We start from the raw sequence: 57,671 nt of genomic DNA, 5'->3' as shown, positions 1-57,671 counted from the left end.
GCAGTAACTAAGGACGGTCGGCGTGTGCGTAGCTGGCACTTTCGATATAGACGGAAGCAATCACACGATTATGGGGCACCTGTATCAGTTTGGATGCTCTTACTATGGCGTATCATTTTTACCGTGCTACTAAATCTAGAAATCAATAATCACGACGTCTTGTTATAGACATACCCTAAAACAACAGGATGGTTTTCGAGCCCAGAGGTCATTTTTGGAAGGCGGCTGTATGGAATGTCAGAAGCCGATAGCACCACGATGGTACAGATTTAACGAAACAAATATATGGCGTATAAGTCATTTATATTAAAGGTAAATAGCTTCTTTTACGCAAAGTTCGATTGACTATGAACCTCCGCGGTTAAGTGCTATAGCACGCTGGTCAATATTGTGCCGCCTTGGCTCTCCCTTCGACTCAGCGTCTTGGAAATCGAACTGCAGTCTCCAAGACTGCTTCTTAAAATAGTCGAGGTCATCTTCGAACCTAGGCGGCTAATTTATTTCACATGTGAAAGATTCATCATGGGCTCAGAGCGTTTCAACTGGAATCGAATTCCTCATTCTCCTCATTATTTGATTCGCGCACGAATGCGCTCTTGCTCCTGAATACGCTCACGAATCTGCGTGTAAAGTTGGGCTTGCTCGTTCTCGCGATCTGTTAACGTAACAACCAGGGCGTAGGGCTCTATCTCAGCACTCATTTCTTTACCCCAGTCATTATCCTGACGAGTAACGACCACGAACCACTTATATCGAGGCGACAGCTGTCTCATGCTCCAAATAGATGACTGCACGGTCCCTTTTGACCTAACTTCACTTGAGATGGCACGGTTGGCCTTTGTTTTGACACTGTCATTCAAGCGTTTTTCTTGATCTTGAGTCTCTTTATTGAAATGACGCTCTACATCTTCAAGAGAAGTACCTTTGATGAGATTAAATGACATTCTAGTGGCGCGGTAATCCAAGCGAGTTGTACGAACGGACGGTGTATATGCCAATGTAACACGAAGCTCGCGTAAGGCTCGTTTACTACGTAAGAACTCTTTGGGCAACGGAAGCTCATAGAATATATGGCTGTCGTTCTCGATGCCATCTTCAGCCATCAAGACTACCGCTTCCTCACTCGAACGGTATAGAACATCCTCATCGACCTGGCCATACCCCACGACTTCACGAGCCAACTCTCGGTGATTATTTGCTTTTGCATAAGATTTGATAGCCTCTGCTGAGAAAGTCGAGCTAGATTCAGCAGAAAGATCCGCATGGTTAACGAGCATCGCCCTCAGCATGTTGGCTGAAGCCTCCGGATACTCGTTCAACAATCGTCCAGCTAAATGAGTAATGTAAGGCGCCGCAAAACTTGTACCATTTACCTCCGCGAAGATTGACCGTTCATATGGCTGATGATGGCAAGTCAACACTCCAAGTCCCCGAGTATGGGGGCGCCATTCATCGCCTTCAGCGCGCATTGGCGATGCCAAATTGCCACCCAAAGCCACTAACTCAGGCTTCAGTGCTCCTCTGACCGAAGGTCCATGCCGAGTAAAAGGTGAGGGCTGCGCCTCCGTAGCTGGCGCTAACTGACTTATCTCTTCAGGATATCGCTGGCCATCCAGCGTCGCGGCATGCCTCGCAATGCTGCCAACCGTTAATGTATTCAGAGCGGGCGCTGGATCAATGATGACACTGGCATCATCTATCAAGTAATCCGGATATTCATCACGCCAGCTGTTCAAAGGCACAGGCGGATCACCACAGCCCATAAAGTTACCTGCCGAGACGATGAAAAGCACATCATGCTCTCGAGCAAGCATGTCGAGAATATACGCTATCCCCCTGATATGCTTGCCATCATAGGGTGCGGTGGCATTACCTATCGACATGTTAAAGATCCGGCAGCCGAGTTCAACGAAGTATTCAACGGCTTCGACGACTGTTTTCTCAAAAGTTTCCTCACGGAAGATCGCATCGTCACCATTCGGATTCTTGAACAGTACCTTACCGTTGTAGATCCAAAGATTAGGCTGCCAATAATTTCCTGCGTTACAGGCTTCGATATCACCGTAAAGCGCGATGCCGGCTACAGCAGTTCCATGTCCCACATCATCGAACTCGTCTTGGTCTGGGATAAAACTTTTACTCTCGGCGATCGCGGGCTTCAACAAAGGATGGTTGGTATTGATACCGCTGTCCAAGATACAGACCCGCGCTGCAGATTTGGCTGGAGACGATATTTGTTTCGGAAGTTCATTGATATCACGCATGAGCAAGACTGGACTTATACCGCTCTCTGGTGGCAAGTCAACCAAACGAATGTCCCGGTGATTCAGCAGCATCTCAGCCTGGGTGGGTGTAACTTCGACGCGGTACATTAGCAGACTATCCCGGTTAATACGGTCCAACTGCTTAATGCCGGAATCTTTCATCCATTGCTCAAAGTTTTCGTAGAGGACCCTACGTTCGGGGTGATGGCTGACTTTTACTGGCCATAGTTCGAGATCAAGGGAGAAAGCGCCTTCCGCAGGCAATCCTTTTTGTGAAATTGCCCAACTTTTTCGGTCCTCTGATGTCCAGTTATCTATACCATCAAGAGCTTCAAGAATCTGTTTGTAGGTCAGCTCGGCATCATCTAACCCAAGGCGCTGGAGGTGTTCAGCAAAAGTCGCCAAACCTTTTTCATCACCGAAGACAACACACAGTTGGCGGTCTTCCTGGCTGATAAATTCAACACCATGCTTGATCAAGTGAGTGAAATCGAGGTTGCCACTATACTTTAGCTTCAGGACGTATCCCTCAGTCGCTGTGCTGACTTGCTGCTTCGCTTGCTGAACTGCTCTATCCAGACCGCTGAGCAAATGCTGCCCATGGGCACGCATATTGGCACGCTCCAGCCTAGGCAGTTTGATTTTCTTAGTTCTGCGGTCGTTTCTTAGTGGTTCACGTTCAATCCTGAGGTGCTGATAGCTTTCTGGCATGTTCATCCCTGTTATGCTATGCGTTTATGTTCCCTATCGTAAGCTAAAGTGAGATCTTTCAGTGTCAGAAATTCTTGGCTGCGTAGTATCATGCGCTTCACAGCCCTTCGTATCACACGCTCAATATCTGCACCGCTCAGATGCTGGAATAGCTTGCTCACATCTGGCTCATCCAACTCGAAATGACGTCGTACACCTCGTAACTTAAGCTGTAGGAGTTTTTGTACCTGTTTCTCATCTGGTAACGGAAACTCGATAGCTTCGTCAAAACGTCGCCAGATTGCAGTGTCCAATATCCGCTCGTGATTAGTGGCGGACAAGACGAGGCTTTTGCCTTGGTAGGCGTCCATCATCTGCAGCACAGCGTTCACCACTCGACGAAGCTCTCCATGTTCGCTGCTATCACTTCTTTCCTTGCCTATAGCATCAAACTCGTCAAACAAGACAACCAAGGAATGTTCGGAGATAAACTCAAACACCTTGCGTAAGTTAGCTGCGGTTTCGCCCAGAAATGAAGATACCAATGCATCCAGACGCACCACTGCTAGCGGACGATCCAACTCAAATGCAATCACTTCGGCGGCCATGGTCTTGCCACAGCCAGGAGGGCCGAAAAAGATCACCTTGTTCGAGGGCCTCATGCCATAGCTTCGCAAAATATCACTGCGTCGATGCTCTTCCAGCAGCTCTTCCAGTGCCGACGCACTTGCATCGGGCAGCACCATCTCTTCAAGCGATCGCTGAGACTGTTTGATATCCAGCAGTGCAAATCCACGTTCATTGTCCACCGGCGGCTCAGGAAGCAATCGATGATCACGTGGGCTCAATGTCTTTGAGCTATCCGAGTACAAAATTTGTTCTAGGTCGTTTGCCAACAAGTGGTGCTGCTTCTGACGCTCCTCGCTTATGATGGCTTCCGATACCCGACGAAAGGCTGCCGTGTCGCCCACGGTACCTGCCTTGATCAATTGTCGGAGGACTTTGCCATTTGCCATGTCATTGGTTTCCGTTTCAGTAGTCTGTACAGCCAAGGAGCCTTTTTGTGCCTGTATTATAAGGTGAATATTAGCTAGAGTACTGTCTTTCTCTACCCTCTAGCATTGGCGGCCATGCAACCGGGTCGAACACTCAGGTGTCATTTTCCGAAGACGACTGCACCATCGTCCAGGAGTCGCCTGCACTGCCTCTGCCCAGTTTGTCCCGCACTAGCATGATGGACTGTCGACCTGCGCAACTGATGCGCCAGCCTGATGGCGTTGCGTGGCTTCGGCCTGCTGCACTTTGCTTAACGCCGGCGGGCGGCCCAGCTCCTTATCTTCCGCCTGCGCAGGCGCAATGCCTGCCTGGATTCGCTCGATCAGTAAGTCGAGTTCAAACTCAGCCACCGCACTCAACACACTCATGGTGATCTTTCCCGCGGCGCTGGTCAGATCGACCCCACCGAGCGCCAGACAGTGGACACGGATACCGTCGGCGGCCAATCGCTCAACCGTTTTGCAGACATCCATGGCATTGCGACCGAGTCGGTCCAGCTTGGTCACGATAAACACATCACCGGGCTCCAGCCGGTCAAGCAACCAGACAAACTGCGGACGCTCACTGGCCGCGATGCTACCGCTGATGCTTTCGGTCACGACGCGGCGCTGACTGACTGAGAAACCTGCGGCTTCAACCTCTCGAATCTGGTTGCTGCTATTTTGGTCAGCCGTGCTAACGCGGTCATAGATGAAGGAGCATTACACTCTCGGAAACCGTCGACCTGTACGAAATGGAGGTACTAAATATATGCCGTGTCCGAAACAGTGAAAGGCTAATTTAAGTACATGCGGTTCGATAGGTGTCCGTAACCGATCGTTTACGTACACATTGAGGTGTTCGGGATGCCGGTCGTGCACAGGAGTATTGAGCATAGTGGAAATTCGTGCAGGCGACTCCTGATAGTAGACTGTCAGAAGCCATGTGCACACCGAGCGTTCCGCCCAGTCAGCTGGTGCAGTCGTCTTCTGAAAATGACAGCGGTTCATGGTGCATGCTAGAGACCACGAGTCCACGTCTCATTCCGATACTAGGCCCAAGCAATATCGATCGACAGACCGGCTGTTGGGTTTGTATGGATTGCTGAATGTATAGGAAGAAATGGCAGACGCTTGGAAAAGCGACCGCCATGAAGGGAATCAGAAATCCAGACGGCCTTCGAGGATAAAGGCTCGGCCCGGCGCCGGTACCCTGCCAACCGGGCTGACATCTGCACCGCGGAAGTAGTAATCCTCATCTGTCAGGTTGGTCGCCGCCAGTCCAAGGTTCAGATTATTGCCGCTACCGACGGCGATATCGCGACCAATGCGCGCATTGACCAGGGTATAGGACGGCAGTTTGCCGGCACTGCCGATGGCGTCTTCATCTTCGGTGTTGGCGGCGTCGCTGAAGCTGTCACTGACGTAATTCAGGTTCAGGTTGGCGGTCCACTGCTGCAGCTGGTAGCGCGCTTCGGCACTGAGGTGATGATGCGGCGCGTTGGGCAGGTCGTTACCCTTGTTGTCGCCGCTGAGCTGTTTGGTATCCAGGTAGGTATAGCCGAGCCCGAGCGCGAGCCGCTCGGTTGCCTGCCAGTCGGCCTCAAGCTCGATGCCCTCGTGGCGGGTCTCGCCGACGTTCTCGAACCGGTCCGTGGTGCGGTTGTGGACGATCTGGTCCTCGTAGTCGATGCGGAACAGCGTCGCCGAGGTCGCCAGCGCCGGAACCGGCTGCCAGCGCGCGCCCAGCTCGTAGTTCCAGGCGGTCTCGTTGGCGACGTCGCCGGCCTTGGTGGCCTGGGCGATCTGCACCGGCACCAGCGACTTCTGCGCGTTGGCGAACAGGAACACCGCGTCGGTCGCCTGCAGGCCGACCGTCAGGCCCGGCAGCAGTTCGTCGGCGTCGTTGCTTGAGCGGCTGCCGGACAGCTGGTCCTCGAAGTCCATCTCGACATCCTCGTAGCGCAGCCCCGGCGTGATCTCGAGACGCCCGTCGAGCAGGCCGAGGGTATCGCTGAGGTAGAGCGCCAGGGCGTCGGTCTCCAGGTCCCATTCGCGGACGGTGCCGTAGGTCCCGGTCGCCAGCTCTTCGCGGTTGACGTCGAAGTCCACCTCTTCGCTGACGAAGCGCGCGCCGAAGGTCAGCGTATGGATGCCTTCGCGCACCGTCAGGCGCGGCTCGGTGCCCCAGACGTGGAACACACGGGGCGAATCGGCGACATGGCTGGCGTCGGCCTCGGGATCGGCCCAGTGGCCGCCGCTGGTCAGGTCCTGGCCGAAGAAGAAGGTCCGGTCCGCGCGATGGGCGAAGTTGCGCCATTCGAACTCGACGTCGTCGTTCGGGCGGAAGGTCCAGCCCAAGGTGCCGCGCACCATGTCGGCGTCGTAGGCGTCGTGCGGCCGCTGCGACTGGGTCCGGTTCTGCTCGTAGGCGCTCGGGCTCAGGCCTCCCGGCAGCTCGGCGTCAACATCGTAGTACTGCAGGCTGGCCGCGAGCTCGTTGCGGTCGTCGATGAAGTATTCGGCACTGACGATAACGTTGTCGACGTCGGTATCGGAATGGTCGCGGAAGCCGTCGCCGCGCTGGACATTGGCCTGGAACTGCAGCGCCAGGTCGTCGTTGACGAAACCGCCGATGCGGTAGTAGGTGTCGCTGTAGATGTTGCCGGTGTCCTCGGCAATCGTCAGCCGCTGCTGCAGTGTCTGTTCGGTCTGGCCCGGAATCGGCTTGGTGAGGAAGTTCATCACACCGCCGACGTTGTTGGGGCCGTAACGCACCGCGGCACCGCCGCGCACGATATCGACGGTATCGACACTGGGCAGCGTGACCGGGAACAGCGAGACACCGACATTGCTGTAGGGCCCGATCGCGATCGGATAGCCGTCGACCAGCATCTGCAGCCGTTCGCTGCGCAGCGGATTGAGGCCGCGCAGGCCGATGTTCGGCAGGATGCCGGTACCGGTTTCGTCGAGAATCTGCACGCCTGGCGCCGAACGGATCGCGTCCTCGATGTTCAGGGCGCCGCTTTCCTGCAGCTGCTCCGATTCGATGACGCTGCGCGAGCCCGGATAGACCTTGACCTCCTCCTCGGTCGGGTTGCCGATCCAGTTGCCCTCGACCTGCAGGACATCCAGCTCCGCGGCCTGTTGCGCCACAGCGAGTGGGCTCAGCGACGCCGTGGCGAGACTGACGGCGACGGCGAGCTTTTTGCGGAATGGTAGCACGCAGCCGTGCGCCTGGCCGAACGAAGAGCGGTTCATCGAGTTCTCCAATTGCGATTATAGTTAATCATAATGATAACGGTTCGCAATTGTATCTAGATTAAATCTTGCTGTACAGGATGCTTTACAGTAGCGGCCCGGTTACCGATGACAGCGGCATGAACTGCGGTTTTCCGGTGCCGGCATCATCCAATACACGGGCGCGCACTCGAAACACCTCGGCCAGTAGCGTCTCGGTCAGCACCTCGCCCGGTGCGCCGGCCCGCTCCAGCCGACCGGAACGCATCGCGACCAAGTGATGACCGTAGCGGGCCGCCTGATTGAGATCGTGCAGCGACATGATCACGGTCAGTCCCTGCTCGCGGTTGAGCGCCTCGAGCAGTTCCAGCACTTCCAGCTGGTGCCCGAGGTCGAGATAGGTGGTGGGCTCATCAAGGATCAGGATCGACGCCTGCTGTGCCAGCGACAGGGCGATCCAGGCACGCTGCCGCTCCCCGCCCGAGAGTGCCGCCAGCGGCCTGGCCTCGTAACCTGCCAGTCCCGTGACGCGAATGGCCCAGCGCACCACCTTGCGATCCTGCTCGCCGAGCTGGCCGAACAGGCGCTGGTGCGGAAAGCGACCGTAGCGCACCAGCTGCTCCACCGTCAGCCCCTCCGGCGCGCTCGGATGCTGTGGCAGCATCGACAGGCGCTGCGCCAGTTCGCGCCGCCTCCAGCGATCAACCGCCCGGCCGTCGAGCAGCACCCGCCCCTGCTGCGGCCGCAGCAGCCCCGCGAGCGCGCGCAGCAAGGTACTCTTGCCGCAGCCGTTCGGACCGATAAGGCAGTGGATGCGCGACATCTCGAGGTCGAGGCTCAACTGCGGCACTATGACCTTGTCGCCGTAGCCCAGCCTCAGTTCCTGTGCCGATAACATGGTCTCTCCTGAGTGGATGGTCTCAGCGCTTGCGCGCCAGCAGATAGATGAAAAACGGGACGCCGAGCAACGAGGTGACGACGCCGATTGGAATCTCGGCCGGTATCAGCAGCAGGCGTCCGAGCAGATCCGAGGCCGTCACCAGCAGCACGCCGTACATCGGGCTCAGCAGCAGTTGCTGGCGCAGGTCGGGGCCGGCGGTCAGGCGGGCGATATGGGCAACGATCAGGCCGACGAAGCCGACCGGCCCGACCACGCCGACCGCACTGGCGGCGAACAGCGCCGCGACCAGCAGCAGGCCGAAGCGCCACAGCTCGACCCGTAGTCCCAGGATCGCAGCGACCTCGTCGCCGAGCTGTAGCAGGTTGGCCCCGGCCAGCAGCGCCGGCAGCAGCGCCAGCGCCGCCAGCGTCCAGGGCAGCAACGTCAGCAAGTGTTCCCAATCGCGGCCGAACAGACTGCCGGCCAGCCAGACCAGCACGGTTTCGGTGTTGACCTGCGCCCAGCCGGCGAGCACGCCGGTCACCAGCGCGCCAAGGATACTGGCCACCGCGATACCGCAGAGCACCAGCCGCACCGGCGTCACCCCGCCGTTCCAGCTGAGGCGATAGACCAGCGCCGCCGCCACCATGCCGCCGCCACAAGCGACCAGCGGCAACCAGCGCAGATCCAGCACACCACTGAGATAGGGATTGCCGTCACCGGTCAGACGCTCGGCGACGGCGAATGCCAGCACGGCGGCCAGGCTGGCACCGCTGTTGATGCCGAGGATGCCGGCATCGGCCAGGGGATTACGCATCACTGCCTGCAGCAGCGAACCGGCGATGGCGAAATGCAGCCCGATCAGCGCCCCAACCAGCAATCGCGGCAGGCGCAGGTTCCAGACAATGTCCTGGGCGACCGCATCGCCGCTTCCGGTCAGGGCCAGCCAGACCCGCTGCGGCGACAGGGTGGCCGCGCCGAACAGCAGATTCGAGACCGCCGCCAATACCAGCATTAGCAGCAGCGCGGCCGGCCAGCACCAGCGCTGGAAGGCGAGCGTTCGGGCCTGGCGCGGTGTCGACGGCCGGGCGGATACCAGCATCGCGCGCATCAGAGGGCTCTCCCGCGAATCAGGCCGATGAAGACCGGGCCGCCCAGCAGGGCGGTAAAGATGCCGAGCGGCAGCTCCGCCGGGGCCACGAGGGTGCGAGCCAGCAAATCGCTCAGCGTCACCAGCACGGCGCCGGCCAGGGCGACCACCGGCAGCGTGATGCGCTGGTCGTTGCCCAGCAGCAACCGCACCAGGTGCGGCGCCACCAGACCGACGAAGCCGACCGGACCGGCCACTGCGACCGCGGCGGCGGTCAGCGCCACGGCGATGGCGACGAAACCCAGGCGCCACAGCAGTACCCGGCCGCCGAGCGCCCGCGCCACCTCATCCTCGAGCTGAAGCAGATTGAGGTAGCGAACACCGAGCAATGCCAACGCCAGGCCCACGAGGGACCAGGGCAGAATCAGCGCTATATGGCCCCAGCCGCGGCCGAGCAGACCGCCGGCCAGCCACAGATACAGTTGCTGAGCATGGGCGCCGGAAAACAGCAGGAAGGCCGTCGTCAGTGCCGTTGCCAGCGCCGTCACCGCGACGCCGGCCAGCGCCAGCCGCAGTGGTGTGAAGCCTCCCTGGGCCGCGAGCACGAAAGTCAGCAAGGCCGCCGCGGTGCCGCCCAGTACGCCAAAGCCAGGCAGCCAGGCCGCGTCGACGCTGAAGCAGACCTGGACCAGTACCACCGCCATCGACGCCCCGGCGACCACTCCGGTAATGCCCGGCGAGGCCAGCGGATTGCGGGTCACTGTCTGCATCAGCTGGCCCGCCACGGCGAGGCTGACGCCGACCAGCAGGCCGGCGAGAAATCGTGGCAGGCGCAGCTCCCAGACCAGTACGCCCGCCATGCCCTCGCGCGCGCCGCTGAGGACCGACACCACATCGTTAACCGCGACCGGCACGGTGCCGGCTGTCAGGGCTGCCCAGGCGGTTGCCGCGAGCGCGGCCAATAGTCCCAGCAGACACAGGGGACCGCCGGCGGCTAGCCCGGTACGAACGCACATCGGACGACCTCAGCGGAAGGTACGGCTGGCAATCTCTGCCGGCACCTGGGGTTGCTCGAAATGCTTCGGATAGAGGCGCCATGCCATCTCTTCCAGGATCAGGTTGCGCGCGATGGGCCCGCCGCCCTCCTTCCAGTGCAGGCCGACCTCGTAGACGCGCCCGTTCTGCACGGCCTCGAGGTGGGGCCAGATGGGATTGTCGGCGTAGGCGTGACGGGTGCTCGAGGCAAACATGAAGATGACGTCCGGGTTCAGCGCCAGCAGCTGTTCGAGGCTGATCTGGTAGCCGAATGGGATGGCCTGGTCGGAGGTCGGCGACGGGCCGGTCGCATTGGTCGCGCCGAGGCGCCCGAGCAGATCGGTGCTAAGGAAGTGGTCGTAATAGGCGAAGGGCGCTTCGCCGCTGCCGGCCAGCAGCACCGCGCGGATACCGCCCGGCGCCCGGGCCGCGTAGTCGGCCACCTTCGCCTCGAATGCGTCGTTCAGCGCCCGCCCTGCGTCGGCCTGGCCCAGCGCCGCGGCGATACCGGCGACCGCCCGCAGGCTGTCGTCGTAGCCGATCACGTCGAAGGCGTAAAAAGGTGCGATGGTCTCGAACTGGCGCGCATGCGGCTCGGTGTAGCGCCGGATCGCCAGGATCAGCTCCGGCTGCAGTTCGGACAGCAGCTCAAGATTGGTGCTGGCGCGCTGGCCCAGGCTCGGCACCTGCGCCATGGCCGGCCCTAGAAAGTCCGGCACCGCCCGGTCGCCAAAGGTCGAGGCCCCCACCGGCGTGACACCGAGCGCGACCAGGCTGTCAGCGGCGAAGGTCGAAATCGCCGCCACCCGCTCCGGCGCCAGCCGCTCGATACGGGTGCCACGATCATCGGCCAGCGCCGGCGGCGCCACCACGGGCGCTGCCTGGAGCAAAGCCGAAAAGGCTCCCGCCAACAAAGTCGTCAGCCTCAGCAGTCGCATAACCATCCCCTGTTCTGCAAAATTTTGCCGCATTATAAGGTGAACACGAATGGTTTGCATTTAGATTGAAGTTTAATTTGCCAAGCCGGTAACCGAACTAGCGCTGACCCTTAATTGCAAAGGCAATCGGGATGTTGACCGATAGGCGATGTTGTTCCATTTCAGCGGGAAAAGCAGGTAGCGGCACGGCTGACTGGAGCATCCGGATCACAGCCTCGTCAAGTCGCCTATAGCCGGAGCTCTCGCTGATCCGGAAGCTCTCGACCTTGCCATTGTGATCCAGCACGAAGAAAAGCTTGACGATGCCCTCCTCGCCACGGCGGCGAGAGGCGACCGGATAACGTTTGTACTTCGCCAGATGAGCCGCCAACACCGCGTAGTAGGACTGCTGGGCCGCCGGGTTACCGCCATTGGTCGCCGCATTGGCTCCGCCGGTACTGGCTTTGCGGCTGTCTATTTGCTCCGTCGCCTCGCTATCGGTGATCTTGTCAGGTGTGTGCACCGGCCTGGGTTTCGGTTTCGGATTGGGTTTGGACGTCGGTGCGGTCCCCACTTCCGCCTGTTGTTTCGGCGTCACAGGGTCTGGCTTGACCACGGGCTCGGGCTCGGGCTCGGGGACAGTTTCTGGTTGCGGTTGCGGTTGCGGTTGCGGCTCCGGTTCTGGCAAGGGATCGGATACCGCCGCTTCCTGGGGTTCGGTCTCTGTACCGAGGTCGCCGAGCATCCCGAGGTCAATCTCGATGCCCTGTTCGCCGGGAGTTCGTGCGCCGTCGTGCGCGTCCTGCAATAGCACGACGACGAAACCGAACAGGTGGAGAGCGACGGCTAGCAGCAGCGCTGTCAGCCAGTGTCGAGTCCGGATCATACCGGCGCGTCCTGCGGCCGCGTTGCCAGCGATACCTTCATCAAGCCGGCCGCGCGAATCTGCTTCAGCACCGCCTGAAGCCTGTCGACCGGTGTCGTGGCGTCAGCCTTGACCAGCACCGAAAAGCGCTCCTTATCGGCGGCCTGCTCGAACTTCAGCGCCAGACTGTCATCGAGTTGCTCCTACGCCACAGCCTCGTTGTCGAGATACAACTGGGCATCGGCGATCAGCACCTCGACAGGGTTCTCAGCGGCCGTCCGCTTGTCGCTGATTGAGGCCGGTGGCACGATCCTGACCGCATCGGAGCGGCTAATCTGGCCAGCCACCATGAAGAATATCAGCATCAGGAAAACCACGTTGATCAACGGGATCAGGTTGTCGTCGCTAGTGGTCTTACCCTGTTGTCGCGTGGGCACGATTTTCATGGTGCCGTTTCCGTCAGGGAGACATGGGGGGCGCCAGCGGTCTTGAGCGCATCCAGCAACCGGATCATCGCCTGGGTCGTCAGCCCCGGTTCCACGCTCAGGGCATAGACATCATGCGGTGCAGCGGCGACCAGCCGGCTCAGCGCGGCTGAGTCGTCGCTATGATATTGCTGCCCGTTTAGTTCGAAGCGGCCGTCTTCGCCCAGCAGGTGGACGCGGCGGACCTCCCGTGCTTCAGACTCGGTCTCGCCGGGACTCACCAGATCGATCTGGCGCCATTGCAGAAAAGTCGACGACAGCATGAAGAACAGCAGCAGGATGAAAACCACGTCGATCAGCGGGGTCAGGCTGATGGCGCGCCTCCTGACCGGAGCGGTGACATCAAGCCGCATGGCGGCCCGCCTCGGCCGGCTTCAGCATTCCCGGCCGGCCGGTGAAGACGCGGGTGACGGCATCGTTCATCAACGCCGCCACCCGCTCGGTCTTGCGCTCCAACCAGTTGTGCACCGTCACCACCGGTATCGCCACCGCCAGACCGACCGCCGTGGTCAGCAGCGCCTGCCAGATGCCACCGGAGAGCACCGAGGGGTCGACCTGGTTGCCGGCGGCTTCCATCTGCTGGAAGGCGACGATCATGCCGAGCACCGTGCCGAGCAGGCCGAGCAGCGGACTCAGGGTGGCGATCACATCGAGCGGGCGCAACAGGGTACGCAGTTGATTGAGGCGCAGGGTAGCAACGCGCTCGAGCTCATCCTTCAGCAACGCGAGATCCCGTGACTCCTCCTGGAGCCCCCGCACGGCCAATGCTACCAGCTCCGACACCGGGCGCCGGGTGTTCAGGGCTTCCAGTGCACGGTCGGCTTCACCCGCTTGCCACAGCCTCAGGCTCTGTTCGATGTCGCCGCGGCTTTCGGGGCGTAGCCAGGCGAACTGCCAGAGCTTGATCAGCGTGATGCTCAGGGCGACAACGGAAAAGCCCAGCAGAATCCAGACGACCGGGCCGCCTATTTGGAGAAAGTCGAGCATCTGGTCGCTCAGGGACGATACGCTCGGTTGCTCGATATGACGGGCACCCAGGTCATCGGCCAGGTCCAGTGAATCAGTCACCGGTGCTGCCTGGAGCGTTGCCGCCAAGGTGCCCGCCAACAAGGCCATCAGGCTTCGCAGTTTCATAACCATCCTCTGTCCTGCAGGTTTTGGCCGGCATTATAAGGCGAACAAGAATGGTTTGCATTTAGATTGGTGAACTAATCCCTGCACTCATCGGATTCGAAGCCACGCCGGTAGGCCTGCAAGCGACGAAACAGGATGCCGCGGTCCTCGCCGAGCAGGAAGGTCGAGACGCCCTCCTCCCGCCAGCGCTCGAACTGCCCCTCGACCCGCGGGATGGCGCAGAACAGCAGCCCTGCCTCCCGGGTCTTGCGGGCGGTGGTGGCGATCGCCTGCTGCACCTGCGGATGCAGATGATCCGGCGCCACGCCGAGGTCGTGGGCCAAGTCCATCGCGCCTTCCAGGATCCAGTCCAGCCCCGGCGCCTGCAGGATAGCGTCGAGGTTGTCGACACCTCGCTGCGACTCGATCATCAGCACCACCAGGATTTCGTCGTTGGCCCGCGCCAGGTAGTCGCCGAGTGGCAGGGTGCCGAAACCGGTGGTGCGGCCGCCGGTGATGCCGCGCCGGCCCAGCGGGTGGTAGCGTGCCGCCGCTACCACCGCCCGGGCCTCGTCGGCGCTTTCGACCCGGGGCACCACGACCCCGAGGGCGCCGGCGTCCAGCGCCCGCTGGATCGCCGCCGGATCGATGCCAGGCACCCGCACTAGCGGCGCGATGCCGGCGCTTTCGGCGGCCCGGATCATATGCTCCAGCGACTCGGGATTGACCCCGAGATGCTCCTGGTCGAGGATCACGAAGTCGTAGCCGGCGTAGCCGAGCATCTCGACCAGCCAGGGGCTCGGCACCGAGTTGAGCATGCCGCAGACGCTAGCGCCGGCCCTGAGCCTGCGCTTGAGCGGATTGGACTGCAGCATCAGGCGGCCTCCGTGTCGTCGAGGTAGTGGACCAGCGGCGCCGGATGGCGTAGGAACTGCTGATGGGAGATATTCCAGGCATAGGCGCCGGCGAGGCTGAACAGCAGCCGGTCGCCGACGGCAATCTCGTCGACCTCGACGTCCCGCGCCAGCATGTCCTTCGGCGTACAGAGCTGGCCGACGACGCTGATCCTGGCATTGCGCACGGTGGCGCCGCCAGCTCGTCCGGGCAGCCGGACGAAGGGATGGCTGTGTCCCTGTGCCGCCGGGGTGCGGAAATGATGGGTGCCGCCGCGGCAGACCGCGAACCACTGACCGTGGTTGCGCTTCAGATCCAGCACCTCCATCAGGTAGTAGCCGCAGGGGGCGGTCAGGTAACGACCGCACTCGAAGCGCACGCGCAGCCGCTGCAGTCCCTCGCGCTCGATCAGTTCGCCCAGACCGCTACTGAAGGCGTCCCAGTCGAACTGGCGTTGCGGTTCACGGTAGTTGATGCCGATACCGCCGCCGACATTGATCTCCTCGCAGGCGAGCCCGAATTCGGTCTGCCAGGCGCGCAGCTGGGCGAAATAGTCCGCCAGCAGCGCCAGGTGCGCCGCGGCATCGAGCTGGTGCGAGACAAGGTGGAAATGAAAGCCACGCAGTACCAGGCGGGGCTGGCTCGCGATCAGGTCGAGACAGGCCGGCAGCTCGGCCGGGTCGATGCCGAACGGCGTCGGCCCGCCCCCCATGGTCAGGGTGGTGCGCGGCAGGCTCGGCGGCGCCAGGTTCATGCGCAGCAGGATCGGCTGGCGGCGGTCGCCCTGCTCCAGCAGTCGGGCCAGACGGCGCAGCTCGCCGAGACTCTCGACGTGGATCAGCTCGACGCCCTGCTCGAGCGCCAGTTGCAGCTCGCTGTCCAGTTTGCCCGGCCCGCCGAACAGCAGCGGCGCCTCGGGAAACTGTTCCCGCACCCAGGCGATTTCGCCGCCCGAGGCGACCTCGAAACCGTGGACCCGGCCGGCGAGTTCGGCCAGCAGCGGGCGCTCGGCGTTGGCCTTGACGGCGTAGAACATCTCGCAGTTTGCCGGCAGGGACGAAACGATACGGTCGACGTGGCGGCGCAGCGCCGTCAGGTCGTAGAGATAGGCGCAGACGGGATCGTCGCCGTCGCGCTGCAGGCGGGCGGCGGTGGCCGCCACTTCGGAAATACGGAATTCCATCGTCAGTCTCCGGCTCAGGGGTTGGGGAAAGGGCTCGGCAGCGGCACGTATTCCGAGCCGCGATCGGCCCGCTTCAGTACCCGGTTCAGCAGGTTGGTCTTGTTGGGCCAGGGCTCGCCGCCCAGCACCTGCGCGATCAGCCCGGCGGAGCGGCCGTTGCCATGGCGCCGCTGGTACAGCTCGAGGCTGGCGGCCAGCCGGCGCCACAGCGACCGCTCGAGATCGCCGTCCTGCCGTGCGAGGTGGAATACCGCCTGGGCCAGGTTGTTGATCAGCAGACAGTAGCCGACCCGTTGCCAGGATTTCTCGGCGTCGTACCAGACCGAATCGCGGGCCCGCGGCGACAGCTCCGTCAGACGCTCGGCCGGCCACAGCTCTGGCACCAGCTTGGTACCCTCGAGGTCGCGGAGATAGAGCCGCGTCGGCAGGTCTTCGCGCAGCCCGACGACGACGTTCTGCAGGTGCGGCTCGAACACCACGCCGAGGCGGCATAGCGCATAGAGCACCGGATGCACCAGTTGTTCGACATATGCGTCGAACCACAGCAGCGCCGCGTCGCGATAGCCGAGCCCGCGCGCGGCGGCGAGGTGCGCCACCAGGCGTTGCACCGGCGCCTCGCCGGCCGGGCTGTCGCCGAACAGGGCGCCGGCCAGCAGCGGGGTTTCGTCCGCGCCCCAGCAGGGTTTCTGTCGCAGGATGAGGCCGAAGGCCTCCTGCAGCTCGATGCGCTGCGCCTGCGGCTGGTCGCGGAAATCGACGCTGACGAAGGCCGGTTCCGGCATCAGCGTCAGGCTCGGGAAGGTCTCGGTCAGCGCCCGGCATTGCCGCGCCAGCAGCCCGCTGAGGCCGACCGCGCTCTCCAGTTCGTACCATGCGTTCTTGCGCACGCAGTTGGTCAGGCGCACGTGCAGCGAGCACTTCAGGAAGCCGTCGCGCCCGGGCTGATAAAGGGTGCGCACCGAGGCGGTCGGATACCAGTCCTCGCCCGCCGGTCCCAGGTCGAGCAGGCGGCCGCTGGCCAGCGCCGCCTGCACCGGTGCCAGCGCGCGGATATGGCCGGCCTGCCACGGATGCACCGGCAACGCCTGATAGCCCGGCGGCAGCGCCAGCGCCGGCAGTTGTCGCCTCAGCAGCTCCATGCCCTCGACCTCCAGATGGGATTGCTGCAGCAGGTCCTCGCGGCGCACCGCGAAAAAGTGCAGCTGGAACGACGCGCCCAGTTCCGGCGAGTAGCGGCGGATCGACGCCAGGTCGATGCCCTCGCGGCTTTTCGGCGTCGGATGGAAGGCATGACCAAAGCTCAGGGCCTGCTCCGAACGCAGATAGGCGGCCTCGCCCTGCCCCCAGTCCATCGCGGTCGGCGTGCCGACGATGAACTCGCCCATCAGCGCCACGCTGTTGCCGATCTGCGCCAGCAGCTCGTCGTTGAACGACTGCCGGTAGCGGGCCGCCAGCTCGCTGAGCAGCAGCCGCGCCAGCGCCTGCCAGTCGAGCGGCTGCCACGGCTTGCCGAAACCGCCGCCGAAGGGCTGCGAGCGGTAGTCGAAGTTCAGCGTTGGCGACGGCCGGGCGACCGCCACTAGAATACGGTAGCCGCTGCGCGACAGCTCGATCTGCAGCACCCGCGCCCCCTGTGCGCGTTGCGCGTGTTTCAGCGCCAGCGGCCAGGCGCGCTGACCGAAGGGGTTGTCGAGCTGCAGCTCGCCGGCGGGCGATGCCACCTCGCGACAGTAGCAGTTGAGCAGCGCGATGATCGACCGGGCACCGGCCTCGTCGTGCTGGCGCTGGCGGCGAAAGGCCTGCGCCGGTGATTGAGCGGACATCTTCAGCTCCTCTCGGACAATGGTGATGAACGGGAAAGAATGGCGGTTTGCAGGCAGACACAGAGCGGCAGCAACAGCAGCGCCGCCGCCAGCAGCGGGCTGGCCAGCCCCCAGAGGCCACTGAGGACGCCGGCGGCAAGCCCCGCGCCGACCCCGGCCCACTTGGCGGCGGCATCGAGCCGACCGAACAGGCGCCCGGCGCGCACGCCGCTGGCGGCACTCATCAGCCGGTGCAGCATCAGGAACGCCAGGGTCATCGCCACGCCCATCAGCAGCCGCAACAGCAATAGCGTGACCACCTCATCGGTCAGGTATTGCCCCCAGTAGCTGAGCGCCAGCAGCGCCAGCGCGAATTGCAGCGCGCGCAGCGTGGCGCAGTCCTGCAGCCTGCGCCCGAGCGGCCGCGCCAGCAGCAGGTAGACCAGGTGCGGCAGGCTGAACAACCAGGCCAGCTGTACCCGGTCCAGACCACCGAAGCGCACCCCGGTATCGGCGATGAAATAGGGGAAGCCGATCACGCAGGCGAACGAAAAGCCGAACTGCAGCAGGAACAGCAGCGCCGGTGCGACTGCCTCCGCGTTGTCGGCCGCTTTGCGATGCGGCGTTTCGACCGCGGTGGCATCAACAGGGGCCGGCAGCCATAGCAGCAGCAGGGCCGCGAGTAGCGGCAGCAGCGCCAGGTAGCCGTAGAGTTCCAACGGTGACAGCCAGGCCATCAGCCAGCCGAACAACACCGGCGCCACCACGAGCGCGGCTCGGGCCGAGCCCTGCATCGCGTTCAGCGACCGGGCCAGTCCCCCGCCTTGCATCAGCGTCGCGAGGTAGGCATTCGAGGCGGCGAAGGTGCCGCCGAGCAGCCCCTGTACTACCAGCGCCAGCGCGAACCAGAGCGGCGATGGCGCCAGGCTGGCGAGCAGGAAGCCGAGCGCCAGCCCCAGTTGCGCCCGCAACAGCGACGGCCGCGCGCCGAAGCGGTCGGCGAAGCGGCCCCACCAGGGCGCGGCCAGGGCGGTGCAGACGGTCGGCAGCACGTAAAACCAGCCCACCAGTTCGGTCCGGCCCGAGCCGAACTCCTCGAGCAGGATGCCGGCGAAGAAGGGCGGCATGCCCAACGCCGCCAGCGCCGCGATGAAGTGACACAGCATTACCGCCCGGACTTGGCATCGCTGCCGCGCCGTCACAGCGCCTCCCGCAGAAAGTTGGGTGCGCTGCGACCGTAGTGCTTGTTGATGTCGGCGGCGCCCGAGCGCGCTTTGCTCTGCAGGGTGCCGGCGGTCAGCAGGTACTTGGCGTCGAGCAGCTCGGCCTCCAGCAGCAACTCGCGCAGCTCCCGTCCGTCCTCGCCGTCGAGCGCCGCCAGGCTCCGCTCCAGCACTCGCACGACCCGGCCGTAGAGCTCGCGCCGCTCGCCGTAGCCCCGCGCCGCCAGCCCCTCGATCAGCGGCGCCACGTTGAGCTGCAGCGTGATGGTGCCGAACATCTGCCCCAGCGCCAGGCGCTCGCGGCTCCAGATACGCGCATCCTCCAGCTCCTCGACACAACGGTACAACAGCGGCCAGCGCCGTTCGAGCTGTTCGCGGTCGATGCGCGGCGCGTCGTTGTCCTTGAGCAGCAGTCGCAAACCGCCACCCGCTTCGTCGAACAGCAGCATCGAGTTCTGCTGGTTCGACTCCAGCGCGATGCCGTAGCGCAGCCAGAGCGTGACATGGACCTCAAAGGTCAGCGTCAGGTAGTCCTCGAGCAGTGCCAGCACATCGCCGCGGTAGAAACGCTGGCCGAGTTCCTCGAACAGATACCCTCCCGAGGGTGTCTCCGCCAGCAGACCGGCGACCGAGACCAGTGTGCCCCGCTCCACCGCCTGCGGGTAGCGGCGCAGGATATAGCCGAGGAAGCTGTGCCCGTCGACATGGGCGCCGCGGCGCTCGTCGGTCAGCAGCAGCCGCCCGCGCAGCAGCGGCTCCTGTTCGGCGATGGCGCCGAGCAGACGCTGAACGCGGTTGCCGTCGCCGATGGTGCTCGGCTTCACCGTGCGGATGTTCCGGCTGCCCAGGGTGCGGATCGTCAGCGGCAGTTTGATATGGGTCTCGGGGTGCTGTACCAGCAGCAGGCTGCGTACCGACAATGTCGGCATCACCTCGACGCAGCTGTCGGGCGCGGCGACGACCTGTTCCTCCAGACCGGCGTCATGCAGCATCGCGTCGAGCGGGTCGCCCCAGAGAAACGGATGCACCGGCAGCAGCGCATGGTCGGCGGCGAGGGCCGGATCCAGGCCGACCTGCTCGAACTGCGGCCACCACTCGGGCGCGCCGGCCTCCGTCCCGCGGAGCAGCGACTGCGGCACCGCCAGCCAGCGCAGGCGGAACCGGGGCCCGAACTCGGGGGCATAGCGTGCTAGGTCCTCGACGCCGAAGCCGTTCTTGGCCCGGGCCGTCGGATAGTAGGGGTGGTCGAGATAGGCGGCGAGGCGGTCGTAGTGCAGGAAGCGCTGCTCCCAGCGATTCAGTGCCGGCGGCGCCTCGCGGCAACACTCGAAGTATTCCTGCTGCGCCTGCCGGCAGGCGCGGTGCTGGCGCTCGGCATCTTCGCATTCGGCGGCGAAGGCCCGGTAGAGTTCGCGCTCGTCCGGCTCGAGCTCCTGGCCGAGCCAGCCGATCAGCGCCCCGCTGTCGTCGAGGCAGTGCCAGTCGTCGCCGTCCCTCGAGCGGGCCAGCACCGGCCCCTCCCGCGAACGCCAACGCTGCATGAATGCGGCCGGCCGCACCGGCAACCAGAGCTCACCCGCCGCCAGGCAGGCCCGCCACCAGGGGCCGTCCGACTCCGCCACCGGCGCGCCGGCCGGCAAGGTTTCCTGCTTCGCTCCGAGGCTGACCAGTTGCTGCACGTCCTCGCGCAGCAGCGTATCCAGCACCCGACCGAGGATGTAGCGGCGTGCAGCCTCGACACTCATGCCCGCACCTCCCAGCTCAGCCCCGCCAGCAACTGCGCCGTGCGCTCCTGCAGCTCCGCCAGACTGTCGCCCGCCGCCCGGATCACGCCCAGGTAGTCCTTGTTCGAGTGACTGAGCTCGAGTCGGTCGCCGGCACGCCGCAGCGGCTGGAAATCGACGAAGCCCTGCCCCCAGCGCTCACGTCGGGGTCCCGGCACCTGCTCCAGCCGCCCCGACTCCGTCGCCAGCACGTAGTGGATCAGCAGCCGGGTATCGGACAGATCCAGTGCCGGCAGCGACTCTCCGAGGTGCAGCTGAAGCACCCGTTCGAACAGCGGCAACCCCAGTGTTTCCGCCAGCAGGAACTCACGGCCGTCGCCAATGGTGCGGTAGTTGATCTCGATCAGCCGGGGGCCGCGCTCGGTCAGCACGAACTCGCTGTGACAGGAGCCGAATCCGATACCGAAGTCCCGGAGCGTGCCGGCCATCTGCTGCAATTCCCGCTCGTCCAGCTCCAGCCCCCAGTGCGCCGCCTGCTCGATGAAATGGGGCGGTTCCGACAGCTCGACCCGGAAGCCGCCGAGCACCTCGAAGCGCTCGCCGTCGCCCAGTGTCTCCAGCGTGCACAGCGGGCCTTCGAGGTACTCCTCGATCAACAGCGGCTGGCCCGGCTGGCGCGCCCACAAACGAGAGCAGCAGTCGCGCAGCTCCTGCGCCGAGCGGACTAGGGAAACATCGAGACTGGCCACCCCCTCGCGGGGCTTGACCACGCAGGGCCAGGGGCAATCGGCGAGCGCCGCATCGAGCTGATCCTGCGCCGTCACCAGCCGGTACCAGAACGGCTCGGCCCCCGCCGCGGCCAGGTACGCCCGCATCGCGGCCTTGTTCTTGGCGCGGTAGCAGACCTGCCAGTCCTTGCCCGGCAGGCCGAAGTACTGTGCGACCAGCGCCGTTGTGGTTTGCAGATGGTCACTGTGGGAAAACACCGCGGCCGGCGCGATACCCGCCTCCTGCAAGGTTTCGATCACCGCCAGCGGATTGAAGACATCGCAGCTCAGGATGAGATCCGGATAGGCCTGCAGGTCCTCTTCGGCGAAGTGGCGCCGGTGCTCGGCCGCCAGATCCGTGACGATGACGGGATCGAGGCCGAGCGCCCGCGCGGCAGGCAGAAACCCCTCGTTGAGCACCTCCGTGACGACGTGGGCGATGAAAACTATCTGACCTGGCATGACTGAGCTCCCTTTCGAAATTGCAGTGTTTATCAGCTGTCGCCGAAACAATCGGCGAAACGCTCGAACAGACTCGACACGGATCTAATTCTAAATAATAATACTTCTCGTTTACAATATGTTTTAAAACGTTTGTTTGAAGTCGCCAGATATCACCTCCAAAGCCACGACGGTAGGGCCACCGTGACTAAGCTGCAGTCAATAGATAGTTGAATGGAGGGATGGAGGTAGGGACTGCTTAGCGCACGTTGCAACGACCTAATGGGATGAAAGTGCAGGGTCTGTTTCGCCGGCTCTGTTGCAAAAATCTGCCGTTTGCTGGAGAAAGGTTGGTGAAACAGGCTGGAGGCATGGCATGAGTGGCGACTTCAAGTGGCGTCATTTTGAGGGCGAGATCATCCTTTGGGCAGTACGGTGGTACTGCCCAAAGGCGTCAGCTACCGTTACCTCGAACAGATGATGGGTGAGCGCGGCGTTCCCGTTGATCATTCCACGATCTACCGCTGGGTTCAAAGGTATGCGCCGGAGATCGAAAAACGGCTGCGCTGGCACTGGCGTCGCCCGCAATCGACGAGTTGGCGGGTTGACGAAACCTATGTGAAGGTTCGCGGCCAATGGACGTATCTGTATCGGGCCGTCGACAAGTCGGGCAACACGATCGACTTCTATTTGTCGCCGACGCGCAACGCCAAGGCGGCAAAGCGTTTCCTCGGCAAGGCCCTGAACGGCTTGAAATATTGGGAAAAGCCGACAGTCATCAACACCGACAAGGCTGCAACCTATGCCGTGGCGCTGGCCGAACTGAAGCAGGAGGGCAAGTGCCCTGAGGCGACCGTGCATCGTCAGGTCAAATATCTGAACAACGTCGTCGAAGCCGATCACGGCAAGTTGAAACAACTGATCCGCCCGGTGCGGGGCTTCAAGACGCTGAAAACGGCCTATGCGACCATCAAGGGTTTTGAGGTGATGCGGGCCCTGCGCAAGGGCCAGGCGGCGATTTTCAATCTGACGGACGATGTGCGTGGCGAAGCTCGCATTGTCGAACGGGCGTTCGGAATCAGGCCGAATGCGCTCACCGAGCGCCGTCGCGTTACTCGGCCAGTATCTCGAAGGCCAAGCAACATGAGGTTGATCACGTGCAATACCCGTTTCTCACGGCCCACCAGAAAATTTGCAACAGAGCCCTAAAGGGCTCTGCAGATATGAAATCAGTGGTTGTGGCAAAGCGGGGTACGCGAATCAGTTGGTACCGTTCAACAGGTGATTGCTACGGATCACCTGGCTATCATCGGCCCGGCTATCGCCCCGCCCCAATGTGGTCAGGAACAGCTGATGCGCCACCGCAGGCAGCGACAACAACGCCGCCTGGGTCTCGTGCCCGGCTTCCAATACGATACCAAGGTCCTTGACGACGGTATCGACGGCGCTGGTGACATCCGGATCCGCTTCCGGCATCCGCGGCCCGCGATCTCGCAACATCCAACTCGATGCAGACGAATCACGCATGATTTAGTCAGTCATGGTCCCGAGAGTAACGGGTCTGCTCTATTTGCTGTTCGCTATCGCCGCCGCCAATATGGCGATGTGGCCGACGGTTATAAGACCTATCCGTATATTTATAGTTTCGGCTACTTCTTTTCCAACTCCGCAAAGATCCACGCCTGAAAGGCGCGGATCTTCGGCAAATTGGCTTGGGTTTTCAAAATATTGAAGGTATAGCCCTGGACCTTAGGGCCCTCGAAACCAAACGGTGCGACTAAGCGTCCGGTCTCAAGTTCACGCTGCACCAGCAGCAAGCTGTCCAGCAGGATGCCCATGCCATCGACTGCCGCACTGATGGCCATGAATGAACGGTCGAAACGGGGACCCCGGGAGATATCGAGCTGGACCTTGCGGTGCTGCCGCAGCCAGTCGCGCCAACTGACCAGGCAGATCTCACTGTGGATCAGCGTGTGGTGCTGCAGATCCGCGACGGTACGGATTGGATGTTCACCATTGGCCAGTTCCGGTGTGCACATTGGCACGATGGTTTCCGGCGGAAAGGGAATCACCATCGTACCGGCCGGCTGCAACCGACGAGTACCATAACGAATGTCGATATCGACCCCCTGCATCAGCAGGTCGGGTGGTACTGGATAAGAGGCATTGAGCCGAACGTCGATATCCGGCTGGCTGGCGCTGAATCGGGCCAGTCGCGGCATCAGCCACTGGCTAGCGAAGCTGGGCGTCGAGTGTACCGTCAGGATATCACTGCGGTCGGTCCGGCCAAGTTTCCGCGTCGCAAGATCAATGCGGGCAAAGGCGCCCGTCACTTCCTCTGCATAGAGGCGCCCTGCGTCCGTCAGCACCACCGCCCGGTGCATCCGGTGAAACAGTCTTACTCCGAACTGTTCTTCCAGCAGCTTGATTTGATGGCTGATCGCCGACGGGGTCACGAACAGCTCTTCGGCCGCGAGCGCGAAAGAGGAAAGCCGGGCGGCCGCTTCGAACGCCTGAACCGCCTTGATTGATACCCTATCCTGCATACTGCGCCTTTCACATGAGCTCAGATAAACTATTTGCCATATTAATTCGTTTGAGCGCAACTATCCATCAGTTTAACCTGATTATGTCTCGACGGAAAAGCTGTATCAGCCTCCGTTGCGAGTACGGAGAAGGCCACCTCCAGAACAAGAACACAGACATCCGTGCGTCTCCAACAGGAGGCGCCTAATTGAGGAGAACCGCGTGGATACAAGCATAATTGAAGCCCGCGACGATCTGGCGAAACTCGCCGATCATGCTTACCGCATCCGGCGCTATGCGCTGTTGATGGGCGAGGTCCAGGGCCAGGGCTATGTGGGCCAGGCACTTGATATCGCCGACGTGCTGGCAGTGGCCTACTGCCATGCCATGACTTACCGCCCCGAAGACCCCGATTGGGAAGGTCGCGACCGCTTCCTGCTGTCGAACGGCCACTATGCGATCGCGCTGTACGCCGCGCTGATCGAAGGGGGCATCATCGCCGAAGAGGAGCTCGAAACCTATGGCAGCGATGACAGCCGCTTGCCGATGTCCGGCATGGCCAGCTACACCCCCGGCATGGAAATGTCGGGTGGCTCCCTCGGCCAGGGTTTGACCATTGCCGTCGGTCACTGCCTCGGACTCAAGCACAAGGGCTCGGATGCCTTCGTCTACACCCTGTTTTCCGATGGCGAACTCGACGAGGGCGCGATCTGGGAAGGTCTGATGTCGGCCGCCCATTGGAAGCTCGACAACCTGATCGCCATCGTCGACGTCAACAACCAGCAGGCCGACGGCCCCTCTAGCCAGATCATGGCGTTCGAGCCGCTGGTCGAGAAGATGGAAGCGTTCGGCTGGTTTACCCAGCGTGTCGACGGCAACGACATTGAGGCGGTCGCCAACGCCTTCGACGCCGCGCGCAATCACCCGGAACCGCAACCGCGGATGATCATCGCTGATACCCGCATGGGCTGCGGTGTTCCCTTCCTCGAAGCCCGTGAAAAGAACCACTTTATCCGCGTCGACGAGCACGAATGGCAGCTCGCGCTGGAAGCACTGGAAGCCGGGAGAAAAGCATGAGCACTATCAAGAAACCGAAGCTCAAGACCTCAGCGATGATCGCGTCGATCGCCGGTGAGGGCCAGAAGACCCAGGCAGCCCCCTTCGGCCATGCGCTGGTCGAGTTGGCCGCACAGCGTCCCGAGATCGTCGGCATGACCGCGGATCTGGCCAAGTACACCGATCTGCACATCTTCGCGAAGGCTTATCCGGAGCGCTTTTATCAAATGGGCATGGCGGAACAGCTACTGATGGGTGCGGCCGCCGGCTTCGCTCACGAAGGCGCGATGCCGTTCGTCACCACCTACTCGGTATTTGCCACCCGCCGTGCCTACGACTTCATGCACCAGGCGATCGCCGAGGACAATCTGAACGTCAAGATCGCCGGCGCACTGCCGGGTCTGACCACCGGCTATGGCCCCAGTCATCAGGCTGCGGAAGACCTGGCGCTGATGCGGGCGATGCCGGGCATGACGGTGATAGACCCCTGCGACGCCCTCGATATCGAGCAGATGGTGCCGGCAGTGGCGGAGCACAACGGACCGGTGTACATGCGCCTGCTGCGCGGCCAGGTACCGCTGGTGCTGGACGAATACGACTACAAGTTCGAACTCGGCAAGGCCAAACTGCTGCGCGACGGCCGCGATGTGCTGGTGATCTCGTCCGGCATCATGACGATGCGCTCGCTGGAGGTCGCGAAGGCGCTCGAGGCGGACAACGTCGATGTCGCGGTACTGCACGTGCCGACGATCAAGCCGCTCGATACCTCGACCATCCTGCGCGAAGCCGGTCGTTCCGGCCGCCTGGTGGTAGTGGCCGAGAACCATACCACCATTGGCGGCCTCGGCGAGGCGATTGCTACCGAGCTGCTATCCGCCGGTGTGACACCCCAGTTCCGCCAGATCGCATTGCCCGACGCCTTCCTCGACGCCGGCGCCTTGCCGACGCTGCACGACCGCTACGGCATTTCGACCAACGTGATGGCCGACACCATCAAGACTTGGATCGGCTGAGCAATCTCGCCGATCCCCCTTCCCAAAAGCACAATAATGGGAGCACCAAATGAGTAACTCGTCTCTCCTTCAGGACAAGGTCGCGATGATCTCCGGCGCCGCGTCTGCGCGCGGTATCGGCCTGGCGACTGCCCACCTGTTTGCCAGCCAGGGCGCCAAGGTCATCATTCTCGACCTCGATGAAAAGGCTGCGGCTGAAGCGGCCGCCGCGATCGGCCCTGAGCATCGCGGCTACGGCTGCAATGTCACCGACAAGGACGCCTGTGCAAAAGCCGCCGAGCGTGCGGTCGAGGAGTTCGGTCGCATCGACATCCTGGTCAACAACGCTGGCATCACCCAGCCGGTCAAGACGCTCGAAATCGACCCTGCGAGCTGGGACCGCATTCTCGACGTCAACCTGCGTGGCGTGCTGTACCTGTCACAGGCGGTCATTCCGCAGATGCAGAAGCAGCAGTCGGGCTCGATCGCCTGCATGTCATCGGTCTCGGCCCAGCGTGGCGGCGGTATCCTCGGCGGTCCGCACTACTCGGCGGCCAAGGCCGGCGTGCTGGGTCTGGCAAAGGCGATGGCGCGGGAATTCGGTCCCGACAACATTCGCGTCAACTGCGTCACCCCGGGTTTGATCCAGACCGATATCAGCGCCGGCAAACTGAGTGACGAGCAGAAAGGCGACATCGCCGCGAGTATTCCGTTGAATCGCCTGGGCAATGCCAATGAAGTTGCCGGTGCCTATCTGTTCCTGGCGTCAGACCTGTCGTCCTACATCACCGGGGCGGTGATCGACGTCAACGGCGGTATGCTCATACACGGCTAAAGTCCTACGCCAGGGATGGCTTGGCATCTTATCCGTCACCACGAGAGCAAGGTTCGAAATACGGCACGATGGGTGTTGCACACGCATTTAAGCAGCCCGTCTTGCAGCAAACCCAATTAACGTGGTTGAGCCACGTTGCCATGAATATCACAAGAAAAAGAAGGATATCGTCATGAAAAAGACATTGATTGCAGTCGCCGCTACTCTGGCCCTGAGCGCCGCCCCGAGCTGGGCGCAGCAGGTCCTTCGCCTGTCGCACAACGCAGCTCCAGGTAACCCCAAGGCGGAAGCCTCGCTGAAATTCGCCGAGCTGGTAGAACAGAAAACCGACGGCCGTGTTAAGGTCGAAGTCGGCGGCAGCGCGCAGTACGGTGATGATGTCGAGTCACTCACCAACATGCGCCTCGGCACCCTGGCCTTCAGCGCCAACTCTCAGGGCACTACATCCGGCGTCGTGCCTCAGTTCGGCGTGCTCGGCCTTCCATTCCTGTTCCGCGATCTGCCCCATGCCTACAAGGTTGTCGATGGTCCGGTGGGTGACAAGCTCAACGAACTGGCTCAGGAGAAGGGACTGGTGCTGCTGGCGCTGTGGGACAACGGTATCCGTCAGGTCAGCAACAGCGTGCGTCCGATCACCAAGCCGGAGGACCTCGAAGGCATCAAGCTGCGTACACCGCCGGATCCGATGACCCTCGACATTTTCACCGCGCTGGGCGCCAACCCGGCCCCGCTGGCTTTCTCCGAACTGTACATCGCGCTGCAGCAGGGGGTGTTCGACGGCCAGGAAAACCCGCTGATGAACATCTACTCGTCCAAGCTCTTCGAGGTGCAGAAGTACATCTCGCTGACCGGGCACAAGTATGAGACCACGCCGTTTCTGGCCAGCAAGATGCTCTTGAGCCAGCTGTCGGAGGAAGACCAGCGGGCAATCAAGGAAGCCGCGGTTGAGGCCGGCCAGCTGAATCGCGAGATGTCGCTTGCCGCCGATGCCGATCTGCGTCAACAGCTGAAGGAAGCCGGTGTGGCGATCAATGAGGTGGACCAGGCGCTGTTCATTGAGATGACCCAGTCCGTTTATGACAAGTGGTCGCAGCAGTACCCGGATCTGGTCAAACTGGTCGTGTCGGAGGCAGCCAAACAATGAATACTACCCACTCCCCCAATACTGTGGCCAGGAACGGTATCGCAGGTTCGGTGGTGAAGTGGGTGGATGCCTCGATCGTGGTCACCGGCTCGGTGATCGCGATCTCGGCCCTCGTCATCATGTTCTTATCACTGATGGCCGAGGTGATAGTCCGCTACCTCACCAATCAAGGCATGGGATGGCCCACCGAACTGCCCAACCTATTATTCCCCTGGCTGGTCATGAGCGGTGTAGTGATGGCCGCCCAGCGCGGACAGCACATCGCTGTTGCCGCCATTAACAACCTGCTGGGCAGGACCGGCAACCGCATCCTGATGCTCGCGCTACAGGTACTGGTCGCCGCAACCTTTTTCTACCTCGCCTGGGTCGGCCTCGATGTCATCGAGATTACCGGTACCGAAATCTATCCGGTCACCGGTGTTACGGCGCGTTGGGCCTACCTGGCCCTGATCGTCGGTTTCGTTGGCCTGGGCGTCACGGCGCTGACCACCTTCGTGCGCTTGCTGCTGGCCGATGACCCGCTCAGCGTACGTACCCATCATGTGGAGGAGGACGTATGACTATTGCAATGATCCTCGTATTCGCCGTCCTGCTGGTGCTGGCATTGCCGGTGGGCTACGCGCTCATCATCAGCTCGGGCCTCGCCGCCATCGTCGTGGGTGACATGCCGTCGGTCGCCGCGGTGGTGAAGATCTTCCAGCCGACGCAGAGCTTCCCGCTGCTGGCGATTCCGTTCTTCATGCTCTCCGGCAGCCTGATGATGGGCGGTGAACTGGGCAAGCGCCTAATCCACTTTGCTACGTCCCTGGTGGGTCGTTTCCACGGCGGCCTCGGGCAGGTGACGGTGGTTGGCTCCACCGTGTTCGGCGGCGTCTCCGGCTCGGCGGTCGCCGAAGCCTCGGCGCTTGGCGCCATGCTGATTCCCTGGCAAAAGCGCGAAGGTTACCCGGCGGCGTTTGCGGCCTCGGCCACAGCATCGTCGTCGGTCATCGCAGGTCTGATCCCGCCATCGATCCCGCTGATCCTGTTCGCCACGGTGTCCAACCAGTCCATTGCCGCGTTGTTCATGGCTGGGGTAATACCGGGCCTGCTGCTCTGTACCGGTTTCATGGTCACCTGCTACCTGTCCGGACGGCTGCGGGGCTTCAAACGCCTGACCGCCACGGTCACGGCGAAGGATATCCTGAACGCCACGCTCAAAGCGGCCCCGGCGCTCGCCATGCCGGCCTTTATCGTGGTGCTGCTGCGCGCCGGTATCGCAACCCCGACCGAAGTCAGCGTGCTCGCCGTGTTCTATGGCCTGGTGGTCAGCTCGATGATTTACCGTGACCTGACGGTGCGTCGTCTTTACGAGGCACTGGTGCACACCGCTGTCACCACCGGCGTGGTCATGCTGGTGATTGCCGCCTCGAACCTGGTGGGCTACGTGCTGACGGTAGAAGCGATCCCGACCCACGTCGCCGAGTGGGCGCTGGAAACGCTGAAGTCGCCGGTGATGATCATCTTGATGATGAACCTGATCATGCTGATTGTCGGCATGTTCCTCGACCTGCCAGCGGCGATCCTACTGCTCGCTCCGACCTTTGTCGCCATCGGCAACGCCATCGGCCTGGACCTGGTGCAGCTTGGCGTGATGATGGCGGTCAACTTGAGCATCGGCTTGTTCACGCCGCCGGTCGGCACCACCCTGTTCATCGCTGCGGCCATCTCGCGCGAACCGGTTGGCAGGATTGCCCGCGAGCTCTGGCCTTTCTATCTGGTGGCGATCACGGTGCTGGGACTGATCTCCTTCGTACCGGCGTTCACACTCTATTGATGCGATGTGGCCCCGGAGCATCGGGGCCTTCCTCGCAGCTGGCAGATAAAACGGAAAATCATGATGAAGACGATTGCATTTGCCGGCCTCGGCGCGATGGGGCTGCCGATGGCCAAAAACCTGATCACGTGCGGCTTTCGCGTACGCGGCATCGATCTCAACCCCAAGGCTCTGGAGGCGCTAGTGACGGCGGGCGCGGAGCCGGTCACATCAGCTGCAGAAGCGGCTAGCGGCGCTGATGTGCTCATGTTGATGGTAGTCAACGCTACCCAGGCAGAGCAGGTGTTATTCACCGCCGACGCGCTGGCGGCGATGAATGACGGCGGCACCGTCTGCCTGATGGCTACCTGCCCGCCCGGCGGCGTCGAACGTATCGCCGAGCAGGTGACCGCTTCCGGCCGCCGCTTTGTCGACGCGCCGGTATCGGGCGGTGTCGCTGGTGCCACGGCCGCCTCGCTGACCATCATGGCGGCCTGCGACACCGACACCTACGCGGACCTGCTGCCGGTTTTCGAGGCCATCGGCCAGCGCATCTTCCATGTCGGCGACAAGCCTGGGCAGGGCGCGGTGGTCAAGACCGTGAACCAACTGCTGTGCGGCGTGCATATCGCGGTGGTCGCCGAGGCCTTCGCGTTGGCGGCAAAGGTCGGCGTGGACCTGGAGGTGCTGCTCGAGATCATGGGCGGCTCGTCTGCATCGAGCTGGATGTTGAAGGATCGCGGGCCGCGGATGCTGGAAGCGGATCCGGAAGTCACCAGCGCCGTCGATATCTTCGTCAAGGACCTTGGCATCGTGCTGGACACGGGCCGCGAGACCCAGACGGCCCTGCCGCTGGCGGCCGTGGCCCATCAGTTGTTCCTCTCGACCTCGGGCAGGGGTGACGGCCGTGCCGACGACAGCCAGGTGATTCGCAGCTACCACCTCCTGAATGGCACAGACTGAGTCGGCTACTTAACAGACCTAAGCCTATGATCCAAACGTAGAAGGAGAATAAGCATGCACAAGGTCGTATTTCTGGACCGTTCCACCATCGCCCCGCAGATACGCCTGCGCAGCCCGGCGTTCGCTCATGAACTGATTCAGTACGAGAGCACCCGACCCGAGGAAGTGGTGGAGCGGCTTGCTGGTGCCACGATCGCGATCACCAACAAGGTACCGTTGCGCGCCGAAACGCTGCGCCAGCTTCCCGAACTGCAGCTTATCGCCGTAGCCGCAACCGGTACCGACTGTGTCGACAAGACCTTCTGCCAGCAGCGTGGTATCGCCGTGACCAATATCCGCGGCTACTCGGTCAATACCGTACCAGAGCACACCTTCACGCTGATGCTCGCCTTGCGTCGTAATATCGTCGCCTTCCGCGACGATGTGCTCGCCGGTGAATGGCAGAAATCCGGGCAGTTCTGTTTCTTCAACCATCCGATCCACGATCTGGCCGGCGCCCGTCTCGGGATTATCGGCGAAGGGGCGCTGGGACAGCGTGTGGCCGACATTGCGCGCGCGTTCGGAATGATTCCGCTGTTCGCGACACATAAGGGCAAGCGCGGTTTCGGCCGGCTCTACACACCCTGGGACGAGGTGCTGGCGACCAGTGACATCATCACGCTGCACAGCCCGCTGACCCCCGAAACCCGCGGCATGATTGGACTGGACGAATTCCGTGCGATGCAACGCCAACCGCTGATCATCAACACCGCCCGGGGCGGCCTCGTCGTGGAGGAAGACCTGGTCACCGCGCTCGACGAAGGCTTTATCAGTGGTGTCGGCTTCGATGTCACCGAGGGCGAGCCGCCATCCGCGGACAGCCCGCTGATGCGCATCGCCGGGCGCCCCAACGTGATCCTGACACCCCACGTCGCCTGGGCTTCCGACGAAGCTCAGCAGTCCCTCGCAGATCAACTGATGGACAATATCGAGAACTTCGTCGAGGGCACGCCAAGCAGTACAAGCGCATGAAAAAGGCGATCAAAAAGGTGAACGGCTTTCTGGGGCGGGTGGTGCGTGATCTCGAGCGCCAGGGCAAAGCCCAGGGGCTGGTACTGAGCGACAAACAGCAGGCCTGTCTGCGCCAGGCCAGGCAACTGCTGGTCCAGACGCGCAACAGCAAAAACAAGCCGTACAGTCTGCATGAGCCGGGCGTGGATTGTATATCGAAGGGCACGGCCCATGAGCGCTATGAGTGCGGCGTAAAAGCCAGTATCGCGGTCACCGCCAGGGAGTCTTTCATCGTCGGCGCTCGCAGCAATGCCGGCAATCCTTACGACGGCCTCACCTTGGCAGATCAGTTGCAACAAGTGGAAACGCTTTCAGGCCACAAGCCGGCGTTTTGCTTCGTTGACCGTGGCTATAAGGGATCAGGTGTGGACGATGTGCAGGTGATCATCGCCGGCCAGAAGCGCGGCGTGCCAGAGTCCGAGAAGCGCTAGATGCGCCGACGCAACAGCGTCGAGCCGGTCATAGGACACCTCAAGTCAGATGGCAAAATGCGGCGCTGCTTCCTGAAAGGCGTACTGGGCGATGCGCTCAATGTACTGCTGTGCGCCTGCGGTCAGAATCTGCGCAAGCTGCTGCGGTGGCTTATTTTGCCCCGAAAAAAAATACCGCCTGTTAGTGCAATCTGTGCTCGTCACGTGCTGATCGAGTTGAAAAACGATCAGAAGCAGATGGCGCTTGCCGCTTGAGCGTCCTGTTGCAGAGAAGTCCTCAAAAGCGAGCGGCGGGAAAGTGCCCCGGTGCGTTTTAAATCCTATTTTTCAGGGTCGACTAAACAGGAAGCGAACCTATTTGCACGCCAGGTTGATAGTCCAGCCTCTTACCTACAATTATTCGGAGAAATATAGATGCGAATAGGCGTCCCGAAGGAGATCGACGAAGGGGAAAAGCGCGTTGCCTTGACCCCCGAGGTCGCGACTCAGCTGCAGAAACTGGGTTTCAGTCTCGCCATCGAAACCGGCGCAGGCCTCGAAGCCAGCTTCGATGACGACCAGTACCGTGCCGCGGGTGTCGAGATTATCGAAGACCCGAAAGAGCTCTGGCACTCGTCCGATATCGTGATGAAAGTGCGTCCGCCGAGCCAGCACCCGGAGCTCGGCTTCTACGGCGTGGAGCTGATGGGCAAGGGCCAGACCCTGATCAGCTTCCTGTACCCGGCGCAGAATCCGGAGATGCTCCAGGATCTGTCCGAGCGCGGCGTGACCGCGCTGGCGATGGACAGCGTGCCGCGTATTTCCCGTGCGCAGAAGATGGATGCCCTGAGCTCCATGGCCAACATCGCCGGCTACCGTGCCGTCGTTGAAGCCGCGCAGCACTTCGGCCGCTTCTTCACCGGCCAGATCACCGCCGCCGGCAAGATCCCGCCGGCCAAGGTGCTGGTGATCGGCGCCGGCGTCGCCGGTCTTGCCGCCATCGGCGCGGCCAAGAGCATGGGCGCTATCGTGCGCGCCTTCGACACCCGTCCCGAGGTGAAGGAGCAGGTCGAGAGCATGGACGGCGAGTTCCTGATGCTCGACTTCCCGGAGGAGGACGGCGCCGGTACCGGCGGCTACGCCAAGACCATGAGCCCCGAGTTCATCGCCGCCGAGATGGCGCTGTTCGCCGAGCAGGCCAAGGACGTCGACATCATCATCACCACCGCGCTGATCCCGGGCAAACCCGCGCCCGAACTGATCACCGAAGAGATGGTGGCGAGCATGAAGCCGGGCAGCGTGATCGTCGACCTGGCGGCCGAAACCGGCGGCAACTGCAAGCTGACCGTCGCCAACGAGGTGGTGGAGAAGCACGGCGTCACCCTGATCGGCTACACCAACCTGCCGAGCCGCCTGTCGGCCCAGGCAAGCCAGCTGTACGCCACCAACCTGCGTCACCTGCTGACCGATCTGTGCCCGGAAAAGAACGGCGAGATCGTCGTCAATATGGAAGATGAAGTGATCCGCGGCGCCACCGTGGTCAAGGAAGGCGAGGTCACCTGGCCGCCACCCGCGCCGCGTCTGTCGGTCGCGCCGAAGGCAGACATGGGCGACAAGGCCCGCGAAGCGGTCGAGAAGGCCGAACCGAAACCGAAACACCCGCTGGCCTTCCTGGCACCGCTGGCCATCGCCGGTCTGGCGCTGCTGGGCCTGGGCTCGGTCGCACCGCCGGACTTCATCGGCCATCTGACGGTGTTCGTGCTGTCCTGCTTCATCGGCTACATGGTGATCTGGGGCGTCTCGCACTCGCTGCACACCCCGCTGATGAGCGTCACCAACGCCATCAGTAGCATCATCGTCATCGGTGCCTTGATACAGATCTCGAGCGACAGTCCGCTGGTGGTGATACTGGCGACGCTGGCGGTCTTCATCACCAGCATCAACATCGTCGGCGGCTTCGCCGTGACCCAGCGCATGCTGCGGATGTTCAGGAAATAAGGGCGGAACGATGAACACAGGTGTAATCACAGCTTCCTACATCGGGGCGAGCGCGCTCTTTATCCTCGCGCTCGGTGGCCTCAGCCACCAGGAATCTGCACGTCGCGGCAACCTCTACGGCATGCTGGGCATGGGCCTGGCGCTGGTGGTGACGATCTTCGGCATCATCTCCAACAACTACTTCGTCCTGCTGCTGGGCATGATCGCCGGCGGCGCCATCGGCTGGTACCTGGCGAAAAAGGTCGAAATGACCCAGATGCCGGAACTGGTCGCGATCCTGCACAGCCTGGTGGGTCTGGCGGCGGTGTTCGTCGGCTACGCTAACGCACTGCAGCACAGCGAGCTGTCCGGCGCGGCCAAGACCATTCACGATGTCGAGACCTATATCGGCATCCTGATCGGTGCGGTGACCTTCACCGGCTCCGTGGCGGCATATCTGAAACTCAGCGCCAAGATCAGCGGCAAGCCGCTGCAGCTGCCGGGCCGTCACTGGTTCAACGCAGGTCTGGGTGTGCTGGCGTTCTTGTTCTGCATCCTGTTCGTGCAGGGTTCTGCAGACGGCGGCGGACTGGTCTGGCTGGTGCTGATGACCCTGATCGCGCTGGTGTTCGGCGTGCACATGGTGGTGGCTATCGGCGGTGCCGACATGCCGGTGGTGGTGTCGATGCTCAACAGCTACTCCGGCTGGGCGGCGGCGGCGATGGGCTTCATGCTCGGCAACGACCTGCTGATCGTGGTCGGCGCGCTGGTCGGCTCCAGCGGTGCCATCCTCAGCTACATCATGTGCAAGGCGATGAACCGTAAGTTCGTCAACGTCATCCTCGGTGGCTTCGGCACCAGCGCCAGCAAGGGCGCGGCCCCGGCCGGTCCTGCGGGTGAAGCCGGCGACGTCCAGCCGATCGAGGCGGAAGAAGCCGCGGGCCTGCTGGAGCACGCCAAGGAAGTCATGATCCTGCCGGGTTACGGCATGGCCGTCGCCCAGGCGCAGCACACGGTGTTCGAGATCACCAAGAAACTGCGCGAGAAGGGCATCAACGTGCGCTTTGGCATCCACCCGGTCGCGGGTCGTATGCCGGGTCACATGAACGTGCTGCTGGCGGAAGCCAAGGTCCCGTACGACATCGTCTACGAGATGGACGAGATCAACGAAGACTTCCCGGACGTCGACGTCTCCATCGTCATCGGTGCCAACGACATCGTCAACCCGGCAGCGCAGGAAGTGCCGGACAGCCCGATTGCCGGCATGCCGGTTCTCGAGCCCTGGAAAGGCAAGACCACCATCGTGCTCAAGCGCGGCATGGCCACCGGCTACGCCGGGGTCGACAACCCGCTGTTCTACAAGGAGAACACGCGGATGCTGTTCGGCGATGCCAAGGAAAGCGTCGACGCGCTGTTGAAACAGTTGAGTCAATGATTATGGCTTGGCTGTTTTGCGGATGAATGAGTATCAGGGAACTGGTAGAGAAGTCGGCCTCGATTTCTCACAAATTGATTTCGACAATCGAGCAGTCGCCTAAGCAGTGCGCCTACACATCCGAACTCAAGAAGTCTTGGGAGCGTTATTACGCGGGCGTGGCGGCGTTACAGCTCAAGGTGCCCGCCGATGCGCCGACCGGTTTCATCAAGAAGCGTTGGGCGAAGCTCGTGATGACAGGGGCCGGCATCGATCGGCGCTATTACGAGCTGTACGCGCTGTCGGAACATACAGGGTTCGCACCAGTTCAAGGACTTCGAGGATTACCTTGTACCCGCCGGGAGGTTCGCCAGCCTCAAGCAGACAAGCGAACTGCCGCTGGCCGTGGCCACCGACGGCGACCAGTATTTGCACGAGCGCCTGGAACTGTTGGAGACGCAGCTTGCCACAGCCAACCGCATGGCGCTCGACAACGAATTGCCGGACGCCATCATCACCGAGTCGGGCCTGAAGATCCCGCCTCTCGATGCGGCGGTACCGGATGCCGTGCAGGCGCTAATTGACTAGACAGCCATAGTCCTACCCCATGTCAAGATCACCGAGTTGCTGCTGGAGGTGGATGAGTGGACGGGCTTCACTCGCCACTTCACGCACCTGAAATCGGGCGACTTGACCAAGAACAAGCGCTTGTTGCTGACCACAATCCTGGCCGATGCGATCAACCTAGGCCTGACGAAGATGGCCGAGTCCTGCCCTGGTACCACCTATGCCAAGCTATCGGTATTCCGCCGCGCTGGCCGAACTAGTCAACACCCAGTTCCGGCACCCGTTCGCCGAGCATTGGGGCGCCGGCACCACGTCATCCTCGGACGGCCAGCGCTTCAAGGCGGCTAGTCGCGCCGAGAGCACTGGCCACATTGGGCGACACCAAACTCTACATTCCAAAGCGCGATGCCGCCTACGAGGCTCTGAAACCTATGATCGGTGGCACGCTCAACATCAAGCACGTAAGCGCACATTGGGATGAAATTCTGCGGCGCGCTTCGCGGTCACGGCCAAACCGTCGATGACACGCTGTTCTTACCGGTGATTATGTCTGGCGCGGCAACGCCAAGACCGGTGCTGGGAAATTCAGGCCGCTACGGCCCCTGCAAGCGGGTTAGCGTGCTTTATTTTCCGTTTTCTGAAACGACCCCTTGGTACGCTCGCGGATTAAGTTGCGTTCGAACTCACCCTCATGTGGTGCACTGCATAACGCTGAATTCGAAAGAGAGCTCATTGCTGATCGGACAGTGGCCGGGTTAGCCTCGTCCCGCGCCCGGGGCCGAAAGGGCTGGCGGCCGTTCAAGATGACCGCTGCTAAGCTGCGGCTGGCGATGTCCCCCATGGGCCAGCCGGAAACCAAGGTCGGATCTCTGTGAGGAGCTGGGGATTACCCGCCAGATACTTTACCGGCATGTCTTACCGAAGGGGGAGTTACGTCCATACGGCGTGAAACTGCCGGAACGCAATTGACTCAACTTTGGAGTGGCGTCTAAGTTCTCTTCCCGATGCGGGTGAAAAAAGGCAGACCCATCAATGATGGGTCTGAAGTGGGGTAGCGCATTGTTAACGATGATGACGGCGAGGTAGTTTATTGACCTCATAATCGGTCGTTTAGCGCTTGACTACTTTGCGCATCCAGGCACAGAAGCTGCCGTCTCCAAACGACTACGCAACAACCAGATTGCAGGGCCTAGCAGCACCAGGCTGCTGATTTGGGCATAAATGGACGGCCAGACAGCACAAACCGCTACGGCCAGCCACGCCGCAATCGTCAGAGGGTTTATGGCCGCCAGACCGCTCAGTAGCACGCTGACCGCGATGCAGATCACGCAGCCAAACAGCGCGGCTTGCAGAATGGCGATGATGCCTCCCTGGCCCAGATAGCCAGGCGAGAACAGGAATGGAATCAGGTAGGTCACGGCGGAGAGCGTCAGAGCCCATTTTGCAACTTTGCTCCAGCGCTCGACGGCAATCCCGGCAGCGACAAAAACGGCGATGCAGACCGGCGGCGTAATAACCGACAGGGTGGCGTAGAAGAAGACGAACATATGCGCGGCAAAAGGTTCGAAGCCCATGCCGGTCAGGGCTGGTGCCATCACAGCGGCAACCAGGACATAAGCCGCGGTTGTCGGCACGCCCATGCCCATCACGATGCAAACCAGTGCGACGATTACCGCAACGCCCAGCGGACTGTCGCCGGCCAGCGCCAGGATACCGGAGGCCATTGAGACGCCGATTCCGGTCAGGTTGATCATCGCCACCAGGATCTGGGCGCATGCCAGCAGAATGCCAACCACGACGAGTCCCTTGGCGACGTCGTTGCCGATGGCGTTCAGAATCGATGGGAGGGACTCCTGAGACGCGTGCGGCGCCTTTATCCATGACGAGCCAGAATGGCCGGATTTCGAGCAGTAAGCCGGTTAACGTACATATTCGTTCCGTTGGGCTTCAAACCCCGCTAAGCGCCGTGCGTCAGCTGTTCCAGCAGCGACCTGGCCTCTCGCAGATCGGCGGTGTCGAAACCTTCGGTGAACGGGCGGTAACTGTCCCGCAGCATCCTGAGTGCGTGCACCGTCTTCCCCTGGCGCCGCCACAGCCGGGCGAGGCTGGTCGCGGCGCGCAGCTTCAATGCTCGCGCGTCCTGTTCCTGCGCGGTATCGATCGCCTGCAGCAGGCAGCGCTCGGCCTGCTGCTCCGGCTCAGGGCCCCCGCCCTGCGCCAGCATCAGTTCGGCCTCCTGCCGTAAAATCTCGGCCAGGTACATCCGCTCGCCACTGGCTTCAGCCTGCGTTCTCGCTGTGGCCAGCGCTTTCAGCGCCACCCTGACCCTGCCCGCAGCCCCCAGCGCCTCCGATAGCAGCGCCAGGTATCTCGGATACATCAACAGGCCGCCGCTCGATTCGTAATGTCTCAGCCCGTCACGGATTCGTGCGATGCCGTTGCGATGCTGCCCCTGCCGTGCCAGTGCCCAGCCCGACAGGACGGAGCCGCGCGCGAGCCAGTACGGCAGTCCCTCATCGCTGGACAGTGTCATAGCGGCGTCGGCCCACTCCTGCGCGGCAGCGGCTTCGCCTCGCAGCTGATGCAGCTCGGCCAGCACATCGAAGACTTCGGCCAGCACAAAGGGCGGCGACGATTCCCGCGCCTGGTTGGCGACGTTCTCGCACTGCGCCAGCGCCTGATCCGCGTAACCGCGATACCACAGGATCCAGCCCAGGTAACAGTGCGACAGCATCCCCGGCTCTATGCTGTAGCAGAATACCTGCGCCCGGTGCGCCTCAGGGTCGCCGATCGAGGTGCACTGCTCGAAGTGCCGCCGGGCATCGTCCAGCCGCCCGCGAAAGAGCAGCACCGCCGCCATGGCAAAATGCGCCTGCAACCGGTATTCCTCGTCCTGCTCGCGCCCGGCCAGCCGGAGCAACTGCTCCGCCAGCTCCTGCGCGGTCTGGAAGTTCGCCCGCATGGTGTAATACCGGCGCAAGCCCACCAGCACGGGGAACAGCTGCTGTGTTTCCTGCAACTCACGGCACAGCGACAGCGCACGCGTATAGGCCTGCTCGACCTTCGCCGAGCCGATGCCGCAGACCGACATCTGCGCCGCACCGAGCACCAGCTGTATTTCGAGCTCGAGGTGGTCGCGCTCGCTGCCGGCCGGCAACTGCTGGAGCATTGCCAGGGCGTCGCCCAACTGCACTGCGGCTTCCCGGTTGGCCGAGCGCTGCGCCGCCTGCACCCCGGCCTTGTACTGGAACTCGATCGCCTTGGCGACGTTGCCGCTGCGACTGTAATGATGCGCCAGCTCGCCGAAGTGGTCGTCGAGCCGGTGGCGATACAGTGCCTCGATCGCCTGACCGGTGCGCTCGTGCAGCTGGCTGCGACGCCCCTTGAGCAGGGAACCGTAGGCGACTTCCTGGGTCAGGCCGTGCTTGAAGTTGTACTCCACTTCCGGGAAAGCCGGGTGCTCGTAGATGAACTCGCCGGCCTGTAGTCGCGACAGCAGGCCCTGCAGTTCGTCCTCGGGCCAATCCGACAGCCGGCTGACGAGGCTCCAGACAAAGGCCTTGCCGATCACCGCAAGCGTCTGCAGCAGCTCCTTTTCGGGCTTGGCGAGCCGGTCGATCCGGGTCGTCAGCACGCCCTGAACCGTGGTCGGGATATGCAGGGTTGCCGGCATCCGCTCGAGACGGCAGTGGCCCGGGGCGCCGCTGAGCACCTCTTCTTCGAGCAGCGTCTGGAACACCTCTTCGAGGAAAAACGGATTGCCTTCGGTCTGTTTCATGATCAGCGGCTTGATCGGCGCCAGCGAGGCATCCGGGCCCAGCAGGGTCTCCAGCAACTCTCCGGTCTCATCCTGCCCCAGAGGTTCCAGCTGCAGCTGCGTATAGTGGCTACGGTAACCCAGGCCCTGCGGGTATTCGGGGCGAAAGTTGACCAGCAGCAGTACCCGGGCACCGGCCAGGGCGTCGGCAAAAAAGTCGATGAAGGCCTCGGTTTCGCGATCCAGCCACTGAAGATCCTCGAAGATCAGGATCAACGGCTGCTTGAGGCTCTCGCGCAGCAGCAGGCGCTTGATTGCGTCGAAGGTACGCCGGCGCCGGATGTTCAGGTCCATCTGAGGCAGCGGCGAAGTTGCGTCGCAGAGGCCCAGCAGATAGAGCAGGTATGGCAGGCAGTCCTCGAGCCCGGATTCCAGCGTCAGCGCCTTGCCAGTCACCTTCTCGCGGCGCTGGCGCTCGTCGTCCTGCGGCAGGATTTGCATGTAGTTTTTCAACAGCTCGATCAACGGCAGGTAGGGGAAAGCCTTGCCATGGGATACCGAATAGGTTTCCAGTACCAGGCTTGACGGCTCCAGAGCGTGCTTGAATTCGTAGAATAGCCGCGACTTGCCGACACCGGGTTCGCCCACCACGCCGACGATCTGTCCGTTGCCGGCGCAGGCTCGATGCAGTGCCGAGCGCATCTGCGCCAACTCTTCGCGGCGCCCGATAAAGCGCGCCAGGCCGCGGCTCGCCGCAACCTGCAACCGGGTCCGCAGCGGGCTGCTGCCGAGGACTTCATGCACCACCAAAGGTTCGGGCACGCCCTTGAATGCGGTGGCGCCCAGCGTCTTGAAGCGAAAGTAGCCTTCGGCCAGCCGGTAGGTCTCGTCGCTCACCAGAACCGAGCCGGGGGCGGCGATGCCCTCGAGCCGCGAGGCGATATTAATCGTATGTCCGACCGGGTCGTAGTCGACATGGAGGTCCTCGGTGCGGATCGCCCGGACGACGACCTCGCCGGTATGGACCCCGACCCGGATCTGCAGCGAGACCCCGTCTTCCAGCCGCACCTGGTTGCCGTAGTGGCGCATCGCCTCCTGCATGCGTAGCGCGGCATACAGTGCCCGCTGGGCGTGTTCTTCGCAGCCGATCGGGGCGCCAAACAGGGCCAGTATCCCATCCCCCAGCGACTTGGCGACATGGCCCTGGTAATGGTGGACGGCCTCCATCATCAGCGCGAGCACCGGGTCGATCAGCCGGCGGGCGTCTTCCGGGTCGCGGTCGTGCACCATCGCGGTGGAGCCGGCCATGTCGGCAAAGAGCACGGTGATGGTCTTGCGTTCGCCCTCAGTACCGCTGCGCGCGGCCAGGGCCGCCTGTTCGGCTCGCAGCCGGGCCGCCAGGTGGGGCGGCGGATAAGTTACCGGCGCCGGCATCTCGCCTGTGCTGGCTGCCGGTTCCGCGGCGCCCTTGTCCTCGTCCAGGGCGGCACCGCATTCTCGGCAGAAACGGGCCGCCGGGCCGACTTCATGACCGCAGCGAGGACAGTTCCGTCTCAGCCGGGTGCCGCACTGCTCGCAGAATTTGGCATCTACTGGATTATCGTACCCGCAGTCCGCGCATCGCATTTCAATATAGCCCCGCTATTGTCGTAGCGGGCGGATCGCCCCTTACCTACAAGCTTAGTTCAGCCGCGGTCGGCGAAGACACCGCCCAGATACGGCTTCCCGAGAGACCAATCGGCATCTGATCAGTGGTCATTGCTGGCCCTGGTGCTGCCCTATACCCTCGGCCCCATCCTGCGACGGCAGCATGGCTACACAGGAAGAAAAGGCACTAGGCATCATTGACTGACACGGCGATGCCAACATCCCTGCATCTTCAGGAGGGTTACCCGCAATCGACTTCGGTTGGGCGTGGGTAATCATCCTGAACCTTTATTACTTGGAGCTGCTCTGTTGCAAAAACTGACAACGGGTGAAATGCGGACTGGGTAGAGCTGATCAGACCGCTCATCTCTCGATTGCGATCTTGTGATATTCAAGCGTTTCCGTCAGCATGTCTGGCTCTATGCAGCTATGCATCGACCAAGTACACCACAACACAGAAGTATGAGCACCGAGGCCTCGAGCGGCTCCACGCTGCGAGCGATCGCATAGACTGAAATGCCATGACAGCTGACGCGAGCCCTGACAGCTTTGGCGAGAGCCTCAAGTTCTATTCGGACCGCCATCCGGATCCGGGGAAGCGCACCGCACTCAATGTCCAGTACACCCTCACGCGGGGGCAGCAACCTACCCTCAGTGTGGAAATCGCCCCGATCCACCAACCGGGAACCGCACCGAACTGGGCTGAGAAAACCACTGTGCAGCTGACTCGAGGCGAGCTCGTTGCCTTCTGCAGCGTGCTGTTTGGCCTGCGGAAGCAGATGAGTGGTGCGTACCACGGTGACGCCCGCAACAAGGGCATCGCCGTGTACAACAATGGCCAGGACGGCGCGGCTATTGTGATCGCCGAACGTGGTCACCAGCTGCAGCATTTTCTGACGCCAGATGACCGGCTGGAGTTGGCAGTATTCGCTGTCCGGCGTCAGTCTGAAGCCTGGAAGGTGACGCCTTCCGACGCAATTGCTTTACTCCGGCAAGCGGTTTGGATGGACCGAAACCTGTAACAGTAGACCCCATCAGCAAGCGGTTCGTGTCGTACGCTCCTCGCCTAGAGATTGGTTGAGAGGATTACGGATGTCCGAGCGTAAGATCCCCTTTGGCGCAAAGGGTGGCCGATTGGTCAGGGGTTCCGAGGTCGTATCCGGCGTCCCCGCGAATCGATCGCCGGTAAAGCAGTCCTCCCAGTATATCCGCCTGCTTCATCATAAATTAGACCATCATGCAGAGTGACAAACAAAACACCGAGCCCTGCTCATCTCCCTACCACACTCCAGCCCCGCCCTCCTCTTTCTCTCTCTTTTTCTTTCTTTCTTTCTCCATCTAATCTCAGGGCGTTGGCCAGGGGGTGGGGGATTTCTCGAGGGTTGGAGGTGGGGTTGGGTTATTTCTGCATGATGGTCTAATCTTGTATCTATAGGATCTGTATCAGCCTTGCAGGATCGCTTTGCCATGTCGGATTTCATCGCGGCACAGTTCTCAGCCTTGGAGCGGGATATCTCTTCACTGAGTGCCCTCCTCCAGCGCCTGCCCGTTCGGGCTGCGCTAGTGGCGCCGCTGCCCAATACGCCCCGCGGTATGGAGCATGAGCCGGTTCAGCGGATTGACGTGAAGGCTCATACCGGTAGCGAGGCTATCAAGCTCGCGGCAGCCTGCTATCAGGACCTGCATAACAACATGCGCTACTCCCAGAAAACGTCCCGGCGAACGGTTGGGGTGCTCTGGTTCTCCCCCTCCCAGACCGGAGCGAAACACGAGATCGAAGCGCTGGTCGAGCGTATCAACAACGCAAAGGCCGCGATCGAGTCCTTCGTGACGACCACCTACCACACTCGCAAGGAACGGTTCGAAGCACTCAGGGCCGCGTGTCCCGGCATCATGACGCTGCATCTATACCGACAGATTCGCTGCTACGGCACGGAAAACATCACCTCGGTACGCTTCTCGTGGCAGCGCAAAGACGCCCTGGTGAAGCCCGACAAGGCTGAGCTGCTTCGGCGCATCCACGACGACCTGGCGCACGCGGAGCCCGATTACCAGCTACCGCTCGAGCAGTTGATCGAGAAGGTTGCGGCAACACCGGAGCCGAGCCTCAGGGTACGCCGCCACGTCAAAGTTCAGCCCGCGGCCAACATCATGTTTGGCGAGTCGGTGAAAACGGTCACGGCGCCCATGCCGATCATTGTGCTGCAGGACGCCGACTTGAAGCTGAAGCTGCTCCGCAGCTTTGATGCGACGACACCGCGAAAGGCGCGAGCCGATCGGGTGGCCGCCGAGATCCTGGGCACCTTCGCCGGCACCACAATAGAAGCCTTCCCTGACTAGCCAGCACATACACACCGACATAGGTGCAGTTACACTTGATAGCAGTCATGGAGGGCACTCAGAAAAACGCCTTCATCCGCATACGAACAGCCAATCAAAATGGCGATAACGACACCGGTTGCTGAGCGCCCGACTTTGCAACCGTTCATTCAACATAACATCGAACCGACTGTGGGCAACCCCGCCTCGTCACATCAGGCACTCGCCCCTGAAAGTGTAAGCTGAGAGGTTCGACCGCTAGAATCCCGGAACCGTGCTAGCATGACCAACATGCCAATACAGCTCAAGGACGTGCAGCATGACCGACAAGACGGACTACCTCGACCATCAATCCGCTCTACTCCCCGAACGGCTACACCCCTAGTTACATACGGGCTGGGGATCGTGTTCCAGTTGAGGTCGAAAGCCGCGACATGGAGATAGCGTTGATCAAAGCCTACGACTACGGCATTGAATCGTTAACCACGGAAGGCCAGAAACTGGTACAGCGATTTCTCGATGATGCAGTGCTACGCATGTCTGGCAAGATCGACTGAACCAGCATTAAAAAGAGTCTCTCATTGGCGGCGACCAATCGAGAAGGTTGCGGCAACACTAGAACCGAGCCTCAGGGTACGCCACCACGTCAAAGTGCAGCCCGCAGCCAACATCATCGCCGGCGAGTTGGTGAATACGGTCACGGCGCGCATGCCGATCATTGTGCTCCGGGACGCCGACTTGAAGCTGAAGCTGTTCCGCAGCTTTGACGCGACAACACCGCGAAAGGCGCGAGCCGATCGGGTGGCCTTTGAAATCCTGGGAACCTTCGCCAGTACCCAATAGAAGCCGTCTCCGCCTAGCAAGCACATGCCCGATTGGAGGGGATCATCCGCATGGAAAACCTCGATGGCATCCCGCTCGAGCGCTGTCCAGCGTGCCACACCAAACATTATGTGCAACGTACAGCCGACGATGGAAGCCGATGTTCAGGCTACCGCAACAACCCGACTTCCCGCCTTACCGTCAACCTATCGCGGATAGGCCATCGTGGGCCCTATTAGTAGAGGCGCAGCAGCGGTCGCAATTCATACACCTTGCGCCGCCGCGTGTTGACGACGTGATGGATATAAGCCAGATCCAGCAGGCACCACACGAGCAGGGTGCACACCAGGTAATACCCAACCGTTGCACCGGTAACAAGCGCATAGGCCGTCGCTAACCCCCATAGGGTCATGATGAAACCGGACATCCAGTGACCTAAGTAATACCGGTGAGCCCCAAGGGTTCCGATCACCAGGAGCAGCAGATAGGCTGTGGTTTTCTGGCGCAGCCAGTTTTCATTCTGGAATGTGATGGTCGGGCTCATATCCCATGTCCAATACTCTGTTGCACCACGGTACCCGTGACCGGATCTAGTCGTAGGCGACGGCCATCTTATGAGCACGCGCAGGTCGAGGCTTCAACGTCTCGCCACCAATATACTGTATATATGAACAGCATAAAAGCCTGAACGGCTAGCTCAATGACCTCAGCATAGGCTCGAGTTACGCGTCTCTGAGAAGCGTTTTCGTCTGTTCAGTCCGAAGCGTCCACCCGAGTGAGACACTCGCGACTCGATACGCACCGGACCGGATGATTGAAATCGTGCTGGAGCCGCTCCAGATCCCCTGGTCTGGTGACAGCTATCCGGACCTCATCGCGAACTGTCTGAGTTCCTGTCAGTCCAACGGCCCTATTTTGGGGTAGTTGCGGTATGGCTATCTAATGATCGTTTTCCGGACAAGGAGACCGGTGCGAAGGTGATGAACGCCAGGTACAGGCTGCTGTTGCTCTAGCCGTTATAGCTAATTGCTTTAAGCTGCTCTTCTGCCGCAGCCCCTAGATAGCTACGAATCGCCGAAAAGAATGCCGGCCAATGATTGTTGGCATCCTGACGGAGCAAGGCCTGAGCCAGACGCGAACGTGCTTGTTCTGGTGTATACCCTAAAGCGACTAAGTGTCTGATCTCGTCATTAACCTGGTCCAGCACGGGTTTTCGCAAATCACGGAGCCTGGCCGCATCAAGGCACAGTTTATCTACGGTGGCTTGGGCTTTCCCAATGTCGATCGCCGCTTGATGGCAAGCGGTCGGATTGACCAAAATGCTACCAGTAGCACGATCATATTGAAACAGACAAGGAAATGTGGGTATGTTCAATGGATTCAATATGACGTTATCCCAGTTGTTATCACCTTTGGGTACATCACAGCTGAAGTCAGGCTTGGTAAACCTCTTAGCAGCGTCTATCACGTTCTTCTGCGACCCTCCGTGACAACATCCTAAAAGATTCTGCCAATCTAAATGCCAGTTATGAGAAGTTAAACTGTCAGATTTTGGATGAAAGTGTTCTACTCTGAGATCTGACACAAATCCGTTGGATCCAGGCCTAAGATCAATCTCACAGTAAGCGCACAAGCCTCCTTGATCGGCTACCAGCTGCTCTCGGGTCTGCTTCTTCCGCCTCTTTGCAGGCTTTCCCTTGATAAATTGATCCCAAGTTCTAGAAGCAGATCCCTCTCGATAGGCCTTAAGCTTAGTCGGTTCAGCTCCCTTGCGTACTTTTTTCATTCTTTTCGATCCAGCTCCTTGAGACGGATATCAATATCCAGGCGCATGAGTTCCGGCTCATGTTCCGCTCCCCAACGATCTAACTCTTGGCGTAAGCCGGCCGCCTCAGTGCTATCCCATTTATCTTGAGCAACCAGCGCCTGATAGCGGTGAAGTTTGGTTACGATATCGAGATTTTCAGGGCGGGGCTCCACACCAAGAACCTGTTTGAGGACAAGCTGTGCCTCTGCTCCTTGGGAAAAATCGATTGGGACTAGGCTTGGAACATCACCTTCCCAATCGATTACACGCAAAGAGCGCGGTAAAACCGTGGTTACTACCTGAGGGCTATGGGTCGAGACAATAAACTGTATGTTAGGAAAGGTCTGAGTAAGCTCTGGAAGAATCTTCTGCTGCCAACCAGGGTGAAGGTGTAGGTCCACCTCATCGATCAATACAACCCCTTCCGTATCCAAAGTATCCTGCATATCCGGATTGGCTTCAGCCATTCTGGCCGCAATATCCATGACCATTGCCAATGTTGTGCGGTAACCATCACTTAGTTGCTCTATACGAAGCTGCTTCTTCTTATCATCAACCGTCCAGTCGACCATAATTCCAGCCGGATATGCCCCTCGTGGATTGGAAAAATCCGGCATCAGGCGTTGCACCGCCGCTCGGATTGCTTTAAGTTCAGGAAGCTCAACGTCAAAAGATCGCTGTTCCTTTTGTTTCTTACTCTCCCGCTCTTCAAGATAGTAAAAGTATTCAACAAAACGCCTGAAGTTCGTTCGGCTTTCGAGCGATCCGTCAAAGGAATCAAAACGGGAGAACTCTTTACCAAACCCTTTTGTACGCTGAGGTACATCAAAAACACCACGACCAGTGCCATAATATATAAACACCGGCAACTCAAAGTACTCGCCCTCATTATAGGCGTCGACAAAATGGTCGACATATTCATTAAGAGCCTTCACGCCATCCCCATCGGGAATCTGCGATGCGGTTTTCTTTGTCTGGTCTCGCTTTTCTGTACGATCCCAACGTACTCCGCCGTCGCTCTCGCAGGCTATCCGCATATATGGTGGCTTCTTTCCATCAGGGTAAACACGGAAATCGGTGTCCTTGGGATTGATCCCAGACACCTTAGGCAGTCGCGTCAAGAAAGGCCCCAGTGCAGTAGCAACGGCGTCAAGTACACTTGACTTACCTGCTCCATTACGGGCGACGAGCACGGTTAGTTGTGGCTCAAAGTTGATCTCGAACTCTGCAAAACGACGGAAATTTGTTAGCTTTAACTGCTTTATTTTCACCGATATACCCTCTTCAGTCGTTAGCCATCATACTTGATTATCCGGCCTTTTTCCTCCACATGCGTTCCAAATTCGAGCCACGGCTGGACTGGGCATGATTGAGTTAGTCGTACCATATCTTCAAATGGGGACCGCGCCAGAAAGTGCTGCGCATGGTCGATCTGCACCACGCCAACAAAATTGACACCTTGGCCCAGGTCCTCGGCGCTACCAGAAAGCAATTGAAGCGGGTCGCCCGCTGATTTGAAGATCGCTCGCCAAGATGGCTTTGATGTCCAAAAAACGACCGTTTACGAGAACACGATTATCCGCAGAAAGATCACGATTGACATAACTCGACGCCGTCTGATAAGCGTGATCGGGATAACCAATTGCGGAACAATCCTGATATTTATGGGAAAGGAAGTAGGTATAGTAATCCCGGAATTTACCAGCGGTAAGGTTAGCTACTGAGTCAACCATTTCCCATAGGCATCAATATCAATCATCGGAACTGTTCCACTGAACTGAAGCTGCTCAATCAGCCGGAACAAAAAAGCTGTTGCTGGCTTATTTTCCCGTTCGAACTGAAATCCGTTATTGCGGCTATCGTAGAAAAAGTGCCCATGTGACGCCACGCAACCGATATCCAATCGACCATCAGACAGATCCACGTTGAGTGCCTTGTCGAACGATGGGCCGAGCGGAGGGCTCCAATCGCTTTCAAATGTGAGCAGACCGCCCAATATTGGAATAAGTGGTTTAGCTGGGTACGTGCCTCCGGCATGCGGGATGGGAAGGCTGGTACGGTGAAGTTTGCGAACACTAGCGACTTTTCGCTGAGCATAAGCCACAAGTTCTGCTGTAGCTGTTTGTTTCGCCTCAAAAACGGCGTAAACGCTTTCCGCTGGAACGATGATCTGCTCATCAAATTTGAAAATAAACGGTGAGTACTGCCGGTCAAAAACTACGACATCAATCTGCTCACTAAAGCTACCTTGGCTGTCCACTACGAAAGCTTTGGCCGCTTGGTAGCGTTTTGGCAAGTACGTGTCGAGCATATCGATCCAGACGCCTTCACTGGCGTCCCCTTTTGTCCCTGGGTGATGTAACGCCCTGCGTGCCGTGCCCAAACGATTTTGAATATCATCGTGCAAAGACGCAAGCAGCGTTGAAAGTGACCATTCGGACATACAGACTCCATCAGTAGCGACGAGAGATACCGGCAAGAGCCGGGATCAATGACACATGCTCAGATTAGAAGAATTAATGATCTTGGAAAGTAGGGGTTGGTGACATCGTTTTGGCGGCCATTAATGCAGTATTCCCAGCGACTGCATTATGGGGATATGCTGTAAGGATGATCGATGGGATAAGCCGTTGGATAATGTCGGAGAAGGTAAATCCTGGCGAATTGGCGTCACGCGGACCGGTCAATTGCACCAACTCCTCGATCAACTGAGCGCTAAAACCCAACCCCTCTAATTTGGAACTCAACAGGTACCGTCTCTGTGCATCGTCCGGCCGGCCAAACGTCAAAACTTCTGCCGCGCGCCGTTGAACCGCAGGATCCAAAGCTTTCAAGCGATTAGTACATATTAGAACTGCCGCTGGCAATTTATGATTGGCAATACGATCAATGCCGCGGATGAAGGCGTTGACTCCCGCACGATCCTCATGATGCATCTGCGCGTTTTCTCGAGACTGAGCCAACGCATCGGCTTCATCAATCAGCAACAGCACCGCGCCACGAGCTCTTCCGCTACTATTCTTGAGCTTCTCGGCGGCCTCGATGGTATGGTCAAAGGCAGCCGAAACCAACTGCGTCATTTCACCAACCCGTCCCTGCCCCCGGGTAGCCAGGCTCAACGGGTACAAGGTGATATCAATACCTTCTTGACGGGCGACGGCATCGCCAATTGTTTCTGCCAACTCAGTTTTTCCCGATCCGACATCTCCCGCCAGCACCGCCAAAGGCGGCCGGCGCAATACGGTTTCTACCGCAGCGCGCGCCTGCGGATGATGTTTTTCCGCCCATTCCTGTAAGCCGAACGGATTGACGAGCAGCCCCAGCACCTTGGCTAGTCGCTCTTTCTGCTCGTCCAGCCCGACCAAGCGCGCCAGACGTTCCCGTGGTTCAAAGTCAGGGAAGGACACACGCCGCTCGAATAGCTCATCTAGCGATGGCTTCACGTTCATCACAGGCTCCTTACGCTTGCACGATTGAGGGCACGACCACCCGCCGAATAGGTCTTATCGTTTTCGAGATAGCCGCTGATCCCCGGTTCAGGCGCGCCTGTGCGATCAAACGGCAGATCTTTGAGCGCGCTTTCTTTCTCTGAAGTCGAAGCGTTCGCATACTTTGTGCTGTAGGTCAGGTAGCTGCCAAAATAAGCGCCCGATACGTCCCGCCCGGGGCGAACACGCCCAGGATCATCATCTGAGGCTGAACTGAGGAGATCTCCAGCGGTGTAGCGCAACGTAGGCTCAATCCAATCATCGCCACGCTTGAAACCGTACGTCACTACCCCGAGATAACCAGCCTTGAGCAACACGACCAACTCAGACTCGTATTCCTCGATGTCAACATCGCTCGGGAAGCCATAAAAACGCTGCATCCTTCGGAGGTCAGTCGCTACTTTAGCTGCCATATGTCGGGCATGTGTAACGGTGAAAGTCTGTGTTTCAGCAACGGTCAAGCTATATGAGGACATAGTGCGAATTCACCCTTGGAAAGAAGAACCAAACACTTTCTGCCAGTAGCCAACCGTCAATTGCTTAGTTGGGGCATAAAGTGCTGCGTCAATAGCATCCCCTGCATCCAAGGATGCCTCAATGATCGCGTCGACATTACGTTGGGTATACAAACGCGCCACATTGTTCTTCGGATTGACCGGATCAATGATTTGCACTAGATCAGAGAGCTCCCCCACTTCAGAGGCAGTGTAGTTATCCTCAAATACTATGCGCTCCCGCAATTCGGAGGTCACCAGGTAGGTGAAGAAGGCTTGTAGTGCCTCGGGATAGTTCGAAAAGTCGACGCCTTGGTCACACAGTTTGGCCAGAATTAATTCGATCATGAACGATTTGAACCGAAAGTCCTGTCGCTCCTGCTTCATAAGACGCGCCCAATATTTTGTTAACCGAACTACTTGGGCAAAGTGTGTCGGAGCGGCACGTTTACGCGCCTTAGCAAACTCCAGGTGTAGCGGGATGCTAGTCTCTAGGAACGAACCATCGTCCTGGCTCACCAAATTGCCCCGCCATTGTGGCAGACCGGAATACAGAACCGGTACGACATCGACGTCCAAACCCGAGCCGCGGAAGGACACTGTTACCGAGTAGGTCTGCGGTTTGACCTGGTCTGCGCTGAAATTTGGAAATGCTTTGCGCAGCCGTTCCGCCAGATAGTCGAGCAAAGCGCGAATGTCATGGGGTGCTTCAGAACCGCTGATATACACCGCTACGTCGATATCGTTCAGCGAGCGTAGAGCAGTGCCTTTGGCCAAGCTACCGGACACCATCATGCGCTTCAGGGCGAAATCAGGATGATCCGCCAGATACCCCTGCAGCTTGTCCTGCAGGCGTTGCGCCTGCTCGCGGTACTCCTGCGCCTTTTCCTTGGGCAAGTTCACCTTTTCTTCGGCAAACCGCGCTATGTCCTTATGGTCAACATGCTCTCTGGACATTTCATCCCCCTGGGAGGTCTATACGTTACTAGGGCCGGGCGATGGGCACAGAAGGCAATTCGTCTGGCTGGAAATAAAGTTCGGTATAGCGAACTTTGTGGTAGACTGCATGCTCATGGAGCTTTTGTCAAATCTTTTGTTCGGAAGCGTGGTATATTTAACTCACTAGTAATGAAAGGAAACGCGACGATGACGACCCGTCTCGGCGAGAAGCTCCGCGACCTGCGCAAGCAGCGTGGGCTGACTCTCGAAAAGCTCGCTGACATGGCTGGACTGAGTAAAAGCTACCTATGGGAGCTTGAGAACCGAGAGTCACAACGGCCTTCAGCAGAGAAGCTCACCGCCTTGGCGGATGTGCTGGGAGTGACAACCGCCTACTTTTTCGAGGACGATTTACGCGAGCCTGAGGAGCGACATCTTGATGAAGCCTTCTTCCGCGGATACAAGAATCTTGAGCCGGATGCCAAGGCACAGCTGAGGAAAATTCTTGAAACATTCAAAAAGGACTTTTGAAAATGCCCGAGCGTGAGGTATGGACACCACAAAAAGCAGCTATTCGACTCACACACATTTGTGATCATGTAAGCCAAGCACACGGCGTTACACGGTTTCCGGTCGATGTCAGTCAGCTCGCGCTCGATACTGCCGAGGTATTCAAGTGGTCTGATCCGATCAGCAAAGTCCAGCCAGTCGATATCATGAGTTTCGATGGCGCACTCTTCGCCAATGAGCAACGCACTCGATGGATGTTACTATATAACGAAAAAATCGCTTCACCTGGACGCATCCGCTTTACCCAGGCTCATGAGTTAGGCCACTACATTTTGCATCGGCTCAATAGAGATGAGTTTCAATGCAGTGGCGAAGACATGCTTTCTTGGGAAGAGAAAACCATTGAAGCAGAAGCCGATTTGTTCGCCTCCTTCCTGTTAATGCCACTCAATGACTTCCGTAAGCAATTGGTTCCCGATATCGATATTGAGGCGGTCCAACACTGTGCTCATCGCTACGGAGTTTCCTTGACCGCAGCGGCGCTGAAGTGGATCAAATGTACTGAGGAAAGCGTCGTACTCGTCTTGTCCCGAGATGGCTTCATGAAGTGGGCGTACTCTAGCAAAGCCGCGCTGCGAAACGGAGCCTTCTTCCGTACACGACAAGGCGTGATACCAATTCCCCCCGGGTCGCTTGCTGCCGGGACCATTACGCAGGAGCGCGGAGGTATCGAACTACCGGCCTCGACCTGGTTCCCACATGCCGATCGCTCGACCAGCGTGCGGGAAATGAAGATTCAATCAGACCAGTACGAGTACGTGTTAACCCTGCTCCACCTGCCACGCACAGCCACCGTTTGGCCTCCGTTTGCCGAAGAACCGGAAGTGTCCCCACACCGTTGTTGAACACACACCCAACATAACAGCCATAAGACGCTACAGCCCCGTAATAGCCCCGTGGTCAAGAGGCCCGAGTGGTGCGGCATGGATCAGACATCCGCGCGCAGATACTGATAGAGGGTCTCCCGGCTGATACCGAACTCTCGGGCCAGCTTGGCTTTCGGCTCTCCTGCTTTTACGCGCCGCCACAATGCAGCGGCCTGTTCGTCGGTGAGCGCCTTCTTGGAGAGCGCTAAAAAGCGGGGGAGCAGTGGTCGGTAAGAAGGTCTTCGGATAAGCTGGCGAGATGGTTGCTCCCAAGCCTGCCGTGGCGCCCTGCATCTATCAGCTGCGGATCGTACTGCGCGACATCAGCCCGCTGATCTGGCGTCGGCTGTGGGGGCGCAGCGATGTCTGCATCGCGGACCTTCACGCTGTGCTCCAGATCCTGATGGACTGGAGCGATACCCACCTGCACCGCTTCTCCATCCACGGCAAGGACTATGGCATTGCCCGGCTGGGCGGCATCGCCTTCGCCGACGACCCGCGGCAGGTCAGGCTCACCGACTTCCGGCTGCACCGGGGAGAACGGTTCCTCTATGAGTATGATTTCAGTGACGGCTGGGTTTTAGAGATCCGCTTGGAGGACCGGTTGCATATTCCGGCCCATCGTGAACAGCCATTCCGGCGGAACGTGAACACCCATTCTGGTTCAACGTGAACACCTATTCCGGTTCAAGGTGAACATTTTTGTCGGATTTCCGGAATCGCCGTTCACGGCGCCGGAATCACTGTTCATGTTCCCGGAATCAGTGTTCACGTTCGTCCGGAATCATTCTTAACGCATTGATTTTCAACTTGTTAGGTAACCTCTCCTCATTTTCAGGAGAGGCTATGCCGGCTATCAGGATTCCAATGCGTAAAATCCGAGACGTTCTCCGCTTACGGCTAGCCGCCGGGCTGTCGATCCGCCAGATCAAGGACAGCACCAAAATCAGTGTCGGGGCCATCCAGAAACTGCTGCGTAAAGCCGATGAACTCGGGCTTGTCTGGCCCTTGCCTGACGAGCTCGACGACAGCCAGTTGGCGCGGTTGTTCTACCCCGGTGCCGATACCGCCCCCTCCACCCGTTACCAGGTCCCCGACTGGGCCGCCCTCCATCAGGAGCTCAAACGCAAGGGTATGACCAAGCAGCTGCTGTGGGAGGAGTACACCCAGCAGTATCCCAACCGCTGTTACAGCTACTCCCAGTTCTGTGACCGCTACCGCCAGTGGTGCGGCCAGCAGAAGCGCTCGATGCGTCAGACGCACAAGGCCGGCGAGAAGTGTTTCGTTGACTACTGTGGGCCGACGGTGCCGATCATCTGCGCCAGCACCGGTGAGGTGCGTCAGGCACAGGTGTTCGTGGCGGTGCTAGGGGCATCGAACTACACCTACGCCGAGGCGACCCTGAGCCAGTCGCTGCCGGACTGGCTGGGCAGCCATGTGCGGATGCTGGAATACTTTGGCGGGTCGACCGAGATCATCGTCCCTGACAACCTCCGCAGCGGCGTCAGCCGGGCCTGTCGCTACGACCCGGACTTGAACCCGAGTTACCAGCAGTGGGCTGAGCATTACCAGGTTGCAGTGGTACCGGCGCGACCTTATCGTCCAAAAGACAAAGCCAAGGCCGAGGTCGGGGTACAGATCGTCGAGCGCTGGATCCTGGCGCGCCTGCGCCATCACAGCTTCTTCTCGCTGGCTGAGGTCAACCAGTGCATCCGGGCCCTGCTCGCGGCGCTGAACGAGAAGCCGTTCAAGCAGTTGCCGGGCAACCGCCGGCAGGCCTTCGAGCAGCTCGACCGGCCGGCGCTGCGGCCGCTGCCCAGCCATCCTTACCGCTACGTCGAGATCAAGCCGGTCAAGGTCAACATCGACTACCACGTCCAGTACCAGCAGCATCACTACTCGGTACCGCACCAGTATGTCGGTGAAACCCTGGAGCTGCACGCCAGCGACACCCTGGTCACGCTGCACTTCCGTCAACGGGTGGTGGCGTCCCATCCGCGCAAGCACCGGCCCGGCACCACCACCGAGGCCAGCCACATGCCCAAGCGCCACCAGAAGCAGCAGCAATGGACGCCGGGCCGGCTCAAGAACTGGGCCAAGGACATCGGTCCCGAGGTGCTGACCTGGGTGGCGGAGCAGCTGGTTGCCAAAGCCCATCCTGAGCAGGCCTACCGCGTCTGCCTGGGGCTGCTCAACCTGAGCCGAGACTATCCGGCCGAGCGCTTGGACGCGGCCTGCGGCATCGCCAACCGGGAAGGCTTGATCCGCTTGAAACAGGTCAAGTCGATCCTGCTCAGTAACCGCGACCGGCTGCCCGAGACACTTAGCGTCCAGGCCGAGCTGCCCCAGCAGCACGAGAACATCCGTGGCCCCCACAGCTTCCACTGACCCCTACGACACACCAGAGGACAACCCTATGAGCACCCAGGTCCTGGCGCAGCTGCGCCACCTCAAACTCGGCGGCATGGCCCGCGCCCTGCAAACCCAGCTGGAACAGGTCGGCACCTATGAAGCGCTGCCGTTCATCGAGCGGCTCGGCCTGCTGGTCGAGCACGAAAACCTGAGCCGGGAGCACCGCAAGCACGAGCGCCTGATCCGCCAGGCGCGCTTCAAACTCGCCGCTACAGTACAAGACATCGACTACCAGCATTCCCGCAACGTCAGCCAGGCCCAGGTTGCCCGGCTGGCACAGGGGGACTGGATCGACCGGGCCCAGAACCTGCTGATCACCGGTCCCTGCGGCAGCGGTTAGACCTACCTCGGCTGCGCGCTGGGCCACAGCGCCTGCCTGCGGGGCTACAGCGTCCGCTACTACCGGCTCTCCCGTCTGCTGCTGGAGCTGACCCAGGCCAAGGCCGACGGCAGCTACCACAAGCTGCTCAAGCAGTTGGTGAAGGTCCAACTGTTACAGATCGACGACTGGGGACTGGAGCCGCTGAAGCCGGCCCACCGCAACGACCTGATGGAGATCATGGACGACCGCCACGGCCAGACCTCGACGCTGGTCATCAGCCAACTGCCGACCGACCAGTGGTACGCCAGCATCGGCGACAACACCCTGGCGGACGCCATCCTGGACCGGCTGATGCACAACGCGCACCGGCTCCCGCTGAAGGGTGAGTCGATGCGAAAACTCCTTGGCCAGTTGACCGAAGATGAACACCTGGGCTAAAAACACCAGGGCGTGATGCGTTGAGAAATCAGGTGTTCACGTTCGTCCGGAATCGGTGTTCATCTTCGCCGGAATACGCACCGGTTGGCTCCAGATCCCGAGTCAGACCACCCGATCTGTGTAGCAGGTCGACGAGCAGCGCCGCCTGAGGATTGTGGCGGTGCGTGGAACTATCTGGAGCAGTTGCAGCGCCATGAGGGTCACCTGCTTTGGCAGGATATTGAGACGGTGGCCACCGCCGTGGAACGGTTCCTCGACACCGGGGATCGCTCCGCTTTGGGCAATCTGGATGCCCTGCGGGCGGTGATGGCTCGGGTCGAAGCCTACACTGCGTTTCAGCCGGAGCGATTTGATCGCCAGGCGATCAATGCCCGGCTCCGGCAATGGACCAACGGCGCGGGAGGTGAGGCATGAAGTTCAAGGTCCAACTGATCAGTGTCATCGGTGGTCACGAAGAGGCTCGGGATTTGGTCTGTTTGGAACGGGAGGCCCTTGATCTAGCAACGCTCGGTCTGACCCTGGCCGAAGGCAAAGGGCTTCTCAAGGCGATCCAGGAGGCGCTCGTGGAGAAGCAAACCACGGCCTACCTCGACACCCAGTGCCACTGCCCGGTCTGTGGCAAGGCCCGGCCCCGCAAGGGCGGTCATCACATCACTGTTCGCACCCTATTCGGAAAGCTGACGCTCGACAGTCCCCGACTCTTTCATTGCGATTGCCAACCACATCCGACGAAGACCTTCAGTCCGCTCGCGCAACGGTTGCCCGAGCGAATCAGCCCGGAGCGGCTGTTTCTGGAGACCAAGTGGGGTTCACTGGCTTCTTACGGCCTAACGGTGGATCTTCTCAAGGAGGTCCTGCCCCTCGACGAGCAGCTCAACGCCATCACCCTGCGCAATCACCTGCTGCAGGTCGCCGAGCGGATGGAACAGGCCTTGGGGGAGGAGCAGGGCTGCTTCATCGAGGGGTGTCAACTCGACTGGGATCGCCTGCCGTTACCCGACGGACCGCTAACAGTGGGTCTTGACGGTGGCTTTGTCCGCGCACAGCACAAGCAGGGGCACTTCGAGGTCATCACCGGCAAGAGCGTGCTGGCCTTCGAGCGCGACGCTAAAGAGGACGCGCCGTCCGCGAAGCGCTTTGGCTTCGTTCAGACCTTCGACACCAAGCCCCGGCGGCGTCTGTTCGAGGTGTTGAAGTCGCAAGGGATGCAGGCAAATCAGCAGGTGATCTTTCTCTCCGATGGTGGCGAGGATGTTCGTGGCCTGCCGTTCTACCTGAACCCGCAGGCTGAGCATCTGCTGGATTGGTTTCATGTCACGATGCGTATCACCACGATGACGCAGACGGCCAAGGGGCTGCCGGCGACCCTCGGCGAGGGCGCGGAGGCATTCGAACTGCGGGACGAGGTGCTGGA

General features: G+C 60.6%; 48 protein-coding genes and 5 pseudogenes (1 of these 53 cut by a window edge). 23 read left to right on the top strand and 30 right to left on the bottom strand.

Going from position 1 to position 57,671, the window contains the following annotated elements; genetic code table 11:
- Positions 1-569: 569 nt before the first annotated feature.
- From IEX85_RS14840 to IEX85_RS14750, 18 genes and pseudogenes are all read right to left on the bottom strand, one after another.
- Positions 570-2,981 carry a S8 family peptidase gene (locus IEX85_RS14840; protein WP_229721947.1) on the bottom strand — a complete coding sequence of 804 codons (2,412 nt, stop codon included), beginning with the start codon at positions 2,979-2,981 and terminating at the stop codon, positions 570-572.
- A 5-nt stretch (positions 2,982-2,986) separates the two neighbouring features.
- Complete coding sequence (locus IEX85_RS14835; RefSeq protein ID WP_188861389.1) at positions 2,987-3,970, bottom strand: AAA family ATPase; 984 nt, start codon at positions 3,968-3,970, stop codon at positions 2,987-2,989.
- A gap of 210 nt (positions 3,971-4,180) precedes the next feature.
- Positions 4,181-4,702 carry a recombinase family protein gene (locus IEX85_RS14830; protein ID WP_188861517.1) on the bottom strand — a complete coding sequence of 174 codons (522 nt, stop codon included), beginning with the start codon at positions 4,700-4,702 and terminating at the stop codon, positions 4,181-4,183.
- A gap of 447 nt (positions 4,703-5,149) precedes the next feature.
- The gene (locus IEX85_RS14825; protein WP_188861388.1) at positions 5,150-7,249 is read right to left on the bottom strand and encodes a TonB-dependent receptor family protein; all 2,100 of its coding nucleotides are present in this window, start codon (positions 7,247-7,249) and stop codon (positions 5,150-5,152) included.
- 85 nt (positions 7,250-7,334) lie between these two features.
- A complete protein-coding gene (locus IEX85_RS14820) occupies positions 7,335-8,126 on the bottom strand; it encodes an ABC transporter ATP-binding protein (RefSeq protein ID WP_188861387.1) in 792 nt (263 codons plus the stop codon).
- A gap of 22 nt (positions 8,127-8,148) precedes the next feature.
- Positions 8,149-9,219 (bottom strand): FecCD family ABC transporter permease, encoded by a 1,071-nt coding sequence (locus tag IEX85_RS14815; protein WP_229721946.1) that lies wholly within the window; start codon positions 9,217-9,219, stop codon positions 8,149-8,151.
- Positions 9,219-10,214 (bottom strand): FecCD family ABC transporter permease, encoded by a 996-nt coding sequence (locus tag IEX85_RS14810; protein WP_188861386.1) that lies wholly within the window; start codon positions 10,212-10,214, stop codon positions 9,219-9,221. The genes IEX85_RS14815 and IEX85_RS14810 overlap by 1 nt, the downstream gene beginning before the upstream one ends.
- A 9-nt stretch (positions 10,215-10,223) precedes the next feature.
- A complete protein-coding gene (locus IEX85_RS14805; protein ID WP_188861385.1) occupies positions 10,224-11,171 on the bottom strand; it encodes an ABC transporter substrate-binding protein in 948 nt (315 codons plus the stop codon).
- Between the two features lie 97 nt (positions 11,172-11,268).
- Positions 11,269-12,036: an energy transducer TonB gene (locus tag IEX85_RS14800; RefSeq protein WP_188861384.1), complete on the bottom strand. Its 768-nt coding sequence runs from the start codon at positions 12,034-12,036 to the stop codon at positions 11,269-11,271.
- A pseudogene (locus tag IEX85_RS24030) lies at positions 12,033-12,461 on the bottom strand (ExbD/TolR family protein). Before IEX85_RS24030 ends, IEX85_RS14800 begins: the two are co-directional and overlap by 4 nt.
- Complete coding sequence (locus tag IEX85_RS14785) at positions 12,458-12,853, bottom strand: ExbD/TolR family protein (protein WP_188861382.1); 396 nt, start codon at positions 12,851-12,853, stop codon at positions 12,458-12,460. The pseudogene IEX85_RS24030 and the gene IEX85_RS14785 overlap by 4 nt, the downstream one beginning before the upstream one ends.
- Positions 12,843-13,634: a MotA/TolQ/ExbB proton channel family protein gene (locus IEX85_RS14780; protein WP_229721945.1), complete on the bottom strand. Its 792-nt coding sequence runs from the start codon at positions 13,632-13,634 to the stop codon at positions 12,843-12,845. Before IEX85_RS14780 ends, IEX85_RS14785 begins: the two co-directional genes overlap by 11 nt.
- Before the next feature lie 74 nt (positions 13,635-13,708).
- On the bottom strand, positions 13,709-14,488 hold the full coding sequence (locus IEX85_RS14775; protein WP_188861381.1) for an HpcH/HpaI aldolase family protein: 780 nt from the start codon (positions 14,486-14,488) through the stop codon (positions 13,709-13,711).
- Positions 14,488-15,690: a type III PLP-dependent enzyme gene (locus tag IEX85_RS14770; RefSeq protein WP_188861380.1), complete on the bottom strand. Its 1,203-nt coding sequence runs from the start codon at positions 15,688-15,690 to the stop codon at positions 14,488-14,490. Before IEX85_RS14770 ends, IEX85_RS14775 begins: the two co-directional genes overlap by 1 nt.
- Before the next feature lie 14 nt (positions 15,691-15,704).
- Positions 15,705-17,513: an IucA/IucC family protein gene (locus IEX85_RS14765; protein WP_188861379.1), complete on the bottom strand. Its 1,809-nt coding sequence runs from the start codon at positions 17,511-17,513 to the stop codon at positions 15,705-15,707.
- A gap of 2 nt (positions 17,514-17,515) precedes the next feature.
- Positions 17,516-18,658 carry an MFS transporter gene (locus IEX85_RS14760; RefSeq protein WP_188861378.1) on the bottom strand — a complete coding sequence of 381 codons (1,143 nt, stop codon included), beginning with the start codon at positions 18,656-18,658 and terminating at the stop codon, positions 17,516-17,518.
- 32 nt (positions 18,659-18,690) lie between these two features.
- Complete coding sequence (locus IEX85_RS14755) at positions 18,691-20,460, bottom strand: IucA/IucC family protein (protein WP_188861377.1); 1,770 nt, start codon at positions 20,458-20,460, stop codon at positions 18,691-18,693.
- Positions 20,457-21,668 carry an ATP-grasp domain-containing protein gene (locus IEX85_RS14750; protein ID WP_188861376.1) on the bottom strand — a complete coding sequence of 404 codons (1,212 nt, stop codon included), beginning with the start codon at positions 21,666-21,668 and terminating at the stop codon, positions 20,457-20,459. Before IEX85_RS14750 ends, IEX85_RS14755 begins: the two co-directional genes overlap by 4 nt.
- Before the next feature lie 355 nt (positions 21,669-22,023).
- Between IEX85_RS14750 and IEX85_RS14745 the strand changes: the two are divergent.
- Positions 22,024-22,727 (top strand): annotated as a pseudogene (locus tag IEX85_RS14745) (IS6 family transposase); the annotation flags it as partial.
- A gap of 180 nt (positions 22,728-22,907) precedes the next feature.
- Here IEX85_RS14745 and IEX85_RS14740 read toward each other — a convergent pair.
- On the bottom strand, positions 22,908-23,174 hold the full coding sequence (locus IEX85_RS14740; RefSeq protein ID WP_268238087.1) for an NAD-binding protein: 267 nt from the start codon (positions 23,172-23,174) through the stop codon (positions 22,908-22,910).
- 122 nt (positions 23,175-23,296) lie between these two features.
- Positions 23,297-24,193 carry a transcriptional regulator GcvA gene (gene gcvA, locus IEX85_RS14735; RefSeq protein WP_188861375.1) on the bottom strand — a complete coding sequence of 299 codons (897 nt, stop codon included), beginning with the start codon at positions 24,191-24,193 and terminating at the stop codon, positions 23,297-23,299.
- Between the two features lie 202 nt (positions 24,194-24,395).
- Here gcvA and IEX85_RS14730 point away from each other — a divergent pair, with 202 nt between their 5' ends.
- The 12 genes and pseudogenes from IEX85_RS14730 to IEX85_RS14675 form a co-directional block, all read left to right on the top strand.
- Positions 24,396-25,250 carry a transketolase gene (locus IEX85_RS14730; RefSeq protein WP_229721943.1) on the top strand — a complete coding sequence of 285 codons (855 nt, stop codon included), beginning with the start codon at positions 24,396-24,398 and terminating at the stop codon, positions 25,248-25,250.
- Positions 25,247-26,242: a transketolase family protein gene (locus IEX85_RS14725; RefSeq protein WP_188861374.1), complete on the top strand. Its 996-nt coding sequence runs from the start codon at positions 25,247-25,249 to the stop codon at positions 26,240-26,242. Before IEX85_RS14730 ends, IEX85_RS14725 begins: the two co-directional genes overlap by 4 nt.
- 49 nt (positions 26,243-26,291) lie before the next feature.
- Positions 26,292-27,056: an SDR family NAD(P)-dependent oxidoreductase gene (locus IEX85_RS14720; protein ID WP_188861373.1), complete on the top strand. Its 765-nt coding sequence runs from the start codon at positions 26,292-26,294 to the stop codon at positions 27,054-27,056.
- A 172-nt stretch (positions 27,057-27,228) separates the two neighbouring features.
- Entirely contained in the window at positions 27,229-28,200 is a 972-nt protein-coding gene (locus IEX85_RS14715; RefSeq protein WP_188861372.1) for a TRAP transporter substrate-binding protein, read from the top strand.
- Positions 28,197-28,760 carry a TRAP transporter small permease gene (locus IEX85_RS14710; protein WP_188861371.1) on the top strand — a complete coding sequence of 188 codons (564 nt, stop codon included), beginning with the start codon at positions 28,197-28,199 and terminating at the stop codon, positions 28,758-28,760. Before IEX85_RS14715 ends, IEX85_RS14710 begins: the two co-directional genes overlap by 4 nt.
- Complete coding sequence (locus IEX85_RS14705; protein ID WP_188861370.1) at positions 28,757-30,016, top strand: TRAP transporter large permease; 1,260 nt, start codon at positions 28,757-28,759, stop codon at positions 30,014-30,016. The genes IEX85_RS14710 and IEX85_RS14705 overlap by 4 nt, the downstream gene beginning before the upstream one ends.
- Before the next feature lie 6 nt (positions 30,017-30,022).
- Complete coding sequence (locus IEX85_RS14700; protein WP_268238086.1) at positions 30,023-30,958, top strand: NAD(P)-dependent oxidoreductase; 936 nt, start codon at positions 30,023-30,025, stop codon at positions 30,956-30,958.
- 54 nt (positions 30,959-31,012) lie between these two features.
- Positions 31,013-31,969 carry a D-2-hydroxyacid dehydrogenase gene (locus tag IEX85_RS14695; RefSeq protein ID WP_188861369.1) on the top strand — a complete coding sequence of 319 codons (957 nt, stop codon included), beginning with the start codon at positions 31,013-31,015 and terminating at the stop codon, positions 31,967-31,969.
- Positions 31,936-32,592, top strand: a pseudogene (locus tag IEX85_RS14690) (transposase); the annotation flags it as partial. The gene IEX85_RS14695 and the pseudogene IEX85_RS14690, both read left to right, overlap by 34 nt.
- A gap of 261 nt (positions 32,593-32,853) precedes the next feature.
- Positions 32,854-34,416 carry a Re/Si-specific NAD(P)(+) transhydrogenase subunit alpha gene (locus IEX85_RS14685; protein ID WP_188861368.1) on the top strand — a complete coding sequence of 521 codons (1,563 nt, stop codon included), beginning with the start codon at positions 32,854-32,856 and terminating at the stop codon, positions 34,414-34,416.
- A gap of 10 nt (positions 34,417-34,426) precedes the next feature.
- Complete coding sequence (pntB, locus tag IEX85_RS14680) at positions 34,427-35,830, top strand: Re/Si-specific NAD(P)(+) transhydrogenase subunit beta (protein WP_188861367.1); 1,404 nt, start codon at positions 34,427-34,429, stop codon at positions 35,828-35,830.
- 176 nt (positions 35,831-36,006) lie between these two features.
- Positions 36,007-36,876, top strand: a pseudogene (locus IEX85_RS14675) (Tn3 family transposase); the annotation flags it as partial.
- A 621-nt stretch (positions 36,877-37,497) separates the two neighbouring features.
- Here IEX85_RS14675 and IEX85_RS14665 read toward each other — a convergent pair.
- Together IEX85_RS14665 and IEX85_RS14660 are read right to left on the bottom strand one after the other, a co-directional pair.
- Complete coding sequence (locus IEX85_RS14665; protein WP_229721941.1) at positions 37,498-38,172, bottom strand: TRAP transporter large permease subunit; 675 nt, start codon at positions 38,170-38,172, stop codon at positions 37,498-37,500.
- 161 nt (positions 38,173-38,333) lie between these two features.
- Complete coding sequence (locus tag IEX85_RS14660; protein WP_188861366.1) at positions 38,334-41,759, bottom strand: adenylate/guanylate cyclase domain-containing protein; 3,426 nt, start codon at positions 41,757-41,759, stop codon at positions 38,334-38,336.
- Positions 41,760-42,301: 542 nt separating this feature from the next.
- Between IEX85_RS14660 and IEX85_RS14655 the strand changes: the two genes are divergently transcribed.
- From IEX85_RS14655 to IEX85_RS14645, 3 genes are all read left to right on the top strand, one after another.
- A complete protein-coding gene (locus IEX85_RS14655; RefSeq protein WP_188861365.1) occupies positions 42,302-42,802 on the top strand; it encodes a hypothetical protein in 501 nt (166 codons plus the stop codon).
- 445 nt (positions 42,803-43,247) lie between these two features.
- Positions 43,248-44,120, top strand: a complete 873-nt coding sequence (locus tag IEX85_RS14650; protein ID WP_188861364.1) for a DNA replication terminus site-binding protein — start codon at positions 43,248-43,250, stop codon at positions 44,118-44,120.
- 498 nt (positions 44,121-44,618) lie between these two features.
- Positions 44,619-44,942 carry a DNA replication terminus site-binding protein gene (locus IEX85_RS14645; RefSeq protein ID WP_188861363.1) on the top strand — a complete coding sequence of 108 codons (324 nt, stop codon included), beginning with the start codon at positions 44,619-44,621 and terminating at the stop codon, positions 44,940-44,942.
- A 214-nt stretch (positions 44,943-45,156) separates the two neighbouring features.
- Here IEX85_RS14645 and IEX85_RS14640 read toward each other — a convergent pair whose 3' ends face one another.
- The 7 genes from IEX85_RS14640 to IEX85_RS14610 all read right to left on the bottom strand — a co-directional run bounded on the left by IEX85_RS14640 (position 45,157) and on the right by IEX85_RS14610 (position 51,667).
- Complete coding sequence (locus IEX85_RS14640; RefSeq protein ID WP_188861362.1) at positions 45,157-45,465, bottom strand: NINE protein; 309 nt, start codon at positions 45,463-45,465, stop codon at positions 45,157-45,159.
- Positions 45,466-45,930: 465 nt separating this feature from the next.
- A complete protein-coding gene (locus IEX85_RS14635) occupies positions 45,931-46,707 on the bottom strand; it encodes a retron system putative HNH endonuclease (RefSeq protein ID WP_188861361.1) in 777 nt (258 codons plus the stop codon).
- Positions 46,704-47,999 (bottom strand): AAA family ATPase, encoded by a 1,296-nt coding sequence (locus IEX85_RS14630; protein ID WP_188861360.1) that lies wholly within the window; start codon positions 47,997-47,999, stop codon positions 46,704-46,706. The genes IEX85_RS14635 and IEX85_RS14630 overlap by 4 nt, the downstream gene beginning before the upstream one ends.
- Positions 48,000-48,445: 446 nt before the next feature.
- Positions 48,446-49,171 (bottom strand): CBASS effector endonuclease NucC, encoded by a 726-nt coding sequence (gene nucC, locus IEX85_RS14625; protein ID WP_188861359.1) that lies wholly within the window; start codon positions 49,169-49,171, stop codon positions 48,446-48,448.
- Between the two features lie 73 nt (positions 49,172-49,244).
- Positions 49,245-50,177 (bottom strand): AAA family ATPase, encoded by a 933-nt coding sequence (locus IEX85_RS14620; protein ID WP_188861358.1) that lies wholly within the window; start codon positions 50,175-50,177, stop codon positions 49,245-49,247.
- The gene (locus tag IEX85_RS14615; RefSeq protein ID WP_188861357.1) at positions 50,177-50,692 is read right to left on the bottom strand and encodes an HORMA-1 domain-containing protein; all 516 of its coding nucleotides are present in this window, start codon (positions 50,690-50,692) and stop codon (positions 50,177-50,179) included. The genes IEX85_RS14620 and IEX85_RS14615 overlap by 1 nt, the downstream gene beginning before the upstream one ends.
- 9 nt (positions 50,693-50,701) lie before the next feature.
- On the bottom strand, positions 50,702-51,667 hold the full coding sequence (locus IEX85_RS14610; protein WP_188861356.1) for a CBASS oligonucleotide cyclase: 966 nt from the start codon (positions 51,665-51,667) through the stop codon (positions 50,702-50,704).
- Positions 51,668-51,856: 189 nt separating this feature from the next.
- Between IEX85_RS14610 and IEX85_RS14605 the strand changes: the two genes are divergently transcribed.
- Together IEX85_RS14605 and IEX85_RS14600 are read left to right on the top strand one after the other, a co-directional pair.
- Positions 51,857-52,180 (top strand): helix-turn-helix domain-containing protein, encoded by a 324-nt coding sequence (locus IEX85_RS14605; protein WP_188861355.1) that lies wholly within the window; start codon positions 51,857-51,859, stop codon positions 52,178-52,180.
- 2 nt (positions 52,181-52,182) lie between these two features.
- Positions 52,183-53,064: an ImmA/IrrE family metallo-endopeptidase gene (locus IEX85_RS14600; RefSeq protein ID WP_188861354.1), complete on the top strand. Its 882-nt coding sequence runs from the start codon at positions 52,183-52,185 to the stop codon at positions 53,062-53,064.
- An 83-nt stretch (positions 53,065-53,147) separates the two neighbouring features.
- Here IEX85_RS14600 and IEX85_RS14595 read toward each other — a convergent pair whose 3' ends face one another.
- A complete protein-coding gene (locus tag IEX85_RS14595) occupies positions 53,148-53,309 on the bottom strand; it encodes a helix-turn-helix domain-containing protein (protein WP_444543277.1) in 162 nt (53 codons plus the stop codon).
- Positions 53,310-53,344: 35 nt separating this feature from the next.
- Here IEX85_RS14595 and IEX85_RS14590 point away from each other — a divergent pair, with 35 nt between their 5' ends.
- From IEX85_RS14590 to IEX85_RS14570, 5 genes and pseudogenes are all read left to right on the top strand, one after another.
- Entirely contained in the window at positions 53,345-53,758 is a 414-nt protein-coding gene (locus tag IEX85_RS14590) for a plasmid pRiA4b ORF-3 family protein (protein ID WP_188861353.1), read from the top strand.
- Between the two features lie 173 nt (positions 53,759-53,931).
- Positions 53,932-55,473, top strand: coding sequence for an IS21 family transposase (istA, locus tag IEX85_RS14585; protein ID WP_188861352.1), 1,542 nt, complete (start codon positions 53,932-53,934; stop codon positions 55,471-55,473).
- 28 nt (positions 55,474-55,501) lie between these two features.
- A pseudogene (gene istB, locus IEX85_RS14580) lies at positions 55,502-56,257 on the top strand (IS21-like element helper ATPase IstB).
- An 84-nt stretch (positions 56,258-56,341) separates the two neighbouring features.
- Positions 56,342-56,671, top strand: a complete 330-nt coding sequence (locus IEX85_RS14575; protein WP_229721939.1) for an IS1096 element passenger TnpR family protein — start codon at positions 56,342-56,344, stop codon at positions 56,669-56,671.
- A protein-coding gene (locus tag IEX85_RS14570; protein ID WP_188861351.1) for an ISKra4 family transposase crosses the window boundary here: on the top strand, positions 56,668-57,671 show its 5' portion. Its footprint extends 448 nt past the window's final position; the window shows 1,004 of its 1,452 coding nt (coding positions 1-1,004); the start codon lies at positions 56,668-56,670; the stop codon falls past the right edge of the window. Before IEX85_RS14575 ends, IEX85_RS14570 begins: the two co-directional genes overlap by 4 nt.

Source organism: Marinobacterium nitratireducens (assembly GCF_014645375.1).
Lineage (GTDB): Bacteria > Pseudomonadota > Gammaproteobacteria > Pseudomonadales > Balneatricaceae > Marinobacterium_A > Marinobacterium_A nitratireducens.
Note: the sequence above shows the minus strand (reverse complement) of the source record. Positions and strands in the feature narration are given on the sequence as shown.

Coding starts and splice junctions, on each gene's coding strand:
- IEX85_RS14840 (WP_229721947.1), bottom strand. CDS start 2,981: ATGAACATGCCAGAAAGCTATCAGCACCTCAGGATTGAACGTGAACCA.
- IEX85_RS14835 (WP_188861389.1), bottom strand. CDS start 3,970: ATGGCAAATGGCAAAGTCCTCCGACAATTGATCAAGGCAGGTACCGTG.
- IEX85_RS14825 (WP_188861388.1), bottom strand. CDS start 7,249: ATGAACCGCTCTTCGTTCGGCCAGGCGCACGGCTGCGTGCTACCATTC.
- IEX85_RS14820 (WP_188861387.1), bottom strand. CDS start 8,126: ATGTTATCGGCACAGGAACTGAGGCTGGGCTACGGCGACAAGGTCATA.
- IEX85_RS14815 (WP_229721946.1), bottom strand. CDS start 9,219: ATGCGCGCGATGCTGGTATCCGCCCGGCCGTCGACACCGCGCCAGGCC.
- IEX85_RS14810 (WP_188861386.1), bottom strand. CDS start 10,214: ATGTGCGTTCGTACCGGGCTAGCCGCCGGCGGTCCCCTGTGTCTGCTG.
- IEX85_RS14805 (WP_188861385.1), bottom strand. CDS start 11,171: ATGCGACTGCTGAGGCTGACGACTTTGTTGGCGGGAGCCTTTTCGGCT.
- IEX85_RS14800 (WP_188861384.1), bottom strand. CDS start 12,036: ATGATCCGGACTCGACACTGGCTGACAGCGCTGCTGCTAGCCGTCGCT.
- IEX85_RS14785 (WP_188861382.1), bottom strand. CDS start 12,853: ATGCGGCTTGATGTCACCGCTCCGGTCAGGAGGCGCGCCATCAGCCTG.
- IEX85_RS14780 (WP_229721945.1), bottom strand. CDS start 13,634: ATGAAACTGCGAAGCCTGATGGCCTTGTTGGCGGGCACCTTGGCGGCA.
- IEX85_RS14775 (WP_188861381.1), bottom strand. CDS start 14,488: ATGCTGCAGTCCAATCCGCTCAAGCGCAGGCTCAGGGCCGGCGCTAGC.
- IEX85_RS14770 (WP_188861380.1), bottom strand. CDS start 15,690: ATGGAATTCCGTATTTCCGAAGTGGCGGCCACCGCCGCCCGCCTGCAG.
- IEX85_RS14765 (WP_188861379.1), bottom strand. CDS start 17,513: ATGTCCGCTCAATCACCGGCGCAGGCCTTTCGCCGCCAGCGCCAGCAC.
- IEX85_RS14760 (WP_188861378.1), bottom strand. CDS start 18,658: ATGCTGTGTCACTTCATCGCGGCGCTGGCGGCGTTGGGCATGCCGCCC.
- IEX85_RS14755 (WP_188861377.1), bottom strand. CDS start 20,460: ATGAGTGTCGAGGCTGCACGCCGCTACATCCTCGGTCGGGTGCTGGAT.
- IEX85_RS14750 (WP_188861376.1), bottom strand. CDS start 21,668: ATGCCAGGTCAGATAGTTTTCATCGCCCACGTCGTCACGGAGGTGCTC.
- IEX85_RS14740 (WP_268238087.1), bottom strand. CDS start 23,174: ATGCGTGATTCGTCTGCATCGAGTTGGATGTTGCGAGATCGCGGGCCG.
- gcvA (WP_188861375.1), bottom strand. CDS start 24,193: ATGCAGGATAGGGTATCAATCAAGGCGGTTCAGGCGTTCGAAGCGGCC.
- IEX85_RS14725 (WP_188861374.1), top strand. CDS start 25,247: ATGAGCACTATCAAGAAACCGAAGCTCAAGACCTCAGCGATGATCGCG.
- IEX85_RS14720 (WP_188861373.1), top strand. CDS start 26,292: ATGAGTAACTCGTCTCTCCTTCAGGACAAGGTCGCGATGATCTCCGGC.
- IEX85_RS14715 (WP_188861372.1), top strand. CDS start 27,229: ATGAAAAAGACATTGATTGCAGTCGCCGCTACTCTGGCCCTGAGCGCC.
- IEX85_RS14710 (WP_188861371.1), top strand. CDS start 28,197: ATGAATACTACCCACTCCCCCAATACTGTGGCCAGGAACGGTATCGCA.
- IEX85_RS14705 (WP_188861370.1), top strand. CDS start 28,757: ATGACTATTGCAATGATCCTCGTATTCGCCGTCCTGCTGGTGCTGGCA.
- IEX85_RS14695 (WP_188861369.1), top strand. CDS start 31,013: ATGCACAAGGTCGTATTTCTGGACCGTTCCACCATCGCCCCGCAGATA.
- IEX85_RS14685 (WP_188861368.1), top strand. CDS start 32,854: ATGCGAATAGGCGTCCCGAAGGAGATCGACGAAGGGGAAAAGCGCGTT.
- pntB (WP_188861367.1), top strand. CDS start 34,427: ATGAACACAGGTGTAATCACAGCTTCCTACATCGGGGCGAGCGCGCTC.
- IEX85_RS14660 (WP_188861366.1), bottom strand. CDS start 41,759: ATGCGATGCGCGGACTGCGGGTACGATAATCCAGTAGATGCCAAATTC.
- IEX85_RS14655 (WP_188861365.1), top strand. CDS start 42,302: ATGACAGCTGACGCGAGCCCTGACAGCTTTGGCGAGAGCCTCAAGTTC.
- IEX85_RS14650 (WP_188861364.1), top strand. CDS start 43,248: ATGTCGGATTTCATCGCGGCACAGTTCTCAGCCTTGGAGCGGGATATC.
- IEX85_RS14645 (WP_188861363.1), top strand. CDS start 44,619: ATGATGCAGTGCTACGCATGTCTGGCAAGATCGACTGAACCAGCATTA.
- IEX85_RS14640 (WP_188861362.1), bottom strand. CDS start 45,465: ATGAGCCCGACCATCACATTCCAGAATGAAAACTGGCTGCGCCAGAAA.
- IEX85_RS14635 (WP_188861361.1), bottom strand. CDS start 46,707: ATGAAAAAAGTACGCAAGGGAGCTGAACCGACTAAGCTTAAGGCCTAT.
- nucC (WP_188861359.1), bottom strand. CDS start 49,171: ATGTCCGAATGGTCACTTTCAACGCTGCTTGCGTCTTTGCACGATGAT.
- IEX85_RS14620 (WP_188861358.1), bottom strand. CDS start 50,177: ATGAACGTGAAGCCATCGCTAGATGAGCTATTCGAGCGGCGTGTGTCC.
- IEX85_RS14615 (WP_188861357.1), bottom strand. CDS start 50,692: ATGTCCTCATATAGCTTGACCGTTGCTGAAACACAGACTTTCACCGTT.
- IEX85_RS14610 (WP_188861356.1), bottom strand. CDS start 51,667: ATGTCCAGAGAGCATGTTGACCATAAGGACATAGCGCGGTTTGCCGAA.
- IEX85_RS14605 (WP_188861355.1), top strand. CDS start 51,857: ATGACGACCCGTCTCGGCGAGAAGCTCCGCGACCTGCGCAAGCAGCGT.
- IEX85_RS14600 (WP_188861354.1), top strand. CDS start 52,183: ATGCCCGAGCGTGAGGTATGGACACCACAAAAAGCAGCTATTCGACTC.
- IEX85_RS14590 (WP_188861353.1), top strand. CDS start 53,345: ATGGTTGCTCCCAAGCCTGCCGTGGCGCCCTGCATCTATCAGCTGCGG.
- istA (WP_188861352.1), top strand. CDS start 53,932: ATGCCGGCTATCAGGATTCCAATGCGTAAAATCCGAGACGTTCTCCGC.